Source organism: Pseudomonas sp. MT3 (genome assembly GCF_054720805.1).
Genome location: NZ_JBTVPY010000021.1, coordinates 1 through 55,292, shown reverse-complemented (window position 1 = coordinate 55,292; position 55,292 = coordinate 1). Strand labels below are relative to the sequence as shown.

The 55,292-nt window shown below is 67.4% G+C and carries 47 protein-coding genes and 1 pseudogene (1 of these 48 running past the window's edge); 18 read left to right on the top strand and 30 right to left on the bottom strand.

The genetic code is table 11. From position 1 onward, the window contains the following. Nucleotides 1-581 carry the 5' portion of an ankyrin repeat domain-containing protein gene (locus ACYCAX_RS20255; RefSeq protein WP_015476760.1) on the bottom strand. Its footprint begins 58 nt before the window's first position, so 581 of the gene's 639 nt are visible here — the first part of the coding sequence; it begins with the start codon at nucleotides 579-581; the stop codon falls past the left edge of the window. Nucleotides 582-759: 178 nt separating this feature from the next. Between ACYCAX_RS20255 and ACYCAX_RS20250 the strand changes: the two genes are divergently transcribed. Next, entirely contained in the window at nucleotides 760-1,626 is an 867-nt protein-coding gene (locus ACYCAX_RS20250; protein ID WP_015476759.1) for a LysR family transcriptional regulator, read from the top strand. On the opposite strand, the gene ACYCAX_RS20245 is transcribed toward ACYCAX_RS20250, so the two are convergent. Further along, complete coding sequence (locus tag ACYCAX_RS20245) at nucleotides 1,610-3,673, bottom strand: putative bifunctional diguanylate cyclase/phosphodiesterase (protein WP_460248702.1); 2,064 nt, start codon at nucleotides 3,671-3,673, stop codon at nucleotides 1,610-1,612. The genes ACYCAX_RS20250 and ACYCAX_RS20245 overlap by 17 nt on opposite strands. 275 nt (nucleotides 3,674-3,948) lie before the next feature. On the opposite strand from ACYCAX_RS20245, the gene ACYCAX_RS20240 reads away from it, so the two are divergent. Further along, complete coding sequence (locus tag ACYCAX_RS20240; protein WP_015476757.1) at nucleotides 3,949-5,037, top strand: FUSC family protein; 1,089 nt, start codon at nucleotides 3,949-3,951, stop codon at nucleotides 5,035-5,037. Between the two features lie 53 nt (nucleotides 5,038-5,090). On the opposite strand, the gene ACYCAX_RS20235 is transcribed toward ACYCAX_RS20240, so the two are convergent. After that, on the bottom strand, nucleotides 5,091-5,840 hold the full coding sequence (locus ACYCAX_RS20235) for a 3-oxoacyl-ACP reductase family protein (RefSeq protein WP_015476756.1): 750 nt from the start codon (nucleotides 5,838-5,840) through the stop codon (nucleotides 5,091-5,093). A 118-nt stretch (nucleotides 5,841-5,958) separates the two neighbouring features. Between ACYCAX_RS20235 and ACYCAX_RS20230 the strand changes: the two genes are divergently transcribed. Next, nucleotides 5,959-6,882, top strand: coding sequence for a LysR family transcriptional regulator (locus ACYCAX_RS20230; RefSeq protein ID WP_294975811.1), 924 nt, complete (start codon nucleotides 5,959-5,961; stop codon nucleotides 6,880-6,882). A 91-nt stretch (nucleotides 6,883-6,973) separates the two neighbouring features. Here ACYCAX_RS20230 and ACYCAX_RS20225 read toward each other — a convergent pair whose 3' ends face one another. Beyond that, nucleotides 6,974-7,300, bottom strand: a complete 327-nt coding sequence (locus ACYCAX_RS20225; protein ID WP_460248701.1) for an I78 family peptidase inhibitor — start codon at nucleotides 7,298-7,300, stop codon at nucleotides 6,974-6,976. Nucleotides 7,301-7,526: 226 nt separating this feature from the next. On the opposite strand from ACYCAX_RS20225, the gene ACYCAX_RS20220 reads away from it, so the two are divergent. Further along, nucleotides 7,527-7,889 (top strand): hypothetical protein, encoded by a 363-nt coding sequence (locus ACYCAX_RS20220; RefSeq protein WP_294975817.1) that lies wholly within the window; start codon nucleotides 7,527-7,529, stop codon nucleotides 7,887-7,889. 58 nt (nucleotides 7,890-7,947) lie between these two features. Here ACYCAX_RS20220 and ACYCAX_RS20215 read toward each other — a convergent pair whose 3' ends face one another. Then, nucleotides 7,948-8,865, bottom strand: coding sequence for a LysR family transcriptional regulator (locus ACYCAX_RS20215; protein WP_294975861.1), 918 nt, complete (start codon nucleotides 8,863-8,865; stop codon nucleotides 7,948-7,950). Between the two features lie 84 nt (nucleotides 8,866-8,949). On the opposite strand from ACYCAX_RS20215, the gene ACYCAX_RS20210 reads away from it, so the two are divergent. Then, nucleotides 8,950-9,684, top strand: a complete 735-nt coding sequence (locus ACYCAX_RS20210; protein WP_294975821.1) for a CTP synthase C-terminal region-related (seleno)protein — start codon at nucleotides 8,950-8,952, stop codon at nucleotides 9,682-9,684. After that, a complete protein-coding gene (locus ACYCAX_RS20205; protein ID WP_460248700.1) occupies nucleotides 9,681-10,004 on the top strand; it encodes an antibiotic biosynthesis monooxygenase family protein in 324 nt (107 codons plus the stop codon). The genes ACYCAX_RS20210 and ACYCAX_RS20205 overlap by 4 nt, the downstream gene beginning before the upstream one ends. A 155-nt stretch (nucleotides 10,005-10,159) precedes the next feature. Here the strand turns inward: ACYCAX_RS20205 and ACYCAX_RS20200 are convergent, their stop codons facing one another. From ACYCAX_RS20200 to ACYCAX_RS20175, 6 genes are all read right to left on the bottom strand, one after another. After that, the gene (locus ACYCAX_RS20200; protein WP_015476749.1) at nucleotides 10,160-11,635 is read right to left on the bottom strand and encodes an efflux transporter outer membrane subunit; all 1,476 of its coding nucleotides are present in this window, start codon (nucleotides 11,633-11,635) and stop codon (nucleotides 10,160-10,162) included. Continuing rightward, nucleotides 11,632-14,742 carry a multidrug efflux RND transporter permease subunit gene (locus tag ACYCAX_RS20195; RefSeq protein WP_294975830.1) on the bottom strand — a complete coding sequence of 1,037 codons (3,111 nt, stop codon included), beginning with the start codon at nucleotides 14,740-14,742 and terminating at the stop codon, nucleotides 11,632-11,634. The genes ACYCAX_RS20200 and ACYCAX_RS20195 overlap by 4 nt, the downstream gene beginning before the upstream one ends. After that, on the bottom strand, nucleotides 14,742-17,864 hold the full coding sequence (locus ACYCAX_RS20190; RefSeq protein ID WP_460248699.1) for an MdtB/MuxB family multidrug efflux RND transporter permease subunit: 3,123 nt from the start codon (nucleotides 17,862-17,864) through the stop codon (nucleotides 14,742-14,744). Before ACYCAX_RS20190 ends, ACYCAX_RS20195 begins: the two co-directional genes overlap by 1 nt. Further along, the gene (locus tag ACYCAX_RS20185) at nucleotides 17,861-19,171 is read right to left on the bottom strand and encodes an MdtA/MuxA family multidrug efflux RND transporter periplasmic adaptor subunit (RefSeq protein ID WP_041711879.1); all 1,311 of its coding nucleotides are present in this window, start codon (nucleotides 19,169-19,171) and stop codon (nucleotides 17,861-17,863) included. Before ACYCAX_RS20185 ends, ACYCAX_RS20190 begins: the two co-directional genes overlap by 4 nt. 214 nt (nucleotides 19,172-19,385) lie before the next feature. After that, nucleotides 19,386-19,886 (bottom strand): thiol peroxidase, encoded by a 501-nt coding sequence (gene tpx, locus ACYCAX_RS20180; protein ID WP_015476745.1) that lies wholly within the window; start codon nucleotides 19,884-19,886, stop codon nucleotides 19,386-19,388. A gap of 236 nt (nucleotides 19,887-20,122) precedes the next feature. After that, nucleotides 20,123-21,022 (bottom strand): LysR family transcriptional regulator, encoded by a 900-nt coding sequence (locus ACYCAX_RS20175; RefSeq protein WP_015476744.1) that lies wholly within the window; start codon nucleotides 21,020-21,022, stop codon nucleotides 20,123-20,125. Between the two features lie 114 nt (nucleotides 21,023-21,136). Here ACYCAX_RS20175 and ACYCAX_RS20170 point away from each other — a divergent pair, with 114 nt between their 5' ends. Beyond that, the gene (locus ACYCAX_RS20170) at nucleotides 21,137-22,129 is read left to right on the top strand and encodes an aldo/keto reductase (RefSeq protein ID WP_015476743.1); all 993 of its coding nucleotides are present in this window, start codon (nucleotides 21,137-21,139) and stop codon (nucleotides 22,127-22,129) included. A gap of 59 nt (nucleotides 22,130-22,188) precedes the next feature. Beyond that, nucleotides 22,189-22,644, top strand: coding sequence for a thermonuclease family protein (locus ACYCAX_RS20165; RefSeq protein ID WP_460248698.1), 456 nt, complete (start codon nucleotides 22,189-22,191; stop codon nucleotides 22,642-22,644). Nucleotides 22,645-22,648: 4 nt separating this feature from the next. Here ACYCAX_RS20165 and mnmH read toward each other — a convergent pair whose 3' ends face one another. Next, complete coding sequence (gene mnmH / locus ACYCAX_RS20160; protein WP_294975845.1) at nucleotides 22,649-23,749, bottom strand: tRNA 2-selenouridine(34) synthase MnmH; 1,101 nt, start codon at nucleotides 23,747-23,749, stop codon at nucleotides 22,649-22,651. Beyond that, nucleotides 23,749-24,783 carry a selenide, water dikinase SelD gene (gene selD, locus ACYCAX_RS20155; RefSeq protein WP_460248697.1) on the bottom strand — a complete coding sequence of 345 codons (1,035 nt, stop codon included), beginning with the start codon at nucleotides 24,781-24,783 and terminating at the stop codon, nucleotides 23,749-23,751. Before selD ends, mnmH begins: the two co-directional genes overlap by 1 nt. Nucleotides 24,784-24,892: 109 nt before the next feature. Between selD and ACYCAX_RS20150 the strand changes: the two genes are divergently transcribed. Further along, nucleotides 24,893-25,936: a patatin-like phospholipase family protein gene (locus tag ACYCAX_RS20150; RefSeq protein ID WP_015476739.1), complete on the top strand. Its 1,044-nt coding sequence runs from the start codon at nucleotides 24,893-24,895 to the stop codon at nucleotides 25,934-25,936. Between the two features lie 144 nt (nucleotides 25,937-26,080). Here ACYCAX_RS20150 and ACYCAX_RS20145 read toward each other — a convergent pair whose 3' ends face one another. The 6 genes from ACYCAX_RS20145 to kdpF all read right to left on the bottom strand — a co-directional run bounded on the left by ACYCAX_RS20145 (nucleotide 26,081) and on the right by kdpF (nucleotide 34,271). Beyond that, the gene (locus ACYCAX_RS20145) at nucleotides 26,081-26,773 is read right to left on the bottom strand and encodes a response regulator (RefSeq protein ID WP_460248718.1); all 693 of its coding nucleotides are present in this window, start codon (nucleotides 26,771-26,773) and stop codon (nucleotides 26,081-26,083) included. 43 nt (nucleotides 26,774-26,816) lie between these two features. Continuing rightward, nucleotides 26,817-29,474, bottom strand: a complete 2,658-nt coding sequence (locus ACYCAX_RS20140; RefSeq protein ID WP_460248696.1) for an ATP-binding protein — start codon at nucleotides 29,472-29,474, stop codon at nucleotides 26,817-26,819. Nucleotides 29,475-29,641: 167 nt separating this feature from the next. Further along, on the bottom strand, nucleotides 29,642-30,190 hold the full coding sequence (kdpC, locus tag ACYCAX_RS20135; protein ID WP_460248695.1) for a potassium-transporting ATPase subunit KdpC: 549 nt from the start codon (nucleotides 30,188-30,190) through the stop codon (nucleotides 29,642-29,644). 197 nt (nucleotides 30,191-30,387) lie between these two features. Beyond that, nucleotides 30,388-32,466: a potassium-transporting ATPase subunit KdpB gene (gene kdpB, locus ACYCAX_RS20130; RefSeq protein ID WP_460248694.1), complete on the bottom strand. Its 2,079-nt coding sequence runs from the start codon at nucleotides 32,464-32,466 to the stop codon at nucleotides 30,388-30,390. Between the two features lie 12 nt (nucleotides 32,467-32,478). Then, complete coding sequence (gene kdpA, locus ACYCAX_RS20125) at nucleotides 32,479-34,173, bottom strand: potassium-transporting ATPase subunit KdpA (protein ID WP_460248693.1); 1,695 nt, start codon at nucleotides 34,171-34,173, stop codon at nucleotides 32,479-32,481. 8 nt (nucleotides 34,174-34,181) lie between these two features. Then, nucleotides 34,182-34,271: a K(+)-transporting ATPase subunit F gene (kdpF, locus tag ACYCAX_RS20120; RefSeq protein ID WP_009618573.1), complete on the bottom strand. Its 90-nt coding sequence runs from the start codon at nucleotides 34,269-34,271 to the stop codon at nucleotides 34,182-34,184. A 252-nt stretch (nucleotides 34,272-34,523) separates the two neighbouring features. On the opposite strand from kdpF, the pseudogene ACYCAX_RS20115 reads away from it, so the two are divergent. Both ACYCAX_RS20115 and ACYCAX_RS20110 read left to right on the top strand, forming a co-directional pair. Further along, nucleotides 34,524-35,095: pseudogene (locus ACYCAX_RS20115) on the top strand (FadR/GntR family transcriptional regulator). A 30-nt stretch (nucleotides 35,096-35,125) separates the two neighbouring features. Then, nucleotides 35,126-36,406, top strand: a complete 1,281-nt coding sequence (locus tag ACYCAX_RS20110; protein ID WP_460248692.1) for a CynX/NimT family MFS transporter — start codon at nucleotides 35,126-35,128, stop codon at nucleotides 36,404-36,406. Nucleotides 36,407-36,998: 592 nt separating this feature from the next. On the opposite strand, the gene ACYCAX_RS20105 is transcribed toward ACYCAX_RS20110, so the two are convergent. The 8 genes from ACYCAX_RS20105 to ACYCAX_RS20070 form a co-directional block, all read right to left on the bottom strand. Further along, nucleotides 36,999-38,048 carry an AI-2E family transporter gene (locus tag ACYCAX_RS20105; RefSeq protein ID WP_294977647.1) on the bottom strand — a complete coding sequence of 350 codons (1,050 nt, stop codon included), beginning with the start codon at nucleotides 38,046-38,048 and terminating at the stop codon, nucleotides 36,999-37,001. 67 nt (nucleotides 38,049-38,115) lie between these two features. Beyond that, complete coding sequence (locus tag ACYCAX_RS20100) at nucleotides 38,116-38,934, bottom strand: DUF4892 domain-containing protein (protein WP_086009604.1); 819 nt, start codon at nucleotides 38,932-38,934, stop codon at nucleotides 38,116-38,118. Nucleotides 38,935-39,135: 201 nt separating this feature from the next. After that, nucleotides 39,136-39,996, bottom strand: coding sequence for an alpha/beta hydrolase (locus ACYCAX_RS20095; RefSeq protein ID WP_015476729.1), 861 nt, complete (start codon nucleotides 39,994-39,996; stop codon nucleotides 39,136-39,138). After that, entirely contained in the window at nucleotides 39,993-40,805 is an 813-nt protein-coding gene (locus ACYCAX_RS20090) for an alpha/beta fold hydrolase (protein ID WP_015476728.1), read from the bottom strand. The genes ACYCAX_RS20095 and ACYCAX_RS20090 overlap by 4 nt, the downstream gene beginning before the upstream one ends. A 167-nt stretch (nucleotides 40,806-40,972) precedes the next feature. Beyond that, nucleotides 40,973-41,620, bottom strand: a complete 648-nt coding sequence (locus ACYCAX_RS20085; protein WP_015476727.1) for a LysE family translocator — start codon at nucleotides 41,618-41,620, stop codon at nucleotides 40,973-40,975. 37 nt (nucleotides 41,621-41,657) lie between these two features. After that, nucleotides 41,658-42,461 carry an AraC family transcriptional regulator gene (locus ACYCAX_RS20080; RefSeq protein ID WP_294977654.1) on the bottom strand — a complete coding sequence of 268 codons (804 nt, stop codon included), beginning with the start codon at nucleotides 42,459-42,461 and terminating at the stop codon, nucleotides 41,658-41,660. Nucleotides 42,462-42,643: 182 nt separating this feature from the next. Then, entirely contained in the window at nucleotides 42,644-43,069 is a 426-nt protein-coding gene (locus tag ACYCAX_RS20075; RefSeq protein ID WP_015476725.1) for a hotdog fold thioesterase, read from the bottom strand. Between the two features lie 15 nt (nucleotides 43,070-43,084). After that, on the bottom strand, nucleotides 43,085-44,752 hold the full coding sequence (locus ACYCAX_RS20070; RefSeq protein WP_460248691.1) for an AMP-binding protein: 1,668 nt from the start codon (nucleotides 44,750-44,752) through the stop codon (nucleotides 43,085-43,087). A gap of 269 nt (nucleotides 44,753-45,021) precedes the next feature. Between ACYCAX_RS20070 and ACYCAX_RS20065 the strand changes: the two genes are divergently transcribed. Then, on the top strand, nucleotides 45,022-45,516 hold the full coding sequence (locus ACYCAX_RS20065; protein ID WP_015476723.1) for an MgtC/SapB family protein: 495 nt from the start codon (nucleotides 45,022-45,024) through the stop codon (nucleotides 45,514-45,516). 43 nt (nucleotides 45,517-45,559) lie between these two features. Here ACYCAX_RS20065 and sixA read toward each other — a convergent pair whose 3' ends face one another. Genes sixA through ACYCAX_RS20050 form a run of 3 tightly spaced genes read right to left on the bottom strand, consistent with a single transcriptional unit; the run spans nucleotide 45,560 to nucleotide 47,398 of the window. Further along, nucleotides 45,560-46,024 carry a phosphohistidine phosphatase SixA gene (gene sixA, locus ACYCAX_RS20060; RefSeq protein WP_015476722.1) on the bottom strand — a complete coding sequence of 155 codons (465 nt, stop codon included), beginning with the start codon at nucleotides 46,022-46,024 and terminating at the stop codon, nucleotides 45,560-45,562. Next, nucleotides 46,021-46,362: a DUF4389 domain-containing protein gene (locus ACYCAX_RS20055; RefSeq protein WP_294977659.1), complete on the bottom strand. Its 342-nt coding sequence runs from the start codon at nucleotides 46,360-46,362 to the stop codon at nucleotides 46,021-46,023. The genes sixA and ACYCAX_RS20055 overlap by 4 nt, the downstream gene beginning before the upstream one ends. 13 nt (nucleotides 46,363-46,375) lie before the next feature. Beyond that, nucleotides 46,376-47,398, bottom strand: a complete 1,023-nt coding sequence (locus ACYCAX_RS20050) for an NAD(P)H-dependent glycerol-3-phosphate dehydrogenase (RefSeq protein WP_015476720.1) — start codon at nucleotides 47,396-47,398, stop codon at nucleotides 46,376-46,378. A gap of 151 nt (nucleotides 47,399-47,549) precedes the next feature. On the opposite strand from ACYCAX_RS20050, the gene ACYCAX_RS20045 reads away from it, so the two are divergent. From ACYCAX_RS20045 to ACYCAX_RS20020, 6 genes are all read left to right on the top strand, one after another. After that, nucleotides 47,550-49,658 carry a TonB-dependent receptor plug domain-containing protein gene (locus ACYCAX_RS20045; protein ID WP_294977661.1) on the top strand — a complete coding sequence of 703 codons (2,109 nt, stop codon included), beginning with the start codon at nucleotides 47,550-47,552 and terminating at the stop codon, nucleotides 49,656-49,658. 1 nt (nucleotide 49,659) lies between these two features. Next, the gene (locus ACYCAX_RS20040; RefSeq protein WP_294977663.1) at nucleotides 49,660-50,580 is read left to right on the top strand and encodes an ABC transporter substrate-binding protein; all 921 of its coding nucleotides are present in this window, start codon (nucleotides 49,660-49,662) and stop codon (nucleotides 50,578-50,580) included. Beyond that, nucleotides 50,577-52,487: an ATP-binding protein gene (locus ACYCAX_RS20035; RefSeq protein WP_294977665.1), complete on the top strand. Its 1,911-nt coding sequence runs from the start codon at nucleotides 50,577-50,579 to the stop codon at nucleotides 52,485-52,487. The genes ACYCAX_RS20040 and ACYCAX_RS20035 overlap by 4 nt, the downstream gene beginning before the upstream one ends. 231 nt (nucleotides 52,488-52,718) lie before the next feature. Beyond that, entirely contained in the window at nucleotides 52,719-53,234 is a 516-nt protein-coding gene (fabA, locus tag ACYCAX_RS20030) for a 3-hydroxyacyl-[acyl-carrier-protein] dehydratase FabA (protein ID WP_015476716.1), read from the top strand. Between the two features lie 10 nt (nucleotides 53,235-53,244). Next, entirely contained in the window at nucleotides 53,245-54,462 is a 1,218-nt protein-coding gene (gene fabB / locus ACYCAX_RS20025) for a beta-ketoacyl-ACP synthase I (protein ID WP_015476715.1), read from the top strand. Nucleotides 54,463-54,592: 130 nt separating this feature from the next. Beyond that, on the top strand, nucleotides 54,593-55,069 hold the full coding sequence (locus ACYCAX_RS20020) for a GNAT family N-acetyltransferase (protein WP_015476669.1): 477 nt from the start codon (nucleotides 54,593-54,595) through the stop codon (nucleotides 55,067-55,069). Nucleotides 55,070-55,292 lie beyond the last annotated feature (223 nt).

The window sequence follows — 55,292 nt, the reverse complement described above, 5'->3', positions numbered from 1 at the left end:
GCGTATTGCAGCGGCGTGATGCCGTCGTTGTCGGCCAGGTTCAGGTTCGCTCCGGCGTTGATCAGTCGTTGCACGATGGCCTGGTGGCGCGGGCCGCCGTCGCTGAGCAGGATGGCTTCGAGCAGTCCGGTCCAGCCGAGCCTGTTGACGTGGTCCGGATCAACGCCCGCCTTGAGCAGCGTCTCCACTACCTCCACATGGCCGCGCTCGCAGGCCGGGATCAGCGCGGTGCCGCCATAGCGGTTGGTGCTGCGCAGGTCGGCGCCGTTGGCCAGGGTCAGCCTGAGGATTTCCAGGCGTCCCGAGGCGCCGGCCAGCAGGTAGGCGCTGTCGTGGATACGATTCTGCCGATTGACGTCGGCACCGGCGGCGACCAGCAGGCGAGCGACGCCGAGGCGGTCATGGGCGGTGGCCAGGAGCAGCGGCGTGTTGCCCTGGCTGTCGCTAACGTCGACCGGCACACCACGCTTGAGCAGCGTGGCCACGTCTTCCTCGCGGCCCGCGCTGGCGGCGCCCAGCAGGGCCTCCGCTGCCGCGCGGCTGTGCACGTCTTCGGTCTGGATGGTGGTTGGCATGTCCATTGGCGCTCCCCCTTGTCGGCTGTCGTGCCCAGAGGCTGCTGGGATGCTCGCCGTGCGGAATACAGCCACCGGCAGGCACGACGAAGCGGCAACAGCCCCGAAAAGAATGTCGACAGTATGACGAAGGGAGGTTCTATGTTGAAATTAAATAGAATCATGACTTTCAGTGGGAAAAAGAATGCTAGATCCCAATCTGCTGCGCAGCTTCGTGATGGTGGTGGACGCCGGCAACTTCACCCGTGCCGCCGAACTGCTGCACCTGACCCAATCCACCGTCAGCCAGCAGATCCTGCGGCTGGAACAGAGCCTGGACTGCCGCCTGCTGGACCGCAGCCAGCGCCAGGTGCTGCCCACCGAACAGGGTGAACGCCTGCTCGGCTATGCCCGGCGCATCCTCCAGCTCGGCGGCGAGGCCCGCGAGGCGTTGAGCAGCGAGCACAGCGAAGGCGTGCTGCGCCTGGGGATGCCCGAGGACTTCGCCGGTGAACGCATGATGCCGCTGCTGGCGGCCTTCAGCGCGGAGCGTCCGCGCCTGCGCCTGGAAGTCTCCAGCGGCCTCAGCCAGGAGTTGCTGCGCCAGTACCGCAGCGGCGAGCTGGACCTGGCGCTGGTCAAGCAATGGGGCGCCGACAGCGACTGCCTGGCGCATTGGCCGGAGCCGCTGGCCTGGCTGGACAGCGCCGACAACCCCGCCGCCGCCCGCGATCCCCTGCCGCTGGTGGTATTCCCGCTCGGCGCGCTGTACCGCCAGGAGATGATCCACGCCCTGGAAGCCAGCGGGCGGCGCTGGCGCATCAGCTACAGCAGCGGCAGCCTGGCCAGCCTGTCGGCGGCGGTGGCGGCCGGGATGGGCGTCAGCCTGTTGCCGTTGCGCGGCCGTCACGCCGGACACCGGCGGCTCGATGCCATACAGGGCTTCGCGCCGATCGACGGGCTGGAACTGGCGCTCTACGCCCGCCCCGAACTGGGCAGCGCGGGGCGCAGCCTGTACGAGCAACTGCGCAGCCTGTGCGCACAGCTCGCCGAGGTCACGCCAGCGCGCTGAGGTGGTCGAGGAACTGTTCGGCCGGCGCCGGCTTGCCGAGCAGGAAGCCCTGCAGCGAATCGCACCCCAGGCGGGTGAGGAAGTCCTGCTGGCGCGGCGTTTCCACCCCCTCGGCGACGATCCGCAACTCCAGCGCCTGGCCCAGCGCGACGATGGCCGAGACGATCGCCGCATCGTCGCTGTCGTGCTCCAGGTCGCGGACGAAGCCGCCGTCGATCTTCAGCTCGTTGGCCGGCAGGCGCTTGAGGTACAGCAGGCTGGAATAGCCGGTGCCGAAATCATCGATGGACAGGTCCACGCCCATGTCCGCCAGGCGGCCGAGGATTGCCAGGCTCGCATCGGCGTCGCGCATCGCCGTGGTCTCGGTGATTTCCAGGGTCAGGCAGTTGGCTGGCAACTGATAGCGGCCCAGGGCGCCGGCCACCGCATCCACCAGCTCGGCATTGCAGAACTGCAACGCCGAGAGGTTCACCGCCACACGCCAGTCGCGGTAACCCTGGGCATACCACAGGCTCATCTGCCGGCAGGCTTCGTCCAGCACCCAGTCGCCGATGGGGATGATCAGCCCGGTGCGCTCGGCCAGGGCGATGAAGGTATCGGGCATCAGCAGGCCGCGCTGCGGATGCTGCCAGCGCAGCAGCGCTTCGGCGCCAACGGGTTCGCCGCTGGCGGCGAACTTGGGCTGGTAATGCAGGACGAACTCGCCCCGCGCCAGCGCCGTGCGCAGGTCGTGGAGCAGTTGCAGGTGGTTGCGGGCATTGGTGTTCATCGACTGCTCGAAGAAGCTGTAGCCGTTCTTGCCATTGCCCTTGGCGTGGTACATCGCGGCGTCGGCATTGCGCAGCAGTTCCTGCTGGCTGGCGCCATCGCCGGGATAGAGCGCAATGCCGATGCTGGCGGCGATGCGCAGCTCCTGGCCGGCCACCTGGAACGGCTGCGCCAGCAGGTTGATCTGCTGGCTGGCGATGCTCACCGCGTCTTCCGGTTCGACCAGTTCCACCAGCAGGACGAATTCGTCGCCACCGATGCGCGCCACCGTGTCTTCGCTGCGCAGGTTGTCGCACAGACGGCGGGCGACGTCCTTGAGCAGCAGGTCGCCGACGTGATGGCCGAAGGCATCGTTGACCGGTTTGAAACCATCCAGATCGAGGAACATCAGCGCAAAATGCCCACCGCCGCGCTGCACCTTGCCGACCAACTGCTCGATGCGATCCTCCAGCAGCACGCGGTTGGGCAGACGCGTCAGGTTGTCGTGCAGGGCCAGTTGGGTCAGCTCCTGGTTGGCCTGCGCCAGCGATGAGCTGAGCAGCGCGGTACGCGATTCCAGCCGCGCATCGAGCACCGAGGTCAGCAGGGCGATGCCGATCACCGCGAGGGTGACGACGATGACCAGCACCGCCATCCAGTCATTGCCCAGTCCGCTGGGCGCCGCGCCGCAGAAACTGCCGTCGGGGAAGCGCGCCGCGGCCATGCCGGTGTAGTGCATGCCGACGATCGCAACCCCCATCACCAGCGCGGCGCCGGCTCGTACCAGGCGCACGTAGGGTGTGTTGCGGCGCAGACGGAAGGCGATGTACAGCGCCGCCCCCGAGGCGAGCACAGCGACCACCAGCGACAGGCCGAACAACAGCGGGTCGTAGTCGATGCCCGGCTGCATGAGCATCGCGTACATCCCCAGGTAGTGCATGCAACTGATGCCGGCGCCCATCGCCAGGGCGCCGAGCACCAGTTGCCACGGCGGCAGGCGCTCCTGGCTGACCAGCGCCAGGGCGAACCCCGAGCTGAGCACGGCGATGGCCAGCGACAGCAGCGTGAGGGTCAGGTCATAGCCCAGCGCGATGGGCAGGCTGAAGGCGAGCATGCCGATGAAGTGCATCGACCAGACGCCGATCCCCATCGCCACCCCGCCGCCGCCGATCCACAACAGCGTCGGCCAGCCCCTGGCGGTGGCGATCCGGCCGGCGAGGTCGAGGGCGGTGTAGGACGCCAGGATCGCCACGCAGAGCGATATCAGGACCAGGGAAGGATCGTAACTGCCAGTCAGCATGGGGACTCTCTAGGCACGCACGACGAGGCGCGCAAAAGGTCCGGATTCTAGCGAAAAGCCTGGTGGCAAAACACTGGCAACGACTTCTGTTCGTCGCCATCCGCGCCACGCCGTTCCACCCTGAACAAGGACGTGCTGCGGCACTGGCGGTTCGGCCAACGCGACTACGGCTTCGTCGGCCACGAATAGTGCGGGCATTGACCAGCCATCCCCCGATACCGCCGGGACCGGCTAACCTTGCTGCATCGCCACCGCCCGCACAGGAGCCGCTTCCCTTGGCGAAGCAACCCTCAAGCCTCAGCCTGCCCTTCCGTCGCCTGGCCAACCCCTACACCCGCTACCGCTACGCCGCCTGGATCCACTGCATCCGGGTCGGCCTGGCGCTGCTGGCCTCGATGCTGCTGACCAGCGCACTGAAGCTGCCCCACGGCCTCTGGGCCTCGGTGACGGTGCTGGTGGTAATGGGCGGGCTGGTGCATCAGGGCACCATTCGCGGCAAGTCCTACGAACGGGTGGTCGGCACTCTGGTCGGCGCGGCGCTGGGCCTGTGCGTGATCGCCGTCTACGACCAGACCCGCTCCCAGCTCCTGGCCTACCTGCTGATGTCGGTGCTGGGCGCCGCCTCGGCGTTCTTCGCCATCCGCCGCCCCGGCTACGTCGCGCTGCTCGCGGGAATCACCCTGTGCATCGTCGCGGGGCCGGGGGAAACCGGCTTCACCGAAGGGCTGTGGCGCTCGGCCAACGTCCTGATCGGGGTCGCCGTGTCCCTGCTGTTCTCGCAGATCTACCCGCTGCGGGCGGTCTACGTCTGGCGCTACCTGCTCTCGGACAACCTGCGGGCCTGCGCGCACCTGTATGGGCAGTTGTCGTCCAACCACGACTTCACCCCGGAGCATTTCGCCCGCCAACTGGAGGAACTGGACCACCGCCTGGTGGCCTCGCGCGCCCACCTGGGACCGGTGGCGCGGGAGACCGGGATGCCGATGCGCGACCTGGAAATCATCCAGCGCATCCACCGCGCGGTGATGGGCACCCTCGAATCGCTGATCGCCTCGCGCCAGTTCGCCGCCCAGGCCGGCGAGATCGAACCGGTGCCGCCGAGCCTGGATCATCACCGGCAACTGATCGGCCGCCTGCTGCTGCAATCGGCTCACGCCCTGAAATTCAGCCGCACCAGCAAACTGGTGCAGGCCTGCCAGGGCCTGGAGAACCTGCCCGCGCGCCCGCTCAACCTCACCGACTCCTTCGAGAAGCAAGGCTTCTACTGGCTGACGCTGCGCCTGTACGAACAGGTGGAAATACTCTCGGAGAAACTCGCCGCCACGGCGGTGCACTGGAACATCCAGAGCCGCGACCGCATCTGAGCCCGGCCCGGCGGCTTGCGCTCCGGGCCGGCGCTCAACGCCTGCTCAACCCATCAGGCCGCAAAGCCGCCATCGATGGTCAGGCTGGCGCCCGTGACATAGCCGGCTTCCGGGCCCGCCAGGTAGGCAACGAACGCGGCGATCTCCTCCGCGCGGCCGTAGCGGCCGACCGCCATCAGGCCCTTGAGGGTCTCGGCGAACTCGCCCTGGTCCGGGTTCATATCGGTGTCCACTGGGCCGGGCTGCACGTTGTTGACGGTGATGCCGCGCGGACCGAGGTCGCGGGCCAGGCCACGGGTCAGGCCGACGATCGCCGACTTGCTCATGGCATAGACGCCACCGCCGCTGAAGGGCATGCGTTCGGCATTGGTGCTGCCGATGGTGATGATCCGGCCGCCCTCGCCCATGTGCCGCGCGGCGGCCTGGGTGGCGACGAAGACGCTGCGCACGTTCACCGCCAGGGTGCGGTCGAAGTCGTCCAGGCTGAACTCGTCCAGCGGTGCGATGGCCAGCACGCCGGCGTTGTTCACCAGGATGTCGATACGGCCGAAATGCCGGGCGGCGCTGTCGATGGCCGCCTGCACGGAGGCGGCGTCGGCGCTGTCGGCCTGGATCGCCAGGGCGCGGCCACCGGCGGCTTCGATGCTGGCGGCGAGGTCCTGCGCCTTCTGCGCCGAACTGACGTAGGTGAAGGCCACGGCGGCGCCTTCATTGGCCAGGCGCTGCGCGATGGCGGCACCGATGCCGCGGGAGCCGCCCTGGATGAATGCGACTTTGCCGGCGAGAGGTTGATTCGTGCTCATGTGAGACTCCGTGACTGAGGTGGGAGAAATTCGACACGACCAGTCTCCTCTCCCGAACACGCACGCAGTAGCCGGTAATCACTATATTCAGTCGATACAGAATGTCCGGAATCCCGTCATGGAAAGCCTGATCAGTATCGAATGCTTCGTGCGCAGCGCCGAGGCCGGCAGCTTTGCCGCCGCCGCGCGGCGCATGGGCCTGACGCCGGCGGCGGTGAGCAAGAATGTCGCCCGGCTGGAAACCAACCTGGGCGTGCGGCTGTTCCAGCGCAGCACCCGCAGCCTGGCGCTGACCGAGGCCGGCGAGCGCTTCCTCGATGAGGCCAGCGGCGGCCTGGCCAGCCTGCAGAGCGCCATCGCCAACCTGGCCAGCGCCGACGGCCAGCCCAGCGGCGTACTGAAAGTGAGCATGGGACTGGTGTTCGGCCGCGACTACATCCTGCCGCTGCTACCGGATTTCCTCGGACGCTACCCGGCGATCCGCCCGGACTGGCACTTCGACAACCGCCAGGTGGACCTGATCGCCGAAGGCTTCGACGCCGCCATCGGCGGCGGCTTCGAACTGCCGCCCGGCGTGGTGGCGCGCAAGCTGTCGCCGGCGCACATGGTACTGCTGGCCTCCCCGGCCTATCTCGCTGCCCATCCGCCGATCCGTTACCCGAGCGACCTGCCCAGCCATGACGGCCTCCGTATCCGCTCGCCGCAGACCGGCCGGGTGCGCCCCTGGCCGCTGGTCAACCGCCAGTACGTCCAGGCGCCCATCGCGCTGAAGGAGCGCATGACCCTGAGCGACCCGGAAGCCGCCTGCGTCGCCGCCCTCATGGGGCTGGGCATCACCCTGGTCAGCATGCAGCACGCGCTGCCGTACCTGGAGGATGGCCGATTGGTCCGGGTACTGCCGGAGTGGTACGTCGACGCCGGCAACACCGCCATCTACTACGCGGCACAGAAGCTCCTGCCGGCCAAGACCCGCGTCTTCGTCGAGTGCGTCGTCGAGCATTTCCGCGAGACGGGGCTGGGGCAGCGATTCTCGGCGATCTGACCGTTCCGCCTCCCCACGGCGCGGGCCGGGCAGATTGCCCCCCGGTCAATGAAAAGCCCCGCAATGCGGGGCTCTGTTCTGGCATTGGCAATCAGCCGCAGTTGACCTGCCGCACCACCTGGCGTTCATCGACATCGATGTTCAGGCGCTGGGAGTTGTACTCCATCGTGACCGGCTGGTGCGGGTGCAGCACGCGCGCCACGCTGGCGCCGGCATCGCGCCGGGCCTGTTCGGTCAGGTTCGCGTCGATGGTCTTGCCGACCAGCGATTGCACGGCCTTGGCGTCACAGATGCCGGTCATGGCCGGCGGCGTCTCCGACGCCTGGGTGCTGGTGTCGGACGAGGAATCCTTGGAGCTGCAACCGGCCAGTGCGGCCACGGCGAAAAGCGACAGCAGGGTCACTCGGTTCAAGGGCATGGAACGTCTCCCTGATGAGATGTGTGAAAAGCGTGAAAAGCGCCACCTTACCAGCATGAAGCCCCTAACGGGGGCATTGAAGTATTGCAACCTGCTGCACTGAAAGCCCGGCGCAGAGCCGCACGCTGCGTTTTACACAACTTTTACACTGGGCGGACTTACGCTTCCCCGCGGGCAGATGTCTCATGGATAACGGGCTCCCTGCCGGAGTCCCAGGAGGTACATCATGCTTCGCTGTCTTTCCCGGTTCGCCGTACTCTGCGGTTGCCTGGCCCTCGCCGGACAGGCAGCGGCCAACAGCAACAGCGATGCCGCCGCCATCGGCGCGGTGGTCGGCGCCGTGGTCGGTGGAGCGATCGTCGCCGGCTCCGCGCCAACGCCGTACTACGCCCCACCTCCCGCGCCGTACTATGCGCCGCCGCCCGTGGCCTACTACCCGCCAGCGCCGCCGGTGTACTACCGGCCGGTTCCGCTCTATCGGCCCGTGGTGGTGGTGCCGGCGCCGCGTTACTACGGCCCGCGCTATTACGCGCCCCGCTACTACGGGCCAGCCTATTACGGCCCGCCAGGGCGCTATCGCCACTGGTAATCGCCAAAGGCCCCGCTTCGCGCGGGGCCTTTCGTTCCGGCGCCAACGCACCCGGACGCTAGCCCGGGTGAGCGTCCCCTGCCCGCGAGTTCATGGACAGGTTGCCGGCCAACTCCTCGAACAGCGTCACCACCGCACGCAGCGCGCGGCAGTCCGGGCGGGTCAGCAGCCACAGGTGGGTGCTGCACCCCCGCAGCTCGCCGTCCAGCACCCGCAGACCATCGCCGGGCCGCAGCAGGAAGGCCGGCAACGCCGCCAGCCCCAACCCCGCGCGACACAAGTCGAGCACCGAGAGCATGCTGTTGCAGCGGTAGGCCGGGACCACCGCCGGGAACGCCTGGCGGCGCCAGGCGACGCTGGAGTGCTCGGGCAGGAAGTCGTCCGGGGCGATCCAGCTCATGTCCTGCCAGGGGCGCTTGCCCTGCTCGGCGAGGTAGTCGCGGTGGGCGCAGAGGACGTAATGCACGTCGCCCAGGTTGCGTCCGACGAGATGCTCCGGCGGCGAGCTGGTCAGGCGCAGGGCGATGTCGGCGTCGCGCCGGCTCAGGTTGGCGAAGGCGTTGGAGGTGGTCAGTTCCAGGTTGAGCGCCGGGTAACGCTTCATGAAGCGCGCCAGCGCCGGCAACAGCAGGCCCTGCAACACGGTGTCGGAACAGGTCAGGCGCACGGTACCGCTGAGCACGTCGTGCCCCTGCTCCAGGCTCAGTCGCGCGGCCTCCAGTGCCTGCTCGGCCAGCTCCGCCTGACTGGCGACCTGCTGGGCGGTGGCGGTCGGCAGGTAGCCGTGGCGACCCTTCTCGAACAGCGCGCTGCCCAGGGCCTTTTCCAACCGGCGCACGGCGCGGAACACCGTGGAGACATCCACATCCAGCAACTCCGCCGCGCGGGCCAGGCTGCCGCCGCGCACCAGCGCCAGCACCAGGGCGAGATCGGCGTACTCGAGACGATATTGCATGGACGCACTCCGATATTGCACAACCGCCAATTTTGGTTGCACCAGCGCAACTATAGATTGCTCCCACCGGCCCGCCAATGGGCCTCGGCGCAAAGGGGAGCACACATGGGACGGCGACGGAAGGTTCTGCGTATCGGCTTGATCGGCGACCGTGACAGCCGCGTCATCGCGCACTGGGCGATTCCCCTGGCACTGCAGCAGTCGCTGCTGCCCCACAGCGGCACCTTGCGTGTCGACTGGCTGGATACGCCGCGCCTGGCGGCCGGCCTGCCGCTGCACGCCTACGCCGGCTTCTGGTGCATTCCCGGCAGCCCCTACCGCGAGACCGAGGGGGCGCTGCGCGCCATCACCTACGCGCGCACCCACGGCGTGCCGTTCCTCGGCACCTGCGGCGGCTTCCAGCACGCACTGCTGGAACGCGCCCGCCAGGTGCTCGGCTGGCGGGAAGCCGCCCACGGCGAGACCGACCCGGAGGCCGAACGCACGGTGATCCATGCCCTGCCCTGCTCGCTGCTGGACGTCAGCGAAACCATCGCGCTGAGTCCCGGTTCGCGCCTGGCGGCGATCTACGGCCTGCCGAGCATCCGCGAAGGCTATCGCTGCAGCTACGGGGTGAACCCCGAGTTCCAGGACGCGCTGTTCGGCGGCGCCCTGCATGCCTGCGCCCACGGCGAGGACGGCAGCATCCGCGCGCTGGAGGCCACGGACCATCCGTTCTTCCTCGCCACCCTGTTCCAACCCGAGCGCAAGGCACTCGCCGGGGTCGGCGTACCGCTGGCCCAGGCCTTTCTCAGCGCCGCCTTCAGGCACGCGGCCGCCACCGCAGGGAGCCCCGCATGATCGCCCGCACACCCCAGCCGCCCTACTACGCGGTGATCTTCACCTCCCTGCGCAGCGAGCAGGAGCAAGGCTACGCCGACGCCGCCGCGCGCATGCTGGAGCTGGCTGCCCGGCAGGACGGCTTTCTCGGCGTCGAGTCGGCACGGGGTGCCGACGGACTCGGCATCACTGTCTCCTACTGGCGCGACGAAGCCGCCATCCGCCAGTGGCGGGAGGAAGGCGAGCACCGCGTCGCCCAGCGGCGCGGACGGCAGGACTGGTACAGCGGCTTCCAGGTGCGGGTCTGCAGGGTCGAGCGCGCCTACGGCTTCGAGCGCTGAACGACGGCCCGCTACCGGCCATCGGCCATACCGCCTGCGAGGCCTCGGAAACATGGCGCCAGGTGAGCGTCACCCGCCCCCGAGGCATGCGATCCATCGACGGCGAGGGCCGCTTGCGCATCCCGCCGAGTGCGCTGCCCGGGGACTGACCGGCGTCAGTCCCGTACCGCCTCGCCTTCCTCGGCGATCTTCGCCGCATCCCAGCCGCCGCCCAGCGCGGCGATCAACTGCACGCTGGCGGTCAGCCGGCTGCCCTGCAGGGTCAGCAGCGTGCGCTCGTTGGACAGCGCGCTGGTCTGGGTGGTGACCACGTTGCTGTAGTCGATGGTGCCGGCCTTGTACTGGTTGAAGGTCAGGCGCAGCGCTTCGCGGGCGGCGTCCAGCGCCTCCTGCTGCACGCCGCTCTCCTCTTCCAGCACCTTGAGCTGGACCATGTAGTCCTCGACCTCGCGGAAGCTGTCCAGCACAGTCTGCCGGTAGCTGGCCACGGTCTGGTCGTAGCTGGCCTCGGCCTGTTCCACCTGCGAGGCGATCAGCCCGGCGTCGAACAGAGTCATGGCGAACTGCGGGCCGATGGACCAGTAGCGGTTCGGCGTCTCGATCCAGTTCTGGAAGCTGCCACTGCGGTAGCCGCCGGCGGCGGTGAGAGTCAGGTCGGGGAACCAGGCGGCCTTGGCCACGCCAATCTGCGCGTTGGCGGCGATCACCTGGCGCTCGGCCGACGCCACGTCCGGGCGACGCTGCAACAGCTCCGACGGCAGCAGCGCCGGCACCTGCGGCAGCGCGGGAACGGCGTCCACGGCGGCCAGGGAGAACTGCGCCGGCGGCACGCCGACCAGCACGGCGATGGCGTGCTCCAGCTGGGCGCGCTGGTACTTCAGGTCGATGGCCTGAGCTTCGGTGCTCTTCAGCTGGGTGCGCGCCTGGGCCACGTCGGCCTTGGTGACGATGCCGGCGTTGTACTGGTTTTCGGTGAGTTTCAGCGAGCGCTGGTAGGCCGCCACGGTGTCGTTGAGCAGCTTGATCTGCCGGTCCATCACACGCAGTTGCAGGTAATCCTGGGTCAGCTCCGACTGCAGCGACAGGCGCGAGGCGGCAAGGTCCGCGGCGCTGGCATCCATGCTCGCGGTATCGGCTTCCAACTGGCGGCGCAGCTTGCCCCACAGGTCCAGCTCCCAGCTCACGCCGAGGCTTGCCGAGTAGCTGTTACTGATCGAACTGCTGCCGCCGCCACTGCTGACCGTGGAACCGTCCGGCAGACGCACGCTGCCGCCGCTGCCAGTGCCTTGCCCGGAACGGGTCTTGCCGACGTCGGCGCTGATGGTGGGGAAGAACGACGAGCGCGCGCCCTTGGCCAGTGCCCGGGCCTGGCGGTAGGACGCGACCGACTGCGCCAGGGTCTGGTTGGCGGCGACCAGGCGCGTCTGCAGGTCGTTCAGCGTGGCGTCGCCGTACAGTTCCCACCAGGCGCCGTGGTTGAAGCCATCCTGGGGTTTCGCCAGTTGCCAGCCCTCGCCTTCCTTGAAGCTGGCGGGCACCGTCAGCTCGGGACGCTGGTAGTCCGGGCCGATGGCGCAACCGGCCAGGGCCACGGCCAGCGCCAGGGGGAAGAAGGAACGCGAGCGGATCATACGGGTGTCTCCAGGGCGCCGTCGGTACGCACGCCGCGCTTCTGGTTGACCCAGTGGCGCAGGCGGTCGAGGTAGAGGTAGACGACAGGGGTGGTGTACAGGGTCAGCAACTGGCTGCCGATCAGCCCGCCGACGATGGTCATGCCCAGCGGGCGGCGCAGCGCGGCGTCGCCGCCAACGCCGAAGATCAGCGGCAGCGCGCCGAGGATGGCGGCCAGGGTGGTCATCATGATCGGCCGGAAGCGCTTCATGCAGGCCTCCAGGATCGCCTCGCGCGGCGACAGGCCGAGGGTGCGTTCGGCGTCGAGGGCGAAGTCGATCATCATGATCGCGTTCTTCTTCACGATGCCGATCAGCAGGATCACCCCGATCAGCGCGATCAGCGACAGTTCGGTGCGGAACAGCATCAGCGTCATCAGCGCCCCCACGCCGGCGGACGGCAGCGTCGAGAGGATGGTCAGCGGGTGCACGTAGCTCTCGTAGAGGATGCCGAGCACGATGTACACCGACACCAGCGCCAGCAGGATCAGCCAGGGCATGTCGTTCTGGGTGTCCTGCACCGCGCCGGCGCTGCCTTCGAAGGTGGCCTGGATTTCCATCGGCAGGTGCAGCGGCTCCAGCCCCACCATCACCGCATCGCGGGCCGGGCCGATCAGCGCGCCGGGGGCCAGGTTGAAGGAGAAGGTGGTCGCGGCGAACTGTCCCTGGTGGTTGACCGTCAGCGGCGCGCGGCTCGGCTCCACGTGGGTGAAGGCCGACAGCGGCACGCGCTGGCCGTCGTTGCCGATCACGTAGACCTGGCGCAGCTCTTCCGGCGACTCCTGGTAGGGCTGGTCCACCTCCATCACCACGTGGTACTGGTTCAGCGGATTGAAGATGGTCGACACCTGGCGCTGGCCGTAGGAGTTGTTCAGCACCGCATCCACGTCGGCGACGTTCACCCCCAGGCTGGCGGCGCGGTCGCGGTCGATCACCAGGCGGCTCTGCACGCCCTTGTCCTGGGCGTCGCTGTTGACGTCCACCAGTTGCGGGATCTTGTTCAGCACCGCCTCGACCTTGGGCGCCCAGTCGCGCAGCAGGGTCAGGTCGTCGCTGCGCAGGGTGAACTCGTACTGGGCGTTGCTCTGCCGGCCGCCGATGCGCACGTCCTGCCCGGCCTGCAGGTAGAGGGTGGCACCGGGAATCCGCGCCAGCTGCTTGCGCAGGCGGTTGACGATCACGTCTGCCGAATCGCGTTCGCCGATGTCCTTGAGGGTGACGAAGAAGGAACCCGTATTGCTCGACTGCCACCTGCCGCCACCGACGAAGCCCACCACGTTTTCCACGCCCGGATCCTTGGAAAGGATCGTGCGGAACTCGGCCATCTTCTGGTCCAGCGCCTGGAACGAGATGCTCTGGTCGGCCACCGCGAAGCCGCGCAACCGCCCGGAGTCCTGCTGCGGCAGGAAGCCCTTGGGCACCACCGCGAACAGGTAGAGGTTCAGCGCGATGCAGCCCAGCATGATCACGATCATCAGCCGCGAGTGCTCCAGCGCCCAGCTCAGGCTGGCGCGGTAGCGCAGCATGAAGGCGACGAAATAGCGGTTGCTCTGGCGTGCCACCGAGGCCTTCTGCGGGCGCTCGATGGGCTTGAGCAGCCGCGCGCAAAGCATCGGCGTCAGGGTCAGGGACACCACCAGCGACACCAGGATGGCCGCTGCCAGGGTCACCGAAAACTCGCGGAACAGCCGCCCGGTGATACCGCCCATCAGCAGCAGCGGAATGAACACCGCCACCAGCGACAGGGTCATCGACAGCACGGTGAAGCTCACCTCGCGCGCACCGCGAATGGCTGCCTTGAGCGGCGGATCGCCCTCCTCGATGCGCCGGGCGATGTTCTCCACCACCACGATGGCGTCGTCCACCACGAAGCCGGTGGCGATGATCAGCGCCATCAGCGACAGGTTGTTCAGCGAGAAGCCGCACAGGTACATGACCGCGAAGGTCCCCACCAGCGACACCGGCACCGCGAGGCTGGGGATCAGCGTGGCGCGGCCGTTGCGCAGGAACAGGTAGACCACCAGGATCACCAGCACCACGGAGACGATCAGGGTCAGTTCGGCCTCCTCCAGCGAGGCACGGATCGACGGGCTGCGGTCGTCCATCACCGACAGTTTCACCTGCGGGCCGAGCACGTCCTGGATGATCGGCAACTGCTCGTGGATGGCGTCGGTGGCTTCGATGATGTTGGCGCCCGGCTGGCGGGTGATGATCAGCAGCACCGCCGGCAGGTTGTCGGAGAAGCCGGCGTTGCGCACGTCCTCCACCGAGTCGGACACCTTCGCCACATCCTTCAGGCGCACCGCAGCGCCGGTCTCGGCGTTGTAGTGGACGATCAGCGGCGCGTATTCGCTGGCCTTGCGCAACTGGTCGTTGGAGTCCACCTGCCAGTGCCGCTCACCGAATTCCAGCGAGCCTTTGGGCCCATCGGCATTGGTGTTGTCGATGGCGGTGCGCACGTTGTCCAGGGAAATGCCGTACTGGCTGAGCTGGTCCGGGTTCACGTCCACCCGCACCGCCGGCAGCGAGGAGCCGCCGATGCTCACCTGCCCCACGCCCTTCACCTGCGCGAGCTTGGGCGAGACGATGGTCGAGGCCAGGTCGTACATCTGCCCGCGGGAGTAGGTGTCCGAGGTCAGGGTGAGGATCATGATCGGGCTGTCCGACGGGTTCGCCTTGCGGTACGTCGGGTTGTTCGGCATACCCGACGGCAGCAGGCTCATCGCCGCGTTGATCGCCGACTGCACCTCCCGCGCCGCGCCGTCGATGTCCTTGGACAGGTCGAACTGCACGATGATGGTGGTGTTGCCCAGGGAACTGCTGGAGGTCATGTCGGTGACCCCGGCGATGCGCCCGAGCGAGCGCTCCAGCGGGGTCGCCACGGTGGACGCCATCGTCTCCGGGCTGGCCCCGGGCAGCGCGGCCTGCACCATGATGGTGGGGAAGTCCACGTTGGGCAGCGGCGCCACCGGCAACAGGCCGAACGAGAGGATGCCGGCGAGCATCAGCGCCAGGGTCAGCAGGCTGGTGGCGACCGGACGCAGGATGAACGGGCGCGACAGGTTCATCAGGATCTTTCCGCCGGATCGATGCTGTTCACGTCAAGCCCGTGGCGGCCGCGCCAGGCGGCCCAGCGCGCGGCGAGGCGGTCGAAGTACAGGTAGATCACCGGCGTGGTGAACAGGGTCAGCAACTGGCTGAGCAGTAGGCCGCCGACCATCGTCACACCCAGCGGCCGACGCAGTTCGGCGCCGGCGCCGCCGGCGAGCATCAGCGGCAGCGCGCCGAGCAGCGCGGCCATGGTGGTCATCAGGATCGGCCGGAAGCGCAGCAGGCACGCCTGGTAAATGGCCTCGTGCGGCGGCTTGCCTTCGTTGCGTTCGGCGTCGAGGGCGAAGTCGATCATCATGATCGCGTTCTTCTTCACGATGCCAATCAACAGGATGATGCCGATGATCGCCACGATGCCGATGTCCTGCCCCGCCAGCATCAGCGCCAGCAGCGCGCCCACGCCCGCCGAGGGCAGCGTGGAGAGGATGGTCACCGGGTGGATGAAGCTCTCGTAGAGGATGCCGAGCACGATGTACATGGTGACGATGGAGGCCAGCACCAGCAGCAGGGTATTCGACAGCGACGCCTCGAACGCCTGCGCCGCGCCGCGGAAGCTGCCCTGCAGGCTGACCGGCATCTCCATCTGCACCTCGACGTCGCGGATCGCCTGCACCGCCTCGCCCAGGGCGACGCCCTTGGCCAGGTTGAAGGAGATGGTCGCCGCCGGGAACTGGGCGATGTGGTTGACCGCCAGCAGGGTATGGCGCTCCTCGACCCTGGCCAGGCTCGACAGGCGCACCTGGGTGCCGTCGCTGGACGGCACGTAGAGGTTTTCCAGCGACTGCGGGCCGATCTGGAACTCCGGCGCCACTTCCAGCACCACGCGGTACTGGGTGGCCTGGGTGAAGATGGTGGAGATCAGCCGCTGGCCGAAGGCGTTGTACAGCACGCTGTCGATGCTCGACAGGCTCACGCCCAGGCGCGAAGCGGTGTCGCGGTCGATATCGATGTAGGCCTGCAGGCCCTTGTCCTGCCAGTCGCTGGCGACGTCGGCCAGCTCCGGCAGTTGCTCCAGACGGTCCACCAGTTTCGGCACCCATTCGGACAGCACCTCGGGGTCGGCGTCCTGCAGGGTGAACTGGTACTGGGTGCGGGCGATGCGGTCTTCGATGGTCAGATCCTGCACCGGCTGCAGGTACAGGCGGATGCCGGGGACCTTGTCCAGCTCCGGCTGCAGGCGCTGGATCACCTCGCTGGCGGTCACGTCACGCTCGGCGTGGGGCTTGAGGTTGATCAGCAGACGCCCGGTGTTGAGCGTGGCGTTGGTGCCGTCGACGCCGATGAAGGACGACAGGCTCTCCACCGCCGGATCCTGCAGCACGACCTTGGCCAGGTCCTGCTGGCGGCCCGCCATCGCCTGGAAGGAGATCGACTGCGGCGCCTCGGCGATGCCCTGGATCACCCCGGTATCCTGCACCGGGAAGAAGCCCTTGGGCATGACCACATAGAGCAGCGCGGTGAACGCCAGGGTGCCGATGGCCACCAGCAGGGTCAGCCCCTGATGGCGCAGGACCACCCGCAAGGCGGCGGCGTAGCGCTCGATCATCCGCTCGATGAAGCGCCCGGCGGCACGGGCGAAGCGCCCTTCCTTCTCCGGCTCGACATGGCGCAGCAGCTTGGCGCTGAGCATCGGCGTGAGCGTCAGGGAGACGAAGCCGGAAATCAGGATCGCCACCGCCAGGGTGATGGCGAACTCGCGGAACAGCCGGCCCGCCACGTCACCCATGAACAGCAGCGGGATCAGCACGGCGATCAGCGAGAAGGTCAGCGAGATGATGGTGAAGCCGATCTGTTTCGAGCCCTTGAGCGCGGCCTCCAGCGGCGGGTCGCCCTGCTCCAGGTAGCGCGCGATGTTCTCCACCATGACGATGGCGTCGTCCACCACGAAGCCGGTGGCGATGGTCAGCGCCATCAGCGTCAGGTTGTTGATCGAGAAGCCGGCGAGGTACATCACGCCGAAGGTGCCGATCAGCGACAGCGGTACGGCGAAGCTGGGGATCAGCGTCGCGGAGATATTGCGCAGGAACAGGAAGGTGACCATCACCACCAGGCAGACGGCGAGGAACAGCTCGAACTGCACGTCCGCCACCGAGGCGCGAATGGTCGTGGTGCGGTCGGTGAGCACCGTCACTTCCAGGCTGCCGGGCAGGGTCGCTTGCAGCTGCGGGAGCATCTTCTTGATGCTGTCCACCACCTCGATGACGTTGGCGCCCGGCTGGCGCTGGATGTTCAGCACCACCGCCGGCGAGGTGTTGGCCCAGGCGGCCAGGCGCACGTTCTCGGCGTCGTCTTCCACGCTCGCCACGTCGCGCACGCGCAGCGGCGAGCCGTTCTTGTAGGCGATGATCAGGTCGCGGTAGGCGTCGGCGGACTTGAGCTGGTCGTTGGCGTCCAGGGTCGAGGAGCGGGTCGGGCCGTCGAAGCTGCCCTTGGGGCCGTTGAGGTTGTTGTTGGTGACGGTGGTCTGCAGGTCTTCCAGGCTCAGGCCGGCGGCCGCGAGGGCGCCGGGGTTGGCGCGGATGCGCACGGCCGGGCGCTGGCCGCCGCTGATGCTGACCAGGCCGACGCCGGAAATCTGCGAAATCTTCTGCGCAAGGCGCGTGTCCACCAGGTCCTGGATCTGCGGCAGTGGCATGTCCGGCGACATCACTGCCAGGGTCAGGATCGGCGCGTCCGCCGGGTTCACCTTGCTGTACACCGGCTGGTTCGGCAGGTCCTTGGGCAGCAAGCTCTGCGCGGTGTTGATCGCCGCCTGGACTTCCTGCTCGGCGACATCGAGGTTCACCTCCAGGCTGAACTGCAGGGTGATCACCGAAGCGCCGCCGGAGCTGGTGGAGGACATCTCGTTGAGGCCGGGAATCTGCCCCAGCTGGTTCTCCAGCGGCGCGGTCACCGAGGAGGTCATGATGTCCGGGCTGGCGCCGGGGTACAGGGTCACCACCTGGATGGTCGGGTAGTCCACTTCCGGCAAGGCCGAAATCGGCAGGAAGCGGTAGGCGATGATCCCCGACAGCAGGATCGCCACCATCAACAGCGTGGTGGCGACCGGTCGCAGGATGAACAGGCGTGACGGGTTCATTCGCTCTTACCGCTGTCCTGGGCCGGGTCGCTCTGGACGGCATTGCCCGAGCCGAACGGCTTGGCGGTGGACTTGTCGCCTTCCTCGCTGGCGGCGGCGCGGGCCTTCTCGTCGGAGGCGACGATGTTCATGCGCATGCCGTCGCGCAGGCGGTCGGTGCCCTCGACGACCACGCGGTCGCCTTCCTTCAGGCCCTCGCTGACCACCACCCGCTCGCCCTCGCTGGTGCCCAGGGTGACGAGTTGGCGCTTGGCCTTGTCTTCCTCGCCCACCTTATAGACGTAGGTGCCGTCGTTGCCACGCTGCACGGCGTTGGCCGGGATGGTCAGCACGCCCTGCAGGGTCTCGGCGAGCAGGCGCACGTTGACGAACTGGTTGGGGAACAGCTTGTGGTCGTCGTTATCGAAGCCGGCCTTGAGCTTGACCGTGCCGGTGGTGGTGTCGATCTGGTTGTCCAGGGTCTTCAGCACGCCGCTGGCCAGGGTCTGGTTCTGGTTGCGGTCCAGCGCCTGCACCGGCACCGGCTTGTCGCCGTAGAGTTCGCGGGCGATGGTGCCGAGCTGCTGCTGCGGCAGGCTGAAGACCACGGAGATCGGCTTGACCTGGGTGATCACCACCAGCGGCGTGGTGTCGCCGGAGGTAACCAGGTTGCCCACGTCCACCTGGCGCAGGCCGACACGGCCGGAGATGGGCGCGCGCACCTGGGTGAATTCGAGGTTGAGCTTGGCATCGCTGACCTGGCCCTGGTTGGTCTTCAGGGTGCCTTCGTACTGGCGCACCAGGGCTTCCTGGGTGTCCAGGGTCTGCTTGGCGATGGAATCCTCGGCGTACAGGCCCTTGTAGCGCGCGAGGTCGATCTGCGCGTTCTTCAACTGCGCCTGGTTCTGCAACAGCGTACCCTGGGCCTGGTCCAGCGCGGCCTGGAACGGACGCGGGTCGATCACCGCGAGGACGTCGCCGGCCTTCACCTCCTGGCCTTCCTGGAACGGCACCTTGACCAGTTGGCCGCTGACCCGCGCGCGGACGTTGACCGTGTTGTAGGCCGTGACGGTACCCAGCGCGTGATAGTGCACCGGCAGGTCGCCCTTGAGGGCGGGCGCGACGCTGACGGTCACCGCAGTGCCCTGCCCCGCCGCCATCTGCCCCGGACTCGGCCGCCCGCCGCGCCCGCCCTGGGCCGCCGGCGCCCCGCTGGACGTCGAATGCAGCCACATGATCAGCCCCACCACACCGGCGAAGATGATCGCGGTGAAAAGCCAGGGGCGCAGGGTGCGGAGTTTCGAGGGCGTTCCTTTGCTTGGGGTCATGGTCGTCGTCATGGCGAAAAAGAAGAGAGGATAACGAGGCTGAACGATAAGCACAGCCTGGCCGCAGGCAAAGTCTCTTTACCCGCTATTTACCTTTGATTTACCGGGAGTTACGAATTGCCGGGGCATTGCGACCCGGATTGGCCGGAAGGGTTCCCGACCTGACGGACCGACCCTGGCGGGTCGGCCCGGCTTTCTCACGAAAGCGGCGGCGTCAGGCCAGGGCGGCGATGGCGGCGGCGTAGTTCGGCTCGTCGGCGATCTCGCCAACCAGCTCGCTGTGCAGCACCTTGTTCTGCTCGTCCAGCACCACGACTGCGCGGGCAGCCAGGCCGACCAGCGGGCCGCTGGAGATGGCCACGCCGTAGTTGGCGAGGAACTCGCGGCCACGCAGGGTGGACAGGTTGACCACGTTCTCCAGACCTTCGGCGCCGCAGAAGCGCGCCTGGGCGAACGGCAGGTCAGCGGAAACGCACAGCACTACGGTGTTGGCCAGCTTGCTGGCCTCGGCGTTGAACTTGCGCACGGAGGTGGCGCAGGTCGGGGTGTCGACGCTGGGGAAGATGTTCAGCACCTTGCGCTTGCCGGCGTAGTTTTCCAGGGTGACGTCGGAGAGGTCGCCAGCGACCAGCGCGAGGGCCGGAGCCTGCTCGCCTTTCTGCGGCAGCTTGCCATCGACGGAAACCGGATTGCCCTTGAGGGTGACTTGAGCCATTGCTTGGATCCTTCTGGTGAGGGGTGGCAGCGCTGGCACAGTGCCAACGCCGCCCGAGGAATCGGGGCCGGGGGCAAATCCTAGCACGACTTGCCTGAGTGGAACGCTCGGATATGCGGATGAATATTCCGGAGCACGGCAGGTTCGCGAGCAAGGACTGGGCGTCCCCCTCGGTCCTACAGGTTGGCGTCCCGCTCTTTGTAGGAGCTTGCTCGCGACCCCTTACGGAACCGCGCCTACCCACTCCGCTCCGCGAACAACTGCGCCAACCAATCGGAAAACACCCGCAACCGCCGCGACATCTGCCGCCGCACCGGATACAGCACGCTCAATGCCAGCGGCGGTGGCCGCCATTGCTCCAGCACCTCCACCAGCTCGCCACTGGCCAGCCCGTCGCACAGGTGATAGCGCGGCGCCTGGATCATTCCGAAACCGGCACGGCAGGCGGCGATATAGGCATCGGCGTTGTTCACCGTGATCCGGCTCGGCAACCGGGTGGTGCGCAGCTCGCCGTCGAAACGAAATTCCAGGTCGAAGATGCGCCCGCTGGACGCCGACTGGTAATTCACCGCCAGGTGCCCGGCCAGCCGATCCGGATGCGCCGGCCGGCCATATTCCGCAAGGTACGAACGACTCACGCAGGTGAGCTGCTCCAGCTCGGCGATGCGCCGGCCCACCAGGCTGGAGTCCGGCAGCTCGCCGGCGCGCAGCACGCAATCCACGCCCTCGCGCACCAGGTCCACCTGGCGATCGTTGAGGCTCAGTTCCAGTTCGACCTGCGGGTAGCGGCGGCAGAACGCCGGCAACGCCGGGATCACCACCAGTCGTCCCAGCGAGCTGGGCAGGTCGACACGCAATTTACCGCGCGGGTTGTCCGGTGAATCGGAGAAGCAGTTCTCCGCCTCCTCCAGGTCCTCCAGCAGCCGCACGCAACGCTCGTAGTAGGCCTGGCCATCCGCGGTGATGCTGACCTGGCGGGTGGTGCGCCGCAGCAGTTGCACGCCGAGGTGCGCCTCCAGTTGCTGGATCAGCTGGGTCACGCTGGCGCGCGGCAGTTGCAGGCTGTCCGCCGCCTTGCCGAAGGCCCTGAGCTCGACGATGCGGGTGAACACCTGCATGGCCTGCAAACGATCCATGACGACGCTCCGATTATTCATTCACGCCAAATAGTTAAACCACAAGCAGCCGGTTTATCCATGCAAGTCAAACAACAAGAATGAATCCGCGCCCCACTTTCCGGAGAATCCAGCATGAAGACCCGCCGCCTCGGCCCCCAGGGCCCCAGCGTTTCCGCCATCGGCCTCGGCTGCATGGGCATGTCCGACTTCTACACCACCGGCAGCGACGAGAAGGAATCCGTCGCCACCCTGCACCGCGCCCTGGAACTGGGCGTCACGCTGTTCGACACCGCCGACGTCTACGGTCCGCACACCAACGAAGCGCTGCTCGGCCGGGCGCTGAAAGGCAAGCGCGAGCAGGTATTCCTGGCCACCAAGTTCGGCCTGCTGCGCAACCCCGACCAGCCCACGAGCCGCGGCGCCGACGGCCGCCCCGAGTATGTGCGGGAGGCCGTGGAAGGCAGCCTCAGACGATTGGGCACCGACCATATCGACCTCTACTACCAGCACCGTGTCGACCCCGGGGTACCCATCGAGGAGACCGTCGGTGCCATGGCCGAGCTGGTACGGTCCGGCAAGGTACGCTACCTGGGCCTGAGCGAAGCCTCGGCCGACACCCTGGAGCGCGCCCACAAGGTCCACCCGATCACCGCCCTGCAAAGCGAATACTCGCTGTGGACGCGCGACCCGGAAGAAAACGGCGTACTGGACACCTGCCGCCGCCTCGGCGTCGGCTTCGTTCCCTACAGCCCGTTGGGGCGCGGCTTCCTCACCGGCGCGCTGAAAAGCCCGGAAGATTTCGCCGAGGATGACTACCGCCGCTCCAGCCCACGCTTCAGCGGGGAAAACTTCGCCAGAAACCTGCAACTGGTGGAGAAAATCGGCGAATTGGCCAACGCCCGTGGTGTGAAGCCCGCGCAACTGGCCTTGGCCTGGGTGCTGGCACAGGACGAGCATCTGGTACCGATTCCGGGTACCAAGCAGCGCAAGTACCTGGAAGAAAACGTCGCCGCCCTGGCGCTGGAGCTCAGCGCCGGGGAACTGGCCGGGATCGACGCCATCTTCCCCGCCGGGGCCGCCACGGGCGGGCGCTACAGCGAAGAGGTGATGCGCCTGATCCAGTGAACCGGCGCCCCGCGAGCGAGCGCCAGCGGTTATGCTGGCGCTCATCCGGCGGAGGCCCCATGCGACGCATTCTTTCCATCCTGCTGCTCTCCCTGTCCGGCGCCGCTCTGGCGCACGAACAGTGCCGGGTCAGCGCCATCGACAGCGGCGACCGGCTCACCTGCCGGGGCGACGACGGCCTGTCCCGGAGCATCCATCTGCGCGGCATCGAGGCGCCGGGCGAGCCATTCGCCCAGCGTGCCCGGGAAACCCTGCAACGGCTGACCCTGGGCCGGACGGCCAGCCTGCGCGCGGCGCAACGCCAAGCGGACGGCACGCTGCGCGCAGCCGTCTGGGTCGAACCGGCGGACTGCCCCGGCTGCGGCCAGACCCTGGATGCCGGGCGCGCGCTCTTGAGCGTCGGCCTGGCGCGCTGGCGGTCGGCCGACGAGCAGGACGCCGAGGAGCAAGGCCAGTACGCGTTCGAGGAACAGGAAGCGCGGGCGCGCCGCATCGGCCTCTGGCGCGCGCCCTGAGGACTCAGCGCTCCGCGCGGAAACGCAAGTACTCGACCACCTCGTCCTGGGTGCCTCGGAACTCGATGCGCGAATCCTTGCTCTCGCGCTGGAAGGCGTACATCGGGTCGTAGTACTCGCCCAGCAGCCCCTCGATCCAGCCCCGGTGCAGGTCCACCGCGCCGCTGCGCTTCTGCTCTTCCAGGGCGGCATCCATGATCGCCGCCAGGCGCTGGTAGCGCTCGCCACCCAGGCGCTTGACGATCCCCGACAGGCTCTTGCGCAGGTAGGCGGCAAAGGAATCGAAACCACCCTCCTCGCCGACCACCTGCATGTGGTCGGCGCACAGGTCGATCACGTAATCCTTGAGGATGCGCTCCACACGCTGTTCGAAGCGGTCCTCCAGCCACACCAGCGGGTAACGTTGCATGCCCTGGTACAGCTCCAGCGGCACCGAGCAGCTGCCGACGATACGGCCTTCGTCTTCCAGCACGAACTGCTCCATGCCGGCGTGGCGCTTCTTCAGGATGTCGATGGCCAGGCGGTTCTCGAAATCGATCTGCGCCGGCTGCGGCGTGGCACGGCGACCGAAGGCGGAGCCCCGGTGGTTGGCGTGGCCTTCCAGGTCGAGACTGTTGGCCAGTTGGGCGATCACCTCGGTCTTGCCGGTGCCGGTCAGGCCGCCCACCAGCACGAACTGGCACTCTTCCACCGCCGCCTGGGTAGTGTCGAAGAGGAAGCCGCGCATCGCCTTGTAGCCGCCGACCACACGCGGGTAATCGATACCGGCCTCGCTCTTGAGCCACTGCTGGGTGATCTGCGAACGCAGGCCGCCGCGGAAGCAGTACAGATAACCTTCGGGATTCGCCTTGGCGAACGCCGCCCAGGCCTCGATGCGCTCGGCCTTGAGCTTGCCCATGACCAGCTCGTGGCCCAGGGCGATGGCCGCCTGCTGGCCGTTCTGCTTGTAGCAGGTGCCGACCTTCTGCCGCTCGCTGTCGTTCATAAGCGGCAGGTTCACGGTGTGCGGGAAGGCACCCTTGTCGAACTCGACCGGGGCACGCACGTCCATCATTTTAACGTCGCCGAGGAACAGCTCGCGGTAGTGGCGGGTGTTGTCGCGCATCAGGCCACCTCGACCGCGTGACGCTGTCGGCCGACCAGTTCGCCGATGGGCGCGAGGTCCAGGCTCAGCTCGCCGGCGGCGGCAAGGAACTGCGCCTCGCCCTCCGGCGCCACGGCCACCAGCAGGCCACCGCTGGTCTGCGGGTCGCACAGCAGCAGCTTGTGCAGCTCCGGCAGCGGCGCGATGCGCTCGCCGTAGCTGTCGAAGTTGCGCAGGGTGCCGCCGGGCACGCAACCGGCTTCCAGGTAGTGCTCGACACTGGCCAGGCGCGGTACCGCATCGTAGCGGATGCGCGCGGTCAGGCCGCTGCCGTCGGCCATTTCCACCAGGTGGCCGAGCAGGCCGAAGCCGGTGACGTCGGTCATCGCCTTCACCCCGTCGAGCTTGCCGAAACGCGCGCCCGGCTTGTTCAGGGTGCACATCCAGTCGCGGGCGAGGCCCACGTCCTCGGCGCGCAGCTTGGCCTTCTTCTCGGCGGTAGTGAGGATGCCGATGCCCAGCGGCTTGGTCAGGTACAGCTTGCAGCCTTCGCTGGCGGTGTCGTTGCGCTTCATGAAGCGCTTCTCGACCATGCCGGTCACCGCCAGGCCGAAGATCGGCTCCGGCGCGTCGATCGAGTGGCCGCCGGCCAGCGGGATGCCGGCTTCGTCGCAGACCTTGCGGCCGCCGGCTATCACCTCGCGGGCGATTTCCGGCGCCAGCACGTTCACCGGCCAGCCGAGGATGGCGATCGCCATCAGCGGGTCGCCGCCCATCGCATAGATATCGCTGATGGCGTTGGTGGCAGCGATGCGGCCGAAGTCGAAGGGATCGTCGACGATCGGCATGAAGAAGTCGGTGGTGGACACCACGCCGCGCTCGGCGTCGATAGCATAGACAGCAGCGTCATCGCGCGAGGCGTTGCCCACCCACAGGTTCGGGTCAAGGTTCTGCGCGCCGCTGCCGGCGAGGATGACCTCCAGGACCTTGGGGGAAATCTTGCAACCACAGCCGGCGCCGTGGCTGTATTGGGTCAGGCGGATCGGTTCGCTCATCGCGGACTCCGGCGAAGGAAAAACAGGCGACAATTCTAGCAAAGCCGACCTTGGCGGCGCTTGTCCCCGGGCGTATCGTCGAAATGTTTCGCAAGGGGGGAATTACCCGATGTCAAAACAGATTGCGCTGGTGCTCGGTTCCGGCGGAGCGCGCGGCTACGCGCATATTGGCGTGATCGAGGAGATCGAACGGCGCGGCTACGAGATCGTCTGCATCGCCGGCTGCTCGATGGGTTCGGTGATCGGCGGCATCTACGCCGCCGGCAAGCTGGAAGAGTACCGCGACTGGGTGGAGAGCCTGGATTACCTGGACGTGCTGCGCCTGCTCGACGTGAGCTTCCGCCTCGGCGCCATCCGTGGCGAGCGGGTTTTCGGCAAGATCCACGAGATGCTCGGCGAGGTCGATATCGAGGACCTGCCGATTCCCTACACCGCCGTCGCCACCGACCTCACCAACCAGCAGGAAATCTGGTTCCAGGAAGGCTGCCTGCACCAGGCCATGCGCGCCTCGGCGGCGATCCCCAGCCTGTTCACCCCGGTCATGCAGGGCTCGCGCATGCTGGTGGACGGCGGCCTGCTCAACCCGTTGCCGATCGTCCCGGTGGTTTCGACCCACGCCGACCTGATCGTCGCGGTCAACCTCAACGCCACCAACCAGCGCCAGTATTCGCTGCCGGTGATCGAGCGCCCGCCAGCCCTCATGGGCCGCTTCGACGCGGTGATCGGCAGCCTGAGCAACAAGCTCAGCTTCTTCCGCCGCCAGGGCGGCGACGCCGAAGCGCCGCCGGAACTGCTGCCCGACGCCCTGCTCCACCCGGTGCCGGCCCTCGCCGAGCAACCGGCCGAGCCGGAAATGCAGCAACCGGCCGCCGCGCCCCTGGCCAAGGGCTCGCCGCGTTCGGCCACCGGCAGCCAGGTGATCGACAGCAGCAGCCCGGCATCCCTGCTGGAACTGGTCAACCAGAGCTTCGAGGTGATGCAGACCTCGCTGGCGCAGTACAAGATCGCCGGATACCCGCCGGACATCCTGATCAACGTGCCCAAGCGCGTGTGCCGCTTCTTCGAGTTCTACAAGGCCCCGGAACTGATCGCCCTCGGCCGGCAGATCGCCAGCGACACGCTGGATCGGTACGAGGAGGAGAATCAGTACTGACCGGCTGATCCGCTGCCATGCGGTTCGCGAGCAAGCTCGCTCCTACAGGACCTCGCCGCTCGGCTCTTCGTAGGACCGAGGGGGACGCCTAGTCCTTGCTGGCGAACCGTTTCCCCCCCGTACTGAAGCCGTTCATCCTAAGGATCAACCTTCGCGCAAGCGATAGCCGACGCCGGCCTCGGTGACGATGAAGCGCGGCGTCGCCGGGTCATCGGCGAGCTTCTGCCGCAGATGCCCGACCACTACGCGGAGGTAGTGGGTATCCTCGGTATGGGTCGGCCCCCAGATGTCCTTGAGCAGTTGCTGCTGGGTCACCACCCGGCCAACGTGACGCGCCAGGGTCGAAAGCACGGCGTATTCCTTGCGGGTCAGCGAGACTTCGGCGCCGTCCAGCAGCACCCGGCGGTAGGAGAAATCCACGCTCAACGGGCCGACCGCGACCAGCACTTCCTGGGTCTCGCCACTGCCGCCCTGGCGCAGCAGCACGCGGATGCGGGCGAGGAATTCCTGGATGCCGAACGGCTTGGTCACGTAGTCGTTGGCACCGCTGTCCAGCGCCAGCACCTTCTCGCTTTCGCTGGCGCGCACCGAGAGCACCAGCACCGGCACCTGCGACCACTCGCGCAGTTCGCGCAGCACGTCCTGGCCGTCCTTGTCCGGCAGGCCGAGGTCGAGCACGACGAGGTCCGGTCGGCCCAGAGCAGCCTGGGCCAGGCCCTCCTCGCCGGTGCTGGCTTCGAGCACCTTGTAGCCGCCGGCGCTGAGGCTGATGCGGAGGAACTTGCGGATCTGCGGTTCGTCGTCGACGACCAGGATAGTGGCGGCGCTGGCGTTCATCGGGGAGCTGGACTGGCTGGCGAGGCCGTTCAGCTTGAGCCTTTCAGACAGCGGCATCAAGCTGCTCCAGGTCCGGCTGCTGCTGCAACGGCAGGTGCAGCACGAGGGTGGTGCCGCGCCCGTCGATGCCGTCCTCGACGGTGATCCGCCCGCCGTGGGCGCCGACCATGCCCTGGCAGATCGCCAGGCCCAGCCCGGTACCCTGCCCGCCACGGTCGCCGCGCGCGGCGGTGTAGAACATGTCGAAGATCTTCTCGCGCTCGGCCGGCGGAATGCCCGGTCCTTCGTCGCTGACCGAGAAGCGCAGTTCCTCTTCGTTCGCCTCCACCGCCACCCGCAGGCGCCCTTGCGGCGGCGAGAAGCGCGCGGCGTTTTCCAGCACGTTGACCAGCGCCTGCTCGATCAGCGCCGCATGCACGTAGAGCAGCGGCAGCTCGGGCGGCACGCGGGTTTCCACGCGGTACGGGGCAACCACCGCGCGCAGGCGGTTGAGCGCGCTGCCGACGATGTCGCCGGGCGACACCCAGTCGCGCGACAGCTTCAGGCCGCCGTGGCCGAGGCGGGTCATGTCCAGCAGGTTCTGGATGTAGCGGTCCAGGCGCTCGGCCTCGTCGCGGGTGCTTTCCAGCAGTTCGCGACGGTCGTCGGGCGGAATCGCGTCACCCAGAGCCAGCAGGCTGTCGATGGCGCCGCGCATGGAAGTGAGCGGCGTGCGCAAATCGTGGCTGACCGAGGCCAGCAACGCGCTGCGCAGTTGTTCGGTTTCGCCGTGCAGGCGCGCGGCCTCCAGGTCCTCGGCCAGGCGCGCGCGAGCCAGGGCCTGGCCCAGCGGCTGGCCGAGGGCGGCGAGCAGGCGGCGACGCGAACCGGGCAACGGCTGGCGGTCGCGCGGGCTGACGCCCAGCAGCGCCAGCGGGCCGTCCTCGCCGGACAGCGGCCACCACCACCAGCGCCCGCCCGGCAGCGTGCCGGTGCCCAGGCCTGCGGGCTGGTCATGCTGCCAGGCCCAGTCGGCGGCGGCGCGTTCCTGGTCGTCCAGCGGGCGGCTCAGGCCTCCCTCCACCTTCCACTCGCCGTGGGCTTGTCCGAGCAGGCAGATGTCCAGCCCCTCCCAGCCGCCCAGCTGCTGCGCGGCAGCGGCCATCACTGCCTTGCGGTCAGTGGCGGCGGTCAGCTTGCGCGACAGTTCGAGCATCTGGCTGGTCTCTTCCTGCGTCTCGCGCAGCGCCTGCAGTTGCCGGCGCTGGCGGGCCGCGAGGTTGCCGGTGAGGCCGGCCATGAGCAGGAAGAACAGCAGGGTCAGCACGTCTTCTTCGCGCTGGATGGAGAAGGAGAAGTGCGGCGGGATGAACAGGAAGTCGTAGGCCAGGAACGACAGCACCGCGCACGCCAGCGCCGGGCCGAGGCTGCTGCGCACCGCCACCAGCAGGACGGCGGCGAGGAACACCAGGGAAATGTTCGGCAGCTCCAGAACACTCGCCACGGCCCAGGCCAACGCGCTGGCGCCCGCCGCGGCCAGTGCGGCCAGCAGATAGCTGCCCCAGGGCCAGGGGGATTGCGGACGGGCTTTCGGCGGAGCGAGATCGGCCTCGCTGTCGAGCACACTGACTTCCAGCCCATCGCCCAACCGCAGTAGACGCGCCGCCAGCCCGCCGCCGAACAGCCGGCGATGCCAGCGCTGTCGCGAGCGCCCCACCAGCAAGAGCGTGGCGCGACGTTCCTTGGCATGTTCGACCAGGGTGCGCGCCACTTCGCCGCCGCGCAGTTCCACCACGTCGCCCCCCAGACGTTCGGCCAGCTGCTGGGCGTTTTGCAGTTGCATGCGCGACTCTTCGCTGCGCGCTTCGCCGGTATCCACATGCACCAGCGACCACGGCAGGTGCCGGCGCTCGGCCACGCGGCAGGCGTGTCGCACCAGGCGCTCGGCATTGTGTTCGCCGTCCACGCCGACCAGCATGCGCCCGCGCACGGCTGGCGCCTCGCCGCCCTGCTGGCGATAGCGATGGGCCAGGTCGGCATCGACCCGCGCGGCGGCGGTCTGCATGGTCAGTTCGCGCAGCGCGGTGAGGTTGGTCTGGCTGAAGAAGGCGTCGATGGCGGCGCGCGCCTGTTCGGGCACGTAGACCTTGCCTTCGCGCAGGCGCTCGAGCAGTTCGCGCGGCGGCAGGTCCACCAGCAACAGGTCGTAGGCCTCCTGCAGCACCCAGTCGGGCACGGTTTCGCGCACCTGTACGCCGGTGATGTCGCGCACCTGGTCGTTGAGGCTTTCCAGGTGCTGTACGTTGACCGTGGTGTAGACGTCGATGCCGGCCGAGAGCAGTTCCTGGATGTCCTGCCAGCGCTTGGCGTGGCGGCTGCCGGGGGCGTTGCTGTGGGCCAGCTCGTCGACCAGCGCCAGTTGCGGCGGATCGGCCAGCAGGCCGTCGAGGTCCATCTCTTCCAGGGTGATGCCACGGTAGACCGAGCGCTTGAGCGCCTGCTGCGGCAGGCCGGCGAGCAACGCCTCGGTCTCGGCGCGACCGTGGGTTTCGACGATGCCCACGCGCAGGTTCACGCCCTGGCGCGACTGCCCCTGGGCCGCCAGCAGCATGGCGTAGGTCTTGCCGACCCCAGGCGCGGCGCCAAGGAATACCTTCAGGCGGCCACGGCCCATGCTCGGCAAGTCGGCAAGCAGGGCGTCGGCGCGGTTGGGGTCGGTCATGGGGCTATCCTCGGAGCGCTTTCGGCACTCGCTTCATGTCATTGGAGTGAGCCGGCAAAGCCCCTCACCCCAGCCCTGGCTACGCGCCCCGCTCCAAAGGGAGAGGGGGTTGCCCGAGACGCGCAGGAAACATCATCCCACGGCCCGGACCGCAGTGGCGCTGGAGTCTAGCGAGGCTGGCTGGCCAGGACCATGTTCAGCGCCAGCACGTTGACCACGGCGGGGCCGATCAGCGGACGCTCGGTGTTGGCTTCCACCAGCTTCTCCAGGCTCGCCGCCGGTACGCCGCGCTCCAGCGCAATGCGCGGCACCTGGTACAGCGCAGCGGCGGGCGGCAGTTGCGGGTCGAGGCCGCTGCCGGAGGTGGTGACCAGCGCCAGCGGCACCGGCTGCGCGCCGACCTGCTGGGCGGCGGCGTCCTTGGCGATGCGTTCGGCCAGCGCCGGGTTGCCGGGCGCAAGGTTGCTGGCGCCGCTGGAGACGGTGGCGAAGTCGCCGGCCGAGGGCCGCGAATGGAACCACTGAGCGCCGTCGAACTTCTGCGCGATCAGCGCCGAGCCGCGCACGTTGCCCTGGTCGTCGCGCACCAGGCTGCCGTTGGCCTGGTCGTGGAAGGCAACCTGGGCGATGGCGGTGACGGCCAGCGGATAGGCGATGCCGGTGACGGCGCTGAGCAGGATCAGCGAGGCGATGGCAGGGCGGAGTTGCTTGAGCATTTTGGGTGATCCTCTGTTGGGTTGGGAGCGAGGGATTGCCCTCACCCCGGCCCTCTCCCAGAGGGAGAGGGTGTTGCTCGGTGCATCCGGCCAGATCGAGGCTGGCCGTGATCTGTAGGAGCGAGCTTGCTCGCGAACCGCCCGAGCGCCTGAGCTGCCGGGAAATCCGTTCGCGAGCAAGCTCGCTCCTACACCGGTCAAGCCAGACCGATGGCGACCAGGATCATGTCGATCAGCTTGATCCCCACGAACGGCGCCAGCAGCCCGCCGACGCCGTAGATCAGCAGGTTGCGCCGCAGCAGCTGCGACGCGTCGCTGGCCTGCACGCGCACGCCGCGCAGGGCCAGGGGGATCAGCGCGACGATGATCAATGCGTTGAACACGATGGCCGAGAGGATGGCGCTCTGCGGGCTGGCCAGCTTCATCACGTTGAGCACGCCCAGTTGCGGGTAGATGCCGGCGAACAGCGCGGGGAGGATGGCGAAGTACTTGGCCACGTCATTGGCCACCGAGAAGGTGGTCAGCGCGCCACGGGTCACCAGCAGTTCCTTGCCCACCTGCACCACGTCCAGCAGCTTGGTCGGGTCGCTGTCCAGGTCCACCAGGTTGGCGGCCTCGCGGGCGGCCTGGGTGCCGTCGTTCATGGCCATGCCGACATCGGCCTGAGCGAGTGCGGGAGCATCGTTGGCGCCGTCGCCGCACATGGCGACCATGCGCCCCTCGCCCTGCTCCTGGCGGATGCGCGCCAGCTTCTTCTCCGGCGTGGCTTCGGCGATCACGTCGTCCACCCCCGCTTCTGCAGCGATGGCGGCAGCGGTGAGCGGGTTGTCGCCAGTCACCATCACGGTACGGATACCCATGCGGCGCAGTTCGGCGAAGCGCTCGCGGATACCCGGTTTGACCACGTCCTTCAGGTGGATGGCGCCCAGCAGCTTGCCGTCGGCCACCACCAGCAGCGGCGTGCCGCCGCTCTGGGCGATGCGCTCGATCTCCTTGGCCAGGCTCTCGGGCATCTGCGTGCGGTCCAGGCCGACGAAGGCCAGCGCGGCATCCACCGCGCCCTTGCGGTACACGTGCCCGTCGATGTCGATACCCGACAGGCGCGTCTCGGCGCTGAAGGCCACCGGGCTCACACGGTTGCGCTCCGGCTCGGGCAGGATGATCTGCGCCCGCAGGAACTCCACGATCGACTTGCCCTCGGGCGTGTCGTCGGCCAGCGATGCGAGGAACGCACCCTCGGCCAGTTCCAGCGGCTGCACGCCGGGGGCGGTGTGCAGCGCGCTGCAGCGACGGTTGCCGAAGGTGATGGTGCCGGTCTTGTCGAGCATCAGCACGTGCACGTCCCCCGCCGCTTCCACGGCGCGGCCGGACTTGGCGATGACGTTCAGGCGCACCAGGCGGTCCATGCCGGCGATACCGATGGCCGAGAGCAGGCCGCCGATGGTGGTGGGGATCAGGGTCACCAGCAGCGCCACCAGGAACACCAGCGGCAGGTTGCCGCCGGCGAACAGGGCGAACGGCTTCAGGGTGACGACCACCAGCAGGAAGATCAGCGTCAGGCCGATCAGCAGGATGTCCAGCGCCACTTCGTTGGGGGTCTTCTGGCGCTTGGCGCCTTCCACCAGGGCGATCATGCGGTCGAGGGTGGATTCGCCGGGGTTGGCGGTGATCTTCACCAGCAGCCAGTCGGACACCAGCCGGGTGTTGCCGGTCACCGCCGAGCGGTCGCCGCCGGATTCGCGGATCACCGGCGCGGACTCGCCGGTGATGGCGGCCTCGTTGGCCGCCGCCACGCCCTCGATCACCTCGCCGTCGCCGGGGATCAGCTCGCCGGCTTCGACACGCACCACATCACCCTTGCGCAGGCTGCTGGCGGCGACCTTCTCGAAATTGCCGCTGGCGCTCCGGCGCAGGGCCTGCAGGCCCTGGGTGCCAGCCTTGAGGCTGTCGGCGCGGGCCTTGCCACGGCCCTCGGCAAGAGCCTCGGCGAAGTTGGCGAAGAGCACGGTGAACCACAGCCAGACGGCGATCTGCACGGCGACGAAGGTGGGCACCGACTCGCCGCCCACGGCGCCCGACGCGCCCGCCACGCAAAGCACGCTGGTCAGCACGGCGGTCAGGGCCACCACCAGCATCACTGGCGAACGTTGCAGCTGGCGCGGGTCGAGCTTGACGAAGGCCTGCGCCAGCGCCGGCTTCCACAGGGCGGACAGCGCGGTGGTCGGGCGTTTCTCGACGGCCTTGTTCAGGGCCAGTTCCTGGGTTTTCGCATTCATGGAGGCGGCTCCTCAGAAGCCAAGCGTCAGGTGATCGGCCACCGGGCCCAGCACCAGCGTCGGCAGGAAGTTCAGGCCGCCCACCAGCAGGATGGTGGCGGTCAGCAGGCTGACGAACAGCAGGCCGTGGGTCGGGAAGCTGTTGGGACCCACCGGCGTGGCCTTCTTCGCCGCCAGGCTGCCGGCGATGGCCAGCACCGGGAGGATGTAGCCGAAGCGGCCGATCAGCATGGCCAGGGCGATCATCAGGTTGTGGAACGGGGTGTTGGCGCCGAACCCGGCGAAGGCAGAACCGTTGTTCGCGGTGCCGGAGGTATAGGCGTAGAGCAGTTGACTGAAGCCGTGCGGGCCAGGATTGGTCACCGCCGACGCCGGGCCCGGCAGGCTGGCGGCGATGGCGCCGAGCACCAGCACGCCCACCGGCATCACCAGCAGGGTCGCCACCAGCAGGCGGACTTCGCGGGCTTCGAGTTTCTTGCCGAGGTATTCCGGAGTGCGGCCGACCATCAGCCCGGCAAGGAACACCGCGATCAGGACGAACAGCAGCATGCCGTAGAGGCCCGCGCCGACGCCGCCGAAGATCACTTCGCCGAGCATCATGTTGATCATCGCCACCATGCCCGACAGCGGGTTGAGGCTGTCATGCATGGCGTTCACCGAACCGTTCGAGGCAGAGGTGGTGGTCACCGACCAGAGCACGCTGGCGGTGGTGCCGAAGCGGCTTTCCTTGCCCTCCATCGGCGCGCTCTGCTCCACCGGCAAGGCACTGAGTGCCGGGTTCGGCTGGTACTCGGCCCACAGCGAAGTCCCCAGGCCAAGACAGAACAGCACCAGCATGCAGCCGAGGATCGCACGGCTCTGGCGCAGGTCCTTGACGTAGTGGCCGAAGGTGAACACCAGCGCCGCCGGGATCAGGATGATCGACGCCACTTCGAACAGGTTGCTCCAGATGGTCGGGTTCTCGAACGGGTGCGCCGAGTTCACGCCGAAGAAGCCGCCGCCGTTGGTGCCCAGCTGCTTGATGGCGATCTGACTGGCCGCCGGCCCCAGCGGGATGGGCTGCTCGGTCCCCTGCACGGTCAGCGCGTGGGCGTAGTCGAGGAAGGTCTGCGGCACACCCTGCCAGACCAACAGCAGCGCCAGCAGCAGGCACAGCGGGATCAGCCCGTAGAGGGTGGCGCGAGTCAGGTCGACCCAGAAGTTGCCCAGGCTGTTCGTCGACTTGCGCGCGATGCCGCGGGCCAGCGCCACCAGCACGGCCAGGCCGACGGCGGCGCTGACGAAATTCTGCACGGTCAGGCCGAGCATCTGGCTCAGGTAGCTGAGCGACGCCTCGCCGCTGTAGGCCTGCCAGTTGGTGTTGGTGACGAAGCTCACCGCGGTATTGAACGCCAGCGTCCACTCCAGGCCCGGCAGATGCTGAGGGTTGAGCGGCAGCAGACCCTGCAGCAGCAGGATCGAGAACAACAGGAGCAGCCCGGCCAGGTTGAAGGCCAGCAACGCCAGGGTGTAACCCTTCCAGTCCTGCTGGACGTCGGGGTCGATGCCGCAGGCGCGGTAGATCGCCCGCTCCACGGGCAGGAAGACCGGGCTGAGGAAGGTGCGCTGCCCCTCCATCACCTTGTAATAGAAACGCCCGAGGAACGGCGCCGGCACCAGCACCAGCGCCAGGAAGACGACGATCAGCAACAGATCATGGCTGTTCATGGCCACCCCTAGGAACGATCGGCGCGCAGCAGCGCCACCAGCAGATAAATGAACAGTCCCGTGGCCAGGACCAGGGACACTCCGTCGAGCACGCTCATGGCTTCTCTCTCCTTCATGCGACTCTTGCCGCCTGCCGGAAATTTTCCGCAAGGACGGCGTAAAGGAGCGATTCCCGAAGCCCCGGCGAGGCATAAAGAAAACGTAAAAGACCACCCTGGCAGCCACTGGAAGCCCTTCGCGACAAGGCCGCCACCCGGCCCGCGTCAGGTAGACGTCCCCGCATTTGCAACCGCCCCCGGCCATGCCCTAGGCTTGGCTTCTTCACATTCATCCGATGATTGGATGTTTCCATGCCCAGCCCCATTCAGAAGCGCTCGCTGGTGGATATCGCCCTCGAGCAGATCCGCCTGCGCATCGATGACGGCACCTGGCCCCTGGGCCAGCGCCTGCCACCGGAACCCGAACTGGCCGAGTCACTCGGCATCAGCCGCAATACCGTGCGCGAAGCGGTACGGGTGTTGACCTTCTCCGGCGTGCTGGAAGTCCGCCAGGGCGACGGCACCTACGTACGCGCCTGCGCCAAGAAGCCAGCCGGCTGGCCGCCGAGCGCCGCACCGAGTCGGACATCCTGGCCCTGCGCGAGGCGCTGGAGGCCTCCGCCATTCGCCACGGCGGTGCCCTGGACGACTACATCGTCCATGACCTGATCTTCCACCAGCGTGTGGTGGACAGCGCCCACAACCCGGTGCTCAGCGAGCTCTACCGCTACTTCTCGCAGGTGATCCGCGCAGGCCTGGAACGCACCATCGGCGACCCCAGCCGACCGCAGCCGAGCTTCGAACTGCACCGCGAGCTGCTCGATGCCATCGAGCGCGGCGATGCCGAGGCCGCCGCCCGCGCCAATCGCGCCCTGCTGATCTGACGTTCTCTGTCTTTTGCCGGAATGCCCACCATGTCCCTGCCCCACGATCCACACGAAGCCGAACACAAGCGCTCCTGCCCCCCGGAGGAGCTGCTGGTCGACGCCGAGGCCAACGACGAACCAACGCCCCCAGCTCAACCGCCGCGCCCCTGGCTGCTGCTCCTGGGCCTGGTGCTGGTGGCGCTGAACCTGCGCCCGGCGCTGTCCAGCCTCGCCCCGCTGCTCAACACCGTCCGCGACGGTACCGGCCTGTCGGCCGCCGCCGCCGGTCTGCTGACCACCCTGCCGGTGCTCTGCCTGGGCCTGTTCGCCCCGCTGGCGCCGATGCTCGCCCGCCGCCTCGGCGCCGAGCGCACGGTGCTGCTGATCCTGCTCAGCCTGGCCGCCGGCATCGTGCTGCGCAGCCTGTTCCCGGTGGCCGGGCTGTTCCTTGGCAGCCTGGTGGCCGGCGCCAGCATCGGCATCATCGGCGTGCTGTTGCCGGGCATCGTCAAGCGCGACTTCCCGCACATCGCCGGGACCATGACCGGCGTCTACACCATGGCGTTGTGCCTGGGCGCCGCCACCGCCGCCGGCGCCACCGTGCCGCTGGCCGGGCTGATGGGCGACAGCTGGCAACCGGCGCTGGCCTTCTGGGCGCTACCGGCGATCCTTGCCGCGCTGGTCTGGCTGCCGCAGACCCGGCAGAACCACCACGCCCACCGCGCGGTGTACAAGGTGAAGGGCCTGTGGCGCGACCCGCTGGCCTGGCAGGTCACCCTGTACATGGGGCTGCAGTCGTCACTGGCCTACATCGTCTTCGGCTGGGTGCCGTCGATCCTCATCGACCGCGGCCTGAGCCCGACGGAAGCCGGGCTGGTGCTGTCCGGTTCGGTGATGGTGCAACTGTTCAGCGCCCTGGCCGGCCCCTGGCTGGCCACCCGTGGCAAGGACCAGCGCCTGGCGGTGGTGATCGTCATGAGCCTGACCCTGGCGGGCCTGCTCGGCCTGCTCTACGCACCGCTTTCGGGCATCTGGGGCTGGGCAGTGGTGCTCGGCCTCGGCCAGGGCGCCACCTTCGCCATCGCGCTGGCGCTGATCGTGCTGCGCTCGCCGGACGCCCACGTCGCCTCCAACCTCTCCGGCATGGCCCAGGGCGTGGGCTACACCCTGGCGGCCTGCGGACCCTTCCTGGTCGGCGTGGTGCATGACGTCACCGGCGGCTGGAGCGCGACCGGGGTGATCTTCGTGGTGGTCTCGGTCGGGGCGATCGCCTTCGGCCTGGGGGCTGGACGGGATCGCCTGGTGCAGGTGAAGAGCGAGCACGTGTAAAGCGCATTTCTGTAGGCGCGAGGGGGACGCCTGGTTCTTGCTCGCGAACAAATTTCCCGGCGACATCGGTGTTGGGCGGTTCGCGAGCAAGCTCGCTCCTACAGGTATTCATCCTGCAGCGTGGGGTGCAGCGGCGGATCTTCGCGGACAAGGGCTAGGCGCCCCCGTCTCTCCTACGGGAGCGCAGCTTCCGCTCTGGCTCTGGCTCTGGCTCTGGCTCTGGCTCTGGCTCTGGCTCTTAACAGACTTCCAGAGAAACACCCGAGCACTCCGAACCGCCCCTTTCAGGAGGCCGAGTGGAATCGGAGTTTCAGGGGTTGAGCGGCATGGATGCCGCGAGAGCGCTGTCGGGCCAGGGATGGCCCGTCAGCGCGTGCCCCTGGAACTTCGATGGAGCGAGGGAAGTCCCGCGAAGCGGGACCCGGATGCAGGGGCAAGACCTTTGGTTACTTTCTGTCGTTTGAGAAAGTAACTCGCCCGAGGGGGCGAAATAAAATGTCCCCGAGCATGCCAAAGCGGCGCAGAATCACCCAGGCCCCAAGAGCATCGCGGACGGAGTCCGCTCCTACGATCTCTGGCCCCAAGCGAGCCATCAAACCCTCGGCGGCGACCGATCCGAACTGTCGATCCAGGCACTGATCAGGTTGTACACCACCGCCAGCAGCACCGGCCCGAGGAACAGGCCGATGAAACCGAAGCTGAGCAAACCGCCGAGCACGCCCAGCAGCACCACCACCAGCGGCAGGTTGCCGCCGCGGCTGATCAGGTAGGGCTTGAGGATGTTGTCCACGCCGCTGATCACGAAGAAACCCCAGATCGCCATGAACACACCGTAGCCGTAGCTCTCCTGGTAGAACAGCCAGATCGTCGCCGGCCCCCAGATCAGCGGCGGGACCATCAGCAGGCTGCAGACGAAGGTCAGCAGCCCCAGCACGAAAGGCCCCGGCACGCCGGCGATGAGGAGGCCGATGGTCGCCAGCACGCCCTGGGCGGCGGCGGTGCCGATCACGCCGTTGACCACCCGCTGCACGGTGCCGGCGATGATCTCCATGTACTGCGACGCCGCGTCACCGATCAGGCGCTGCAGCACGGCATGGGCGAAAGCCTGCAGGCGCAGGCCGTCGCGGTAGAAGAAGAAGATCAGCACCAGGCTCAGCACCAGCTCGAAAATCCCCGTGCCGAGCTTGGCGCTGCGCGCCAGCGCCCAGTTGCCGACCTCGCCCATGTACGGCTTGAGCGCGGAGAACATCGCCACGCCCTGCTGGTCGGCCTGGTACCACCAGCCCACCAGGCGATCGCCGATCAGAGGGACGCGGGCCATCCATTCCGGCGGCGGCGGCAGGCCGGAAACCTGCAGGTTCTTCACCAGTTCGACACCCTCGCGCACCCGGTCCACCAGACCGAAGCCCAGCCACACCAGCGGCAGGGCCACCAGCACGATCCAGCAGACGGTGAGCAGGCCGGCGGCGGCGGACTCCCGGCCATGCAGCAGTTGGGTGAGCAGACGCATCAGCGGCCAACTGGCGAAGGCCAGCACGGCGGCCCAGACCAGCGCCGACCAGAATGGCAGCAGCACCCAGATGCTGGCGGCGAGCAGGCCCAGCAGCAGCACGCGCAGCAGCAGGCGGTCATTGTCGAACATCGAGACTCCCGGTTATCGAAGACGGTGAGGCGTCCTTTCCAGAGCGCCTGCCTTCAGCGTAGGCGAATCAGCGCAGCCAGCTCAGGTGCAGGCCGTCGCTGTCATCCTTGCCCTGTTCCAGGCGCGCATCGCGCACGCCCTGGGCGGTGAGCGCGGCGCGCCAGTCGCCGGCGTGCTTTCCGGCCAGTTCGACGCGCACGCCGGTGTCCAGGCGCAGGGTGCGCACCAGCAGGTCGAGCCAGGCGCCGCCGGGCTGTTCCGGCACGTGGCTCAGGGTCAGCTCGCCGTTGGCCTTGAGCAGGCGCATCAGCGTGGACGGGCTGGGCAGCAGCTCGCCAAGGGCACTGCCGCTGTCCAACTGTTCGGCGTGCAGATAGGCACGGCGGTTGCCACGGGTGATGGTGTAGACCGCCAGCAGGCTGTTCTCCTGCGGCGCGGCGAGGCGCACCAGCAAATAGGCCTGCTGGTCGTCCGGACCGTAGAGCTTGGAATTGCCGAACACCGCGTTGGCCAGCAAGCTGCTGGAGCCGCAGTCGCGGCTTTCGCACCAGAACAGCGGCGTGGCATCGGCCTTGAGCAGGTCCTTGCGCGCGGCGGCGAAGGCGCTCTGGCTGGCGTCCTCGTCGGGCAGGCGATAGGTCACGGCGGTCAGCTCGCCAATGGCGCGCACCTCCCCTTCCATGCGCAGGCGGCCGCTGATACGACTGATCGAGCCCTGCGGATAGGTTCGCTCCTGGCTGGACGCCTGGTTGAAATCGACGATTTCCGAGCGCGGGAAGCGCGGCAGGATATCCAGGTCGTGACTGCCTTGCAGATCGCCGGCAAAGCTGCCGGCGCTGGCGGCAAGCAGGCCGCCGAACAGCAGGGAGTGAAGGCGCCGTGGCATCCGGGTCCTCTGCGCGTCGGTCTGGAAAGTCCCTTTGCAGCACGGGCGCGCGGCGGTTTGGATGTCGAGCATGCACAATCTCCCTGAAGCGATCCGTGCAGACTCGCGGCAGGCCCCGGTTTAGTCAAGCCAAAGGGCGCTACGGAGTGTTTCCCCGAGGGTGCCGGCGCAGTGCCCGCCGGCGCTGCCTCGAACAGGCTTTCAGGCCAGCAGGAAGGGCCGGAATACGGCGGCGACCGCCTCCGCGCCAGCCTCGTCATCCAGGTGCAGATGGTGCTGGCCGGGCAGTTCATGGATGTCGAAGGGGCGGTCTTCAAGCATCTCGCGGATCGCCGGCTCCACCGCCAACAGCCCCTGTTTCGCCAGCACCAGGCTGGTCGGGCACTGGACGGACTGGACGAATTGTCGCGCATGGGCGCGGGTCAGGCGCAGCGGCGACGGCAGGGTCAGGCGCGCGTCGGTGCGCCAGGTGTATCCGCCGGGCACCGGTACCAGGCCACGGGACGCCAACAGTTCCGACGCCTCGCGGCTGACCGCGCCGACGCCCTTCATGCGCGCTTCCACCGCACGGTCGATCGCCTCGTACACCGGCTTGCGCTTGTTCGGCAGCGCCAGTTGCGCCTGCAGCGCCTCGCCGAGCTTCTGCGGCGAGGTTTCCGCCTCTCCGGTGTAGGGCACAAGGCCGTCGATCAGCGCCAGGCGCTCGATGCGTTCGGGCATGGCACCGGCCAGCAGCACCGAGACAATGGCGCCCATCGAATGCCCGAGCAGGGTGAAGCGCTCCCAGCCCATCTGGTCGGCCACCATCAGCACGTCCAGGGCGTAGTCCCACAACAGGTAGCTGGCGCCCGGCGCGCGGTGCGCCGAGTGGCCGTGGCCGGCGAAGTCGAGGGCGAGGATGCGCAGGCCGGGCAGTTTCGGCGCCAGGCGGGCGAAGCTCATGGCGTTGTCCAGCCAGCCGTGCAGCGCAATCACCGGGCGGCCATCTTCCGGGCCGAACAGGTGAGCGGCCAGCTCGATATGCGGCAGGTTCAGGCGGATTTCCTGGACATGGGCGGTCATGGCGTTTCCTTATGATTTTCGCGCTGTTGCCAGCGGGCGAAGACGGTCTTGAGCAGCGCCGCGGTGTCCTGCGGGCGCTCCAGCGGGAACATGTGCCCCCCCGGCAGCGACAGGCTTTCGCCCATCGGGATGTGGCTGACCAGCCGCGCGTGATGCGGCAGCACCACGCGGCTGTGGCGGCCGCGCACCATCGTCAGCGGCACGGCCAGCTGCTTCGCGCGGCCGGGGCTGGTATGGGGGACGTTGCGGTAGATGGAGATTTCAGTGGCCGGGTCGAACTTCAGCCGCAGGCCCCTCGCGTCGGCCGGCGCCAGCCCGTGGCGCACGTAGGCTTCCAGGCAGTCGCGGTCGAAGCGCTTGAACAGCGGCTTGCCGGAGAAATATTCCAGCGCCTCGGCGAAATCGTCGAAGTCTTCACGACGGCCCAGGGTGCGGCCGGCGGGGGTCAGGCGGTCGATGAAACCGAAACGCTTGGCCGCGCGGATCACCCATTGGTCGGCCAGGGTCAGCAACGGCGAATCCAGCATCACCACGCCCCGATAGAACTCCGGACGGCGCAGCGCGGCGTGATAATGCAGCACGCCGCCCAGGGAATGGCCGACACCCCAGACTGGCTCATCCAGCCGTTCGAGATGATGCAGCAACTCAGCCACCAGGTTTTCCCAGTTGGCGTTCACCGGGAAGCGCGGATCGTGGCCGTGCATGTCCAACCGGTGGACCCGATAATCCGGCTCCAGCGCATCGAACAGTTTGCCGTAGGTGCCCGAAGGGAAGCCGTTGGCGTGGGCGAAGAAGACCGCTTGGGACATGCTGCGTGAACTCAGGGAAATGACAGCCTGAATTTTCCGACAGCAACCGGGGTGCGGCAATGACCCTCACTCCAACGAATGACGGCACTACGGCCAAAGTTCATGGCACTCCGGCGGATTTGCCTTGATCAGCCCCCAACGCACTCCGCGTTATCCGCCGCTTGTCTTCAAACCCAGTGCCCCGCCTGGTTCACCACGCTGAACAGGATGCCACCGGCCACCAACAGGAAGACCAGCCCGCAGGCGCCATCGATCACCGGCACCGCTCGCAGCAAGCGCTGCTGCCACTGCGGCCGGGTGAGGGTCACGCTGAGCAGGCTGAACCAGGCGAAGCCGGTACCGAACAGCATCGCCGCCACCGCGACCTTGCCGGGTGCGGACATGTCCGCCGGAATCAGGCTGCTGAGCAGCGCGAGGAAGAACACCAGTGCCTTGGGGTTGAACAGGTTGGTCGCCAACCCGCGCAGCCAGGGGCCGAGCGTCGAGTCCGGCAGCTCTCCGTCGATCCGCCCTGCCCCACCGGATTTGCGCAGCGCACGCAAGGCGCCGATGCCCAGCCAGCCGAGGTAGGCCGCGCCCACCAGTTGCAATGCGTTGAACAGCAGTGGCGAACGGCTGAGCAGCAGCGATACCCCGGTCAGCACCAGGGTGCCGTGGACCAGGATCCCGCAGGCCAGCCCCAGGGCGCTGAGCAGGCCGGCGCGACGCCCTTGGTGCAAGGCGGTACGCACCACCAGCGCGACGTCCGGGCCGGGACTGACCAGGGCGACCGCGAACACGGCGGTGAGCATGAGCAAGACGTGAACCTCCTGCATGGCGGGATTCTCCAATGGGAAAGGCGGAAGGGGGGAATCAGCGCTGACGCAAGCGTGCGGGCGGCAATCCGTAGGTCCGGCGGAACAGGCGGCTGAAGTGCGCCTGGTCATAGAAGCCCAGGCTCAGAGCAATCTCCGACAGCGGCTGGCCCTTGATCACCCGTGGCAGCGCGCGCTCCAGACGCAACTGGGTGAGCCACTGGTGCGGCGGCAATCCGCACTGGTGGCGGAAGCGGCGCAGCACCTGCCAGGGGCTGAGGTCGCAGAATCCGGCGATCTCTTCCAGGGTCGGCGGGGTTTCCAGACGCGATTCCAGCCACTCGCGGATGCGCGCCCAGGTCGACGCATCGAAGCCCTGCCCCGGCTCGCGGATACGCAGGCTGGAGGCGCGCTCCAGCAACGCGGCCAGTGCCTGCCAGAGCTGGCCTTCCTGGGCCAGGCGCTCACCGCCGAGCATCAGCGCGTGAGCACGCTGCAGCTCGACCTGCAGCAGCGGATCGCGAAGCTGCGCGGCGGTCAGACGCGGCGCGCCCTGGCGACCATCGCTGAAGGAGCGGCAGGCGTCATCCAGCCATTGCGGATCGATGGACAGCACGCGGATGCGGTAACCCTCGTCGCCTTCGCTGGCGCCATCATGGATGCTCTCGGGACTCATCAGCAGGATGTCGCCATTGCCGGCCAGCGAGCGCTCGCCGCGATGGGTGTAGCGCTGGCAGCCGCCCAGCATCAGCCCGACGTGGTAGTCGAGATGAAAATGCCGGGGAAAGGCGAAACGGCGGTACTCGGCGTCGATGAAACGGACGCCGGGCAGGCCGCTGCTGTGGTGTTCGATGCGTTCCATAGGCCCACTTTACCGACGCGGGAACCCTGGGTCTTGGACAAAATTGCGAGCGGGCGCCAAGCGGCACGGGATCTGTAGGAGCGAGCTTGCTCGCGAACCGCCCGATGCCCAGGTGCCCGGCATTGTTCGCGAGCAAGCTCGCTCCTGGCAAAAGCAAACCACTCGGCGCCCAACGCAACGGCTCAGCGCTCCAGCGGGACGATGGCCGTGGTCAGCCGGGAGATGCAGCTCGGCTTGCCATCCTCGCCATGCAGGCGGATTTCCCAGACGTGGGTCGAGCGGCCGATGTGCACCGCCTTGGCCACCGCCGTCACCCGCCCGCTGCGCAGGCCGCGCAGGTGGTTGGCGTTCACCTCCAGGCCGACGCAGTAGTGCTTGCCGGGGTCCAGGCACTGGTAGCTGGCGGTGGAGCCGACGGTTTCCGCCAGCACCACCGAGGCGCCACCGTGCAGCAGGCCGTAGGGCTGGTGAGTACGCGAATCCACCACCATGCTGGCAGTCATCGAGTCGTCGTCGAACGCCTCGAAACGGATGTCGAGGAGCTCGCCGATGGTGTTCTTCAACTGCGCGTTGAGCTGCTCCAGCGTAGGTGTGGTGTGCCAGATCATTGCGTTCCCCCTTGTTCAGTCATGCCACTGCACCGCCTCGCGGCGCTCCGCCCATTCATTGAAGCGCTGGCCGTAGGTACCTTCCACCACATTGCGCTTGATCTTCAGGGTCGGCGTGAGGAAGCCGTTGTCCACCGTCCAGGCATCGCGGACCAGCACCAGCCCGGCCAGCCGCTCGTGCTTGTCCAGGGCATTGTTCACCTCTTCCAGCAGCGTCCTCAGGCTTTGCTCCAGCTCGCCACGGGCGCCGTTGGCCGCTTCCTGCCGGCCGATGTCCGACAGCACGCACAGCCCCAGGGGCGCAATCAGGCCATCGCCGACCACGCAGATCTGCTCGATCCGCGAGTGCACGGCCAGGCGGTTCTCGATCGGCGCCGGCGCCACGTACTTGCCCTTGGCGGTCTTGAAGATTTCCTTGATCCGTCCGGTCAGGCGCAGGTTGCCGTCGGCGTCCTGCTCGCCCTTGTCGCCGGTGCGCAGGAAGCCGTCGCGGGTAATGGTTTCATCGGTGCGCTGCGGATCCTTGTAGTAGCCGAGCATGGTCGCGCCGCTGCGCACCTGCACCTCGCCCTCGTCGCTGATGCGTACTTCCACGCCGGGACTGTTGCGGCCGATCCAGCCCTTTTTCTGTTCGCCGGGCCGGCAGACGTGGGAGTAGCCGCAGTTCTCGGTCATGCCATAGACCTCCAGCACGTTCAGGCCCAGGCGCTGATACCAGTCGAGCAGCGCTTCGGGCACAGGCGCGGCGCCGCACAGTGCGTAGCGCACGGCATCCAGGCCGAGGCCGGCAAGCACCTTGCGGCTGACCAGGCGCCCGACGATGGGCAGGCGCAGCAGGCGCTCGAGCTTCTGCGCCGGCATCTGCGCATAAACGCCCATCTGGAACTTGGTCCAGATGCGTGGCACGCCGAAGAACACCGTGGGCCGCGCACGGCGCATGTCGGCGGCGAAGGTGTCCAGGCTTTCGGCGAAGAAGATCGTCTGCCCGGCGTAGATCGACGCCATCTGCACGAACATGCGCTCGGCCACATGACACAGCGGCAGGTAGGACAGCAGGCGGTCCTCCTCGCCGACACCGAACAGGTCGATGGCATGGCTGGCGGCGAAGGCGAAGTTGCCGAAGGTATGCATCACGCCCTTGGGCGTGCCGGTGGTGCCGGAGGTGTAGATGAGGGTTGCCAGGGTGGCGGCGTCCGGGCGCGGATCGTCACGGATCGGCGACTGCGCCTGGAGATCGGCCCATTGGTGATCGAAGCGCCCCGACGGATGCAGCGGCAGCGCCACGGTCGGCACACCCGGCGGAATGCCATCGACCATCGCCGGCCAGTCATCCAGCTTGCCGACGAAAGCCACCGCGGTTTCGGAGTGGCTCATCACCTGGCGCACGGAATCGGCGGTGAGGTTGGGGTACAGCGGCACGGATACGTGGCCGGCCATCCAAATGGCGATATCGGCGACGATCCAGTGCGCGCAGTTCTTGGAAATGATCGCCACGCGGCTACCCGGCGGCAGTTCCAGGCTGCGCAGCCAGGCGGCGGCACGGCGCGCCTGATCGCCCACTTCTCCCCAGGTGAGCGTCTGCACCTCGCCGCCGCCCTGCGGCTGTACGAGGTATGGCTTGTTCGGGTGACTCGTCTCGCGCTGATAGAACAGATCGAGCGGTAATCGGACTGCTTTAACCACGTGCCCCTCCTTTGTTGTTTTTTTCAGAGGTGTAGCTCAGAGGTATAGCGATGGATCAACCAAGCACTTGCTTGGTTGAATATTCCATGCACCGGCACGGCAGACAAGACTGATCGTGTGAAGTTTTGTAGGAAACCTCCTTCACGCCAAGCGCAGCCGCTCTGCCACGGGGCTCTCCGGCGAAACATCTGGCGACGATTTGCCCTGGAGCGGCGCCTCGCGTGCGCAGGCGCACTACCCTTGCAGGTAGCCCCCGACGGACATGCGCCATGCCGGAAGCCTTCCAGATACCGCCAGACCAACTCGAGCTGCTGCTGAACCTGCTGATCGCCACCCTCTGCGGCGGCCTGATCGGCCTCAACCGCGAGCTGCACAATCGCCCCGCCGGCCTGCGCACCCATGCCCTGACCGCGCTGGCCGCCGCGTTGGCGGTGGGCGTCATCCAGCAGATGCACCCCACCAGCATCGATGCCGCCAGCCGGGTGGTCCAGGGAGTGCTGACCGGCATTGGCTTCATCGGCGCCGGGGTCATCGTCCATCACGAACGCCGCTACCGCGTGGAAGGCCTCACCACCGCCGCCACCATCTGGGTGTCCTCCATGATCGGCATCGCCTGTGGCAGCGGCCACGTCCTCACAGCCGTCACCGGCGTAGTCCTGACACTCCTGGTCCTCAGCCTCGGCACCTGGCTGGAACACCACATCGACGCGCGCTTCCGCAAACCGCCGCCCACGCTGACGGACGACGATGAGCCGCCGAAATGAACAAGGCCCCTTCCGGGGCCTTGTTCATGGACAGTTGGCGCACTCAGCCGTGCCGTGGGTGGTGCAGCGACACCAGTTGCATCAGCCCCGCCACCGGGCATTCGCCCTCCAGCTCGGCCAGCGATGCGGTGCTGAAGGGCACCGCGTCATTGCGGCTACCGTGGACCAGCAGGCCGGCGAGGGAGCCGATCAGCGGCTGGTGGCTGACCAGCAGCAGGTTCCGCTCGTTGCGACCGTCGAGGAAGCGCAGGACATCCTTGGGGTCGTCGTCCGGGGTCAGCCAGGGCGCGGTGCCGACGGAGCCGTCGAAGCCCAGGGCTTCGCGGATCAGCTCGGCGGTTTCCTGAGCCCGCGCATAGGGGCTGGCGAGAATGCCATCGATCGGCTGGCCGGCGAGCTGGGCCGCACTCTTGAGCACTTCCTTGCGGCCGTGGGCGGTCAGGCGCCGGTCCGCATCGCGGCGGGCCTGCGGCTCGGCTTCGCCGTGGCGCAACAGCCAGAGCTTCACAGCCTGGGCTCTTCGTCGCGTGCCGGATGCTCGGCCGGCGGCACGCTGTGCGGCGGCTCGCCCTCGGGGGCGTGGGCGGCCGGCCAGTCGGCGAACGGCCAGGGTTTTTCCTCGGTCTGGAAGGTGCCGAAACGGCCGATCTGCGCGAAGTACTGGCTGAGGCTGTCGCCAAAGGCCATCAGGCTGCCGCTCGGCGCGCCGTAGATGATCCGGTAGATCAACTGCACCACCACGATGGCGCCGAGAAGGATTTCGGCGATGAACCAGACCAGGGCGAAGACCAGCATCCAGACGACTCGCAGGATGAGGGACTCTTTTTCCATACGCTCAGCGGACATGGGGTTGCCTCTCTCAGAAACCGGTGGTGGGAATGAAATCGACGTCGGTCTTCGGCTCGCCGTTCATCAGCGCCTCGATGACCTGCGCCAGGGTGCGGCCACCGAACAGGATGGCGTTCAGGCCGGCCACCAGCGGCATGTAGACCTGCAGCTCGTCGGCCTTGGCCTTGAGCACTCGCAGGGTATTCACGCCCTCGGCGGTCTCGCCCATGCGCGCCACGGCGTCTTCCAGGCTCAGGCCTTCGCCCAGGGCGAAGCCCACCTGATAGTTACGGCTCTTGGGTGACGAACAGGTGACGATCAGATCGCCCACCCCGGCCAGGCCGAGGAAGGTCATGGGGTTGGCGCCGAGCTTGACGGCGAAGCGGGTCATCTCCGCCAGGGCGCGGGTGATCAGCATGCCCTTGGTGTTCTCGCCCATGCCCAATGCTGCGGCCATGCCGGCGATGATGGCATAGACGTTCTTCAGCGCACCGCCCAGTTCGACACCGAAACGGTCGCTACTGGCGTAGACGCGGAAGGTACGGCCGTGCAGCGCTTCCTGCACGCGCTCGCAGAGCTCCTCGTCCTCGCTGGCGACCACGGTGGCGGTCAGCTCGTGCTCGGCGATCTCGCGCGCCAGGTTCGGCCCGGAGATCACCGCGATGCGGGATTTCGGCGCAATCTCTTCGAGAATCTGGCTCATCAGCTTGAAGGTCTGCGCCTCGATGCCCTTGGTCAGGCTGACCAGCATCTTGCCTGCCAGCTCCTCGCTACGGCCTTCCAGCACCTTGCGCAGCGCGCTGGACGGCACGGCGACGAAGATCATCTCGCACGCGGCCAGGGTCGCCGGCAGGTCGGTGGTTGGCTCGACACCCGCGTGAATCTTCACGCCCTTCAGGTAACGGGGGTTCTCCCGCAGGGTGCGGATCGCTTCGGCCTGTTCCTCGTCGCGCATCCACTGGCGAACGCGCTGGCCGTTCTCCGCCAGCAGATTGGCGAACGCGGTACCGAAACTGCCACCGCCGAGGACGGCGATCGGTTGCTGCTCAGTCATGTCTTTTCCATCACGGGCCGCCTCGGGGCGGCGATTGGGGCATTATAAGGCCCCGTCGCCCTGCGGCCAGTCCGGATCGCAGGACTGGCAAACAACGGCGCCTCGTTTAACATCCGTCTATTGAAGAAGAAATCGAGAACAAGGCCGTTCCGTGCAGATTTCCCCCCGCGCTCCCCTGCCGCTCTCTTTGCTTGCCGCGCTACTGGCAGGCCAGGCAGTCGCCGGCGATCTCTTCGTGGACCGTGTGGAGGTGCCGGAGGTCCTCACCGCCAGCCGGCTGAAGCAGTCGCCCGCCGAGGTGCCGGGCAGCATGACGGTGCTCGACCGCGACCTGATCCGCGCCTCCGGCGCCCGCGACATCCCCGAACTGATGCGCCTGGTACCGGGCATGATGGTCGGCTACCTGTCCGGCAACCAGGCCACGGTCAACTACCACGGCACCAACGTCACCGAGGCGCGCCGCCTGCAGGTGCTGGTGGACGGTCGCTCGGTGTACCGCCCGGGCCTGGCCACGGTGGACTGGAGCGACATTCCAGTGGCCATCGAGGACATCGACCGCATCGAGGTGTTCCGCGGGCCGAACGCCGTGAGCTACGGCGCGAACGCGCTGATGGGCGTGATCAACATCCTCACCCGCCACCCCGCCGACAGCCAGGGCACGCGCCTGAAGTACACCGCCGGGCAGAACGGCATCCGCGACTGGTACGCCAGCCAGGGGCTGCGCGGCGAGTCCAGCGACTATCGCCTGTCGCTCTCCGGCCAGGCCGACGACGGCTTCGACCAGGACCAGTTCGGCCGCGACTACCGCGACAGCCGCCGCCTGACCCGCGTCAACCTGGTGGCCAACCACAGTCTCGACCTGCGCAACAGCCTGGACTGGCAGATCGCCGCGAAGGAAGGCACCAACCAGCGCCCCTACAACTACCGCCCGGTATTCGACAACATCCCCGCCGGCGACAGCGACGCCGACCTGACCGCCCGCGACTACGCCGGCTCCCTGCGCTGGACCTTCGACGTCAACCCGCAACACAGCTTCTACGTCCAGGGCTATGCCGAGCACTGGGAGCGCCTTCAGGATTTCCGCGCCTGCGAGGCCCAGGTCGTGTTCAGCCCGCAGCTGGCGCAGCTCTGGGCGCTCAATCCGAAGTACGTGGAAGCGCTGTCCGAAGCCTTGCCGCGCATCCCGACCGGCACCGCCCAGGAGCAGGCCCTGGCCAACCAGGTGTTGCAACAGGTGGTCGCCGGGGCCGGTACGCCGGCCTGCGGCTGGGTGAACCAGAACATCCGGGAAACCCGCTACGACCTCGAAATGCAGGACACGCTGAGTCTGGCCGATGGTGTACGGCTGCTCACCGGCATGAGCTACCGCCATGACCAGGCGGTCTCCGAAACCTATTTCGACGGCACGGTGAACAACGAAATCTGGCGCCTGTTCAGCCAGCTGGAATGGCACCTGACGTCCCACTGGCTGCTGCAGGGCGGCGCTATGCTGGAAGACGACCAGACCTCCGGCAGCTCCGTCAGCCCGCGTATCGCCCTGAACTACCTGATCACGCCGCGCCACAGCCTGCGGGCGGTGTACTCCGAAGCCGTGCGCTCGCCCGATATGTACGAGAACGACGTGAACTGGAGCTATCGCGCGCGCAAACTCACCCCGGCCGCCTACGGCCAGGACGCGGCCTACTATTTCGCCCGCGCCCACGGGCCGGGGGACCTGGACCAGGAGCGCATGCGCTCGCGGGAAATCGGCTACAACGGCCAGTTCGACGAAATCGGCCTGGCGCTGGACGTGAAGGCGTATCACGACGAGATTCACGGGCTGATCAGCGATCCGCTGAAGCTGACCGACTTCGAGCCCAGCAACGACAACGAAATCCGCTTCAGTGGCGCCGAAACCCAGCTGGACTGGCGCCTCGGCCTGCGCGACCGGCTGCGCCTCACCTACGCCTATGTCGACTACGACGCCAGCAGCCGCTACGACCAGCGCCTCACCTCCCGCAACAGCGGTTCGGCGGGCTGGATGCGCGACTGGGGGCGGGGCTGGTCGAGCTCGGTGTTCTACTACGGCGACGACGCGCTGAACGAACACCGCTTCGAGCGCGTGGACCTGCGCGTGGCCAGGCGCATTCCCTTGGGCGCCGCCGCGCTGGAACTGGCGGGCGTGCTGCAGCAGCGCCTGGACGACGAACCGCTGACCTGGCCGGAAAACCGCTACGACGACCGTCACCTGCTGTATTTCAGCGCCGAGGTGAGTTTCTAGCATGCCGGCTCGCCGCTCAGGAATGAGCCTCGGGCAGCGTCTGCGCCCCTTGCTGCTCGGCCTGGCCTGCCTGCTGGCGCTGCCGGCGCTGGCCCGCGAACTGCTGCTGGTCAGCGGCGAACAGGGTGCGGCCGTGCAGGCCTTCAGCCAGGCGCTGGCCGAACGCCGCCCGGCGGACCGGATCCGCCTGGAGTCACCCGATACCCTCCCCGCCGCCTCGACGCTGTCCCCGGAAACCCATTTGCTGCTGCTCGGGAGCGCCGCCCTGAACTGGCGCCTGGCCAGCGAACAGGGACCGCCGGCGCTGACGCTGCTGGTCAGCCGTGTGGAGGCGCAGCAATTGCTCGACGACCGACGCCCGGACGGCATCAGCCTGCTCTGGAGCGATCCGCCGCCCTCTCGGCAGTTGCAACTGGCCATGCAACTGCATCCCCGGCCGCAGCGCATCGGCGTACTCTTCAGCCCCGCCAGCGCATTCCTCCTGAAGGAACTGGCGGAGCACGCCCGGCAACTCGGTGTCGAACTGCTCCCCCAGGAGCAGGACCGCAGCGACGATCCCCGCCCATTGCGCAAATTGCTGGACAACAGTGACCTGCTGCTCGGACTGGACGACAAACTGCTTTACAACCCGCGCACCATCAAAGGCATCCTGCTCAGCGCCTACGCCGAGAACCGCGCCCTGATCGGCCCCACCGTGGCCTTCGTCAGGGCCGGCAGTCTGGCCAGCACCTACAGCGACCAGAACGACTGGCTGGATACCCTGGACCCACTGCTCGACCAGCCGCCATCGCAATGGCCCTCGAGCCTCTACCCTGAACGCTTCAAGGTGCAGAGCAACCGCCAGGTGGCGCGTTCGCTGGGCATCGAGCTGCAGGACGACGCCTCGCTCGCACAGCGTCTTGCCGAAGGAGAATCCCCATGAGCGCCCGCAAGAGCTGGAATATCCAGACGCGCATGCTGGCCATCAGCCTCGGTCCGGCGTTGTTGCTGACACTGCTGCTCACCGGCTATTTCACCTACTCGCGCCTGCAGGACCTGCGACAAGAATCCAATCACACCGGCCAACTGATCGCCAACCAGTTGGCTCCGGCCGCCGAATACGGCGTCATTTCCGGCAACCTGCCGGTACTGCAGAGCCTGTTGCGGGCGACCCTGGGCACCGCCCACGTACGCTTCATCGAAGTGCGCGACCGCAGCGACAACATCCTGGTCTACGTCGAACACCCCGCCGATCCGGCGCAGACCTCCACCAAAGTGGAAATCTTCCATGCGGCCATCCAGCGCGAGAACATCGAGCTGGGCGACGGCAACCTCGGCGTCGCCCTCAACGCCCAGGCCGAGACATCTAGCAGCGACTACCTCGGGCGGGTAGTCGTCGGGATGGCCAGCGATGCGTTCAGCGATCGCCAACAGGAGATTCTCTTCAAGGCCAGCCTGCTGGCGCTGTTCGCCCTGGTGCTGACCTGCCTCCTCGCCCGTCGCCTGGCGCGCCGCCTGGCCGCACCGATCAGCACGATGGGACGCGCAGTACAGGCCATCCAGAGCGGTGACTACCATACGACCCTGCCGGTACCCGATGATGGCGAAGTCGGCGACCTCGCCCGGCATATCAACAACCTCGCCCGCGGCCTGCAACAAGCTGCTCTGGAGCAGGAACGCAGCATCGCCCAACTGGTGGCCGCGCGGGAGGAAGCCGAAGAGGCGAACCGCGCAAAATCCGACTTCCTGGCGATGATGAGCCACGAACTGCGCACCCCGATGAATGGCGTGCTGGGCATGCTCCAACTGCTGGAAACCACCGAGCTGAACCAGGAGCAGGCCGAATACAGCGCGCTGGCGACCGAATCCACCGAACACCTGCTCAAGGTGATCAACGACATCCTCGACTTCTCCCGCATCGAGCGCGGCGCGCTGGAACTGGAACGCATCCCGTTCAACCTGCTGGAGCTGATCCAGAGTTCAGTGCAGGTCTTCCAGCACAGCGCCCACCAGCGTGGCCTGTCTCTGGAACTGGCGGTGCAGGATGGCCTGAGCGCTCTCGAGGTCCAGGGCGACCCGACACGCATCCGGCAGATCCTGGTGAACCTGCTGGGTAACGCCCTGAAATTCACCGAAGACGGCGGCGTGCGGCTGGAGGCCACCTGGCAGGCGCTGGACGACAAGGTCCTGTGGCTCAGTTGCTCGGTGCAGGACAGCGGCATCGGCATCTCCCGCGAGCGCCTGGAACATATGTTCGACGCCTTCCAGCAGGCCGATTCCTCCACCTCGCGTCGCTACGGCGGCACCGGACTGGGCCTGCCCATCGCCCGGACATTGGCCGAACGCATGGGCGGAACCCTCGGCGCCACCAGCGAGGAAGGCTGTGGCTCGACCTTCACGCTGGAAATTCCCCTGCCCTTCCGCGAGCGCCAGGCGCCCTCGGAGGAAGGCGATGCGGGGAGCGACACGCTTGCCGCTGGTCAGTCCGTTCTGCTCGTCGAGGACAACCCGGTGAATCAAACGGTCATAGAAGCTATGTTGCGCAGCCTGGGTTATCGCGTCACGCTGGTGGGTGACGGCGTCCAGGCGGTCCGCACCTCAGAGCGCGGCGAGTTCGCGGTGATCCTCATGGACTGCCGGCTCCCGGTGCTCAACGGCTATGAGGCCACCCGGCAGATCCGCGCCAGACCCGGCGGCGAACAGGTACCGATCATCGCCCTGACGGCCAACGCCCTGCAGGGCGATCGGGAAGCCTGCCTGGAAGCCGGGATGAACGACTACCTGGCCAAACCGTTCAAACGGGCGGAACTGCAACGGATACTGCAGCGTTGGGTTGCTCCAGGTCGTTGATCCGGGCGAGAGCATGCACCACACTGCGGACCGGCCACGGGGCCTGTGCCCCTGACGACAACCCAGCGCCGACGAAAAGTGAACAAGCGTTCGCCGGACGCTGTGACTTTCACTTAAAGGCAATAGTCTATGACTAGGCTGCCGCGTGAGACCCGTGACAATAACAACGGAGCGCGGCGCCGCAGGCAGAAGCCAACACCGCCTGCCATCCAGGATTTTTGAGGAGCTCGCATGACCAAACAACACGCCTTCACCCGAGAAGACCTGCTGCGTTGCAGCCGCGGCGAGCTCTTCGGCCCGGGTAATGCGCAACTGCCCGCCCCCAACATGCTGATGATCGACCGTATCACCCACATCAGCGAGACGGGCGGCAAGTATGGCAAGGGCGAACTGGTCGCCGAGCTGGATATCAACCCCGACCTGTGGTTCTTCGCCTGTCACTTCGAAGGCGATCCGGTAATGCCGGGCTGCCTGGGCCTCGACGCCATGTGGCAGCTGGTAGGTTTCTACCTCGGCTGGCAGGGCAATCCCGGCCGTGGCCGCGCCCTGGGTTCGGGTGAAGTGAAATTCTTCGGCCAGGTCCTGCCGACCGCCAAGAAAATCACCTACAACATCCACATCAAGCGTACGATCAATCGATCGCTCGTTCTGGCCATCGCCGACGGCAACGTCAGCGTCGATGGCCGCGAAATCTACAGCGCCGAAGGCCTCCGCGTCGGCCTGTTCACTTCCACTGACAGCTTCTAAGGGTATCCGCATGCGTCGCGTCGTGATTACCGGTCTGGGCATCGTTTCCTGCCTGGGCAATGACAAAGACACCGTCTCCGCCAACCTGCGCGCAGGCCGTGCAGGCATTCGGCACAACCCGAGCTATGCCGAGATGGGCCTGCGCAGTCACGTTTCCGGTTCGGTCAACCTGAACCTGGAAGAGCTGATCGACCGTAAGGTCTTCCGCTTCATGGGCGACGCCGCCGCCTACGCCTACCTGGCGATGGAACAGGCGATCAAGGACTCCGGCCTCACTCCCGAGCAGATCTCCAATCCGCGTACCGGCCTGATCGCAGGCTCGGGCGGTGCTTCCACCCTGAACCAGATGGAAGCCATCGACACCCTGCGCGAAAAAGGCGTCAAACGCATCGGCCCATACCGTGTCACCCGCACCATGGGCAGCACCGTTTCCGCCTGCCTGGCCACTCCCTTCCAGATCAAGGGCGTGAACTACTCCATCTCCTCGGCCTGCGCCACCAGCGCGCACTGCATCGGCCAGGCAATGGAACAGATCCAGATGGGCAAGCAGGACGTCGTCTTCGCCGGCGGCGGTGAAGAAGAGCACTGGAGCCAGAGCTGCCTGTTCGACGCAATGGGCGCCCTCTCCACCCAGTACAACGAAACCCCGGAAAAGGCCTCCCGCGCCTACGACGCCAAGCGTGACGGCTTCGTCATCGCCGGCGGCGGCGGCATGGTCGTTGTCGAAGAACTGGAACACGCCCTGAAGCGTGGCGCCAAGATCTACGCCGAAATCATCGGCTACGGCGCCACCTCCGATGGCTACGACATGGTCGCCCCGAGTGGCGAAGGTGCCATCCGCTGCATGCAGCAGGCCCTGTCGACCGTGAATACCCCGATCGACTACCTGAACACCCACGGCACCTCCACCCCGGTCGGCGACGTTGCCGAAATCCGTGGCATCCGCGCCGTATTCGGTGACAAGGCCCCGGCCATCAGCTCCACCAAGAGCCTGTCCGGCCACTCCCTGGGCGCCGCTGGTGTTCACGAGGCCATCTACTGCCTGCTGATGATGGAAGGTAACTTCATCGCCGGTTCCGCGAACATCGACGAGCTGGACCCGGAAGTCGCCGACATGCCGATCCTGCGCGAGACCCGCGAGAACGCGAAGATCGACACCGTCATGAGCAACAGCTTCGGCTTCGGCGGCACCAACGCCACACTGGTCCTGAAACGCCACAACGGCTGATCGGTGACCCAGACAAAAAAGGTGCCCTAGGGCGCCTTTTTTGTTGCCTGTGATTTCCCTTCTACCGACACGAGCTCTCGACCCTCCGCTTTCCCTGCTGTCCGAATCAGGTCAGGATGGGAGAAACGCAATGACAGCGAGCATGCAGATGGAACCGGTGATCAGAAGGGCCCGCAGGGAAGACGCTGTCGCCATCAGCCAGGTGATAGTGACGGCGGTCAGGGAGAGCAACGGCCAAGACTACCCGACAAGCGTCATCGAGTCGGTGGTGGCACATTTCACCCCCGAATGCGTGGCCGAGTTGCTGGAGAAACGCCTGGTCTTCGTCGCATTGCTGAACGCCGAGATCATCGGCACCGCCGCCCTGGATGGCAACGTCGTGCGCAGCCTCTATATAGCTCCACAGCAACAACACAAGGGCGTCGGCCAGATGCTGATGGCTCGAATAGAGGAAACCGCCCTGGAGCACAACCTGGACGCCTTGCTGGTCCCCTCCTCCCTCACCGCCGAAGCCTTCTACATCCGCCTGGGCTACCGCGTCGTACGCGAACAATTCCACGGCGAAGAACGCACCCTCATCATGACCAAGCCGCTCTCCTCTTTGTAGGAGCAGCTTGCTCGCGAACATCCCCGCGCGCCCTGATTGCAGCCTTCGCAGGAGAGGACCTTGTCCGCGAATGCCAGCATCTCAGCGCACGCTGATGACTTCCGGCACACCAAGCTTTTTCGCCCCAAAAACAAAACCCCCGACCAGCTCTCGCTGATCAGGGGCTTTGGAATTAGAAGCTTGACGATGACCTACTCTCACATGGGGAAACCCCACACTACCA

What these genes read in the sequence shown, in the direction of transcription:
- ACYCAX_RS20245 (WP_460248702.1), bottom strand. Translation starts at nt 3,673, where the DNA reads ATGCTGACTGGCAGTTACGATCCTTCCCTGGTCCTGATATCGCTCTGC.
- ACYCAX_RS20100 (WP_086009604.1), bottom strand. Translation starts at nt 38,934, where the DNA reads ATGCCACGGCGCCTTCACTCCCTGCTGTTCGGCGGCCTGCTTGCCGCC.
- ACYCAX_RS20040 (WP_294977663.1), top strand. Translation starts at nt 49,660, where the DNA reads ATGCCGGCTCGCCGCTCAGGAATGAGCCTCGGGCAGCGTCTGCGCCCC.
- kdpB (WP_460248694.1), bottom strand. Translation starts at nt 32,466, where the DNA reads ATGAATGCGAAAACCCAGGAACTGGCCCTGAACAAGGCCGTCGAGAAA.
- ACYCAX_RS20140 (WP_460248696.1), bottom strand. Translation starts at nt 29,474, where the DNA reads ATGACCGACCCCAACCGCGCCGACGCCCTGCTTGCCGACTTGCCGAGC.
- ACYCAX_RS20165 (WP_460248698.1), top strand. Translation starts at nt 22,189, where the DNA reads ATGCGACGCATTCTTTCCATCCTGCTGCTCTCCCTGTCCGGCGCCGCT.
- ACYCAX_RS20210 (WP_294975821.1), top strand. Translation starts at nt 8,950, where the DNA reads ATGGGACGGCGACGGAAGGTTCTGCGTATCGGCTTGATCGGCGACCGT.
- ACYCAX_RS20075 (WP_015476725.1), bottom strand. Translation starts at nt 43,069, where the DNA reads ATGATCTGGCACACCACACCTACGCTGGAGCAGCTCAACGCGCAGTTG.
- ACYCAX_RS20200 (WP_015476749.1), bottom strand. Translation starts at nt 11,635, where the DNA reads ATGATCCGCTCGCGTTCCTTCTTCCCCCTGGCGCTGGCCGTGGCCCTG.
- ACYCAX_RS20205 (WP_460248700.1), top strand. Translation starts at nt 9,681, where the DNA reads ATGATCGCCCGCACACCCCAGCCGCCCTACTACGCGGTGATCTTCACC.
- ACYCAX_RS20080 (WP_294977654.1), bottom strand. Translation starts at nt 42,461, where the DNA reads ATGGAACGCATCGAACACCACAGCAGCGGCCTGCCCGGCGTCCGTTTC.
- ACYCAX_RS20150 (WP_015476739.1), top strand. Translation starts at nt 24,893, where the DNA reads ATGTCAAAACAGATTGCGCTGGTGCTCGGTTCCGGCGGAGCGCGCGGC.
- ACYCAX_RS20170 (WP_015476743.1), top strand. Translation starts at nt 21,137, where the DNA reads ATGAAGACCCGCCGCCTCGGCCCCCAGGGCCCCAGCGTTTCCGCCATC.
- ACYCAX_RS20065 (WP_015476723.1), top strand. Translation starts at nt 45,022, where the DNA reads ATGCCGGAAGCCTTCCAGATACCGCCAGACCAACTCGAGCTGCTGCTG.
- ACYCAX_RS20225 (WP_460248701.1), bottom strand. Translation starts at nt 7,300, where the DNA reads ATGCCCTTGAACCGAGTGACCCTGCTGTCGCTTTTCGCCGTGGCCGCA.
- ACYCAX_RS20235 (WP_015476756.1), bottom strand. Translation starts at nt 5,840, where the DNA reads ATGAGCACGAATCAACCTCTCGCCGGCAAAGTCGCATTCATCCAGGGC.
- ACYCAX_RS20175 (WP_015476744.1), bottom strand. Translation starts at nt 21,022, where the DNA reads ATGGATCGTTTGCAGGCCATGCAGGTGTTCACCCGCATCGTCGAGCTC.
- ACYCAX_RS20020 (WP_015476669.1), top strand. Translation starts at nt 54,593, where the DNA reads ATGACAGCGAGCATGCAGATGGAACCGGTGATCAGAAGGGCCCGCAGG.
- ACYCAX_RS20145 (WP_460248718.1), bottom strand. Translation starts at nt 26,773, where the DNA reads ATGAACGCCAGCGCCGCCACTATCCTGGTCGTCGACGACGAACCGCAG.
- ACYCAX_RS20230 (WP_294975811.1), top strand. Translation starts at nt 5,959, where the DNA reads ATGGAAAGCCTGATCAGTATCGAATGCTTCGTGCGCAGCGCCGAGGCC.
- ACYCAX_RS20090 (WP_015476728.1), bottom strand. Translation starts at nt 40,805, where the DNA reads ATGTCCCAAGCGGTCTTCTTCGCCCACGCCAACGGCTTCCCTTCGGGC.
- ACYCAX_RS20050 (WP_015476720.1), bottom strand. Translation starts at nt 47,398, where the DNA reads ATGACTGAGCAGCAACCGATCGCCGTCCTCGGCGGTGGCAGTTTCGGT.
- ACYCAX_RS20185 (WP_041711879.1), bottom strand. Translation starts at nt 19,171, where the DNA reads ATGACCCCAAGCAAAGGAACGCCCTCGAAACTCCGCACCCTGCGCCCC.
- ACYCAX_RS20105 (WP_294977647.1), bottom strand. Translation starts at nt 38,048, where the DNA reads ATGTTCGACAATGACCGCCTGCTGCTGCGCGTGCTGCTGCTGGGCCTG.
- tpx (WP_015476745.1), bottom strand. Translation starts at nt 19,886, where the DNA reads ATGGCTCAAGTCACCCTCAAGGGCAATCCGGTTTCCGTCGATGGCAAG.
- kdpC (WP_460248695.1), bottom strand. Translation starts at nt 30,190, where the DNA reads ATGCTCAAGCAACTCCGCCCTGCCATCGCCTCGCTGATCCTGCTCAGC.
- ACYCAX_RS20085 (WP_015476727.1), bottom strand. Translation starts at nt 41,620, where the DNA reads ATGCAGGAGGTTCACGTCTTGCTCATGCTCACCGCCGTGTTCGCGGTC.
- kdpF (WP_009618573.1), bottom strand. Translation starts at nt 34,271, where the DNA reads ATGAGCGTGCTCGACGGAGTGTCCCTGGTCCTGGCCACGGGACTGTTC.
- ACYCAX_RS20220 (WP_294975817.1), top strand. Translation starts at nt 7,527, where the DNA reads ATGCTTCGCTGTCTTTCCCGGTTCGCCGTACTCTGCGGTTGCCTGGCC.
- selD (WP_460248697.1), bottom strand. Translation starts at nt 24,783, where the DNA reads ATGAGCGAACCGATCCGCCTGACCCAATACAGCCACGGCGCCGGCTGT.
- ACYCAX_RS20095 (WP_015476729.1), bottom strand. Translation starts at nt 39,996, where the DNA reads ATGACCGCCCATGTCCAGGAAATCCGCCTGAACCTGCCGCATATCGAG.
- fabA (WP_015476716.1), top strand. Translation starts at nt 52,719, where the DNA reads ATGACCAAACAACACGCCTTCACCCGAGAAGACCTGCTGCGTTGCAGC.
- mnmH (WP_294975845.1), bottom strand. Translation starts at nt 23,749, where the DNA reads ATGCGCGACAACACCCGCCACTACCGCGAGCTGTTCCTCGGCGACGTT.
- kdpA (WP_460248693.1), bottom strand. Translation starts at nt 34,173, where the DNA reads ATGAACAGCCATGATCTGTTGCTGATCGTCGTCTTCCTGGCGCTGGTG.
- ACYCAX_RS20195 (WP_294975830.1), bottom strand. Translation starts at nt 14,742, where the DNA reads ATGAACCTGTCGCGCCCGTTCATCCTGCGTCCGGTCGCCACCAGCCTG.
- ACYCAX_RS20190 (WP_460248699.1), bottom strand. Translation starts at nt 17,864, where the DNA reads ATGAACCCGTCACGCCTGTTCATCCTGCGACCGGTCGCCACCACGCTG.
- ACYCAX_RS20055 (WP_294977659.1), bottom strand. Translation starts at nt 46,362, where the DNA reads ATGTCCGCTGAGCGTATGGAAAAAGAGTCCCTCATCCTGCGAGTCGTC.
- ACYCAX_RS20250 (WP_015476759.1), top strand. Translation starts at nt 760, where the DNA reads ATGCTAGATCCCAATCTGCTGCGCAGCTTCGTGATGGTGGTGGACGCC.
- fabB (WP_015476715.1), top strand. Translation starts at nt 53,245, where the DNA reads ATGCGTCGCGTCGTGATTACCGGTCTGGGCATCGTTTCCTGCCTGGGC.
- ACYCAX_RS20110 (WP_460248692.1), top strand. Translation starts at nt 35,126, where the DNA reads ATGTCCCTGCCCCACGATCCACACGAAGCCGAACACAAGCGCTCCTGC.
- ACYCAX_RS20035 (WP_294977665.1), top strand. Translation starts at nt 50,577, where the DNA reads ATGAGCGCCCGCAAGAGCTGGAATATCCAGACGCGCATGCTGGCCATC.